The following is a 54,653-nucleotide window of genomic DNA, read 5'->3' as shown; positions in this document are numbered from 1 at the left end:
GAACGGGCTGGCCGCGCCGAAGTGGGTGCGGAAGAACCGGGACGTCGCCCACGGGTAGGTCCGCCGGAGCACGGCCGTCTGGAACGACGCGCACTGGCTCCGGTTGACCCACCCCGAGGCGTCGCCGGGCGAGCCCCAGCGGACCACGTTCGGCTGGTCGGGTTCCTTGTAGGCGTTGTTGCCCAGCGGGCACGTCGGCAGCGACAGGTAGCCGACCAGCAGTTCGGCTTCGAGCAGGTGCGGTGTGGACGTCCGGTGTGGACGCGGTCCCGGGCTCCCGGGGCGCGCCGCGACGGCGGTTCTCCCGGACTGCGGTCTCCAGGACAGGACCATCGTGCGACTCCCCCTCCGGTGCGGGCCCGCACACCGTAGTCGAAGGGTGGAGCCGCCACCGGGTGGTCGACGCGCGTGCGCCGGGCGTTCAGCGCAGGTACACCAGCAGGACGGTGGTGACCGCGGCGGACATGGCGAGCGTGGTGGCGATCCCGGTCATGACCGCGCCGGCCGAGACGAGGAGTCGGGTGAGCACGCTGAGCGTGCGGCGCAGCAGCCGGGCCAGGCCCAGGAGCAGCGCCAACGCGCCTATCATGATCATGACCACCAGTGTCGGCCACCCGGTGGGGTCGGAGGACTGGGCTGAGGACTGGGCCAAGGCGGCGAGCACGTTCACGGTTACCCCCGGAGGTTGTCCTGGGTGAACTTCAGCTCTGATCACTGAAATTTGCTGAATCTCAGTAGGATCAGGGTAAGTCGGGTCCCAGCTGGGTGACAAGGCCCAATTGCGGCTTCGACTCGCGAAATTTGGGGAATATCGTGTATGTTCCTCGCTTCAGCACCCGAGCTGAAGTTCACTGAAGGGGCGCGGCACTCGTGGCGGTTGTGGAGGGCTCCCACCGGCTGGCGCACCGCCTCCGGGCGCTGCGCGAGGAGTGCTGGCCGGACGTCCCGATCACGCAGGGGGACCTCGCCGACGCCCTCAGCGCGGACAAGCCGGCCAGCGTGCCGCTGCTGTCGTCGTGGGAGAGCCGCACCAAGCCCAAGACCCCGCCGCTGCACCGCCTCGCCGCCTACGCGACCTTCTTCGCCACCAGGCGGTCCGTGGGGGAGCGCCCCTACCGGCTGCTCGGCGTCGACGAGTTGACCGCCGACGAGCTGCGCCGCCGCGAGGAGCTGCTGGCCGAGCTGGCCGAGCTGCGCGCGGCCGGGCGGCGGGCGCCGGGACGGGCCCCGGCCCGCGCGACCAGCGACGACGACCCGGGGTTCTGGTACTTCGACGACCCGCACGACATCACCATCGTGGTCGCCCAGCTGCCCCGGGACATGCGCGAGCGGATGCCGTACGCGGACCCGGCCAAGCCCGACTACGTCGAGCTGTACACCTACGCCGACCTGGACGCGCTGATCGAGCTGCACGGCCACATCCGCGCGCTCAACCCGCGCAGCCAGGTCCGCTTCCGCATCGCCTCGGAGCTCTCGCCCGACGACTACACCACCCACCTGGTGCTGCTGGGCGGCGTGGACTGGAACTTCGTCATCCGCGAGCTCCAGGACCGGGTCGACCTGCCGGTCGAGCAGGTCGGCCGGCACCACGAGTCGGAGTCCGGCGGGTTCATCGCGAGCCTGCCGGACGGCGCGCAACGCCTCTACGCGCCCGTGCTCGGCACGTCCCCCGACCAGCCCGACGTGCTGCACGAGGACGTGGCGCACTTCTACCGCGGTCCGAACCCGTTCAACCACAGCAGGACGGTCACGGTCTGCAACGGCATGTACGGCCGGGGGACCCTCGGCGTCGTGCGCACGCTGACCGACGTCCGGTTCCGGGACCGCAACTTCCGCTACCTGAAGACCCGCTTCGCGGGCGAAGCCGCCTACAGCGTCCTCACCCGGGTGCTCGTGGTCAACGGTCAGGTGGTCACGCCGGACTGGAACCAGCCCGGGTCCCGACTCCTGGAATGGCCGGTGAGCACCGGTTGAACACCGCTCCGCAGACGGTCGCGCGGCACCACGCGTCGCACGGCACACTCCTCGCCACCGTGCCGGTGGCGGACTGCCCGCCCGGTGAGGTGGACGCTGTCGTGGTGCCCACGAACCGGCCCTGGGGCTACCTGTCCACGGCGGTCGACGTGGCCGCCGCCCTCAGCCGTCCCCTGGTCGTGCTGACCAGCGGCAGCGCCTCGCCCGAGCGCACGGCGAAGCTGGCGCGCGGCAGCGGCGTCGAGACGCTGGTGCTCGACGTCGGCCGGCTGCCCCGCCCCTTGATGCCGCGCCTGGCCACCACGGAGGTGCTGCGCGGCACGGAGTTCGAGCGGCGCACCGACACCAGCCTCAAGCGCAACCTCGGCCTGCTGGTGTCGCGGGTGCTCGGCTGGGAGCGGGTGGCGTTCCTCGACGACGACATCGCGGTGCCGCGGCCCCGGGACCTCGACTCGGCGGCCGGCCTGGTCTCGGCCGGCTTCGCGGCGGTCGGCCTGGCCGTCGGCGGCTTCCCGGACAACTCGGTGGTGTGCCACGCCCACCGCGAGACCGGCGGCGAGCAGGGCACGTTCATCGGCGGCGGCGCCCTGGTCATCGGCCACGAGTCGATGACCTCGTTCTTCCCCAGCGTCTACAACGAGGACTGGTTCTTCCTGCTCGACGACCACGGCCTGCGCCGCTCGGCCAAGACCGGCGAGGTGCTCCAGAAGCCCTACGACCCGTTCGCCGACGAGCTGCGGGCGCAGACCGAGGAGTTCGGCGACTGCCTGGCCGAGGGCGTGTTCGCGCTGCTGGACGACGAGGGCGGCTTCGGCGCGGCGACCGACGAGGGTTACTGGTGGGAGTTCCTGCTCGGCCGGGCCGCCCTGATCGAGGGCATCCTGGAGCGCCTGCGCTCGCGCCGCCGGCGGGACGACGAGGCGCTGCGGATGGAGATGGCGCTGCGGGCCGCCCGCAAGCGGTGCCGGGCCATCGAGCCGTCGCTGTGCGTGCGGTACCTGAAGGCGCTCGCCCAGGACCGCCGGACGTGGGCCGAGCACGTGGAGAAGCACCCGCGCGCCGCCACCGACCTGCGCGGCGCGCTCGACGTGCTGCGCCTGACCGACCACGGTGCTTACGTGGCCCGCCGGACCCGCTGAGCCGGGGCCGGTGGGGCCGGCGGGGCGGCACCGCTGGGCCGGCACCGCACGCCGGGCCGCCGGGTCGGCCCGCCGGGTCGGGCCGCTGGGCCGGCGCCGCACGACGGGTCCGCCGGGCGGGCACCGCCGAGCCGCCCACCCCGTCCCGGCCCACCCCGTCCCGGCCCACCCCGTCCCGGCCCACCCCTCCCATGTGGCGGAACGCTCAGCCCGCGCCGCCGCCCGCCGGTTAGGCTCCTCTGCCGGGGATGAACCGGCAGGAGGCAGGGGATGACGAGCACCGGTGGTCCGCGGAAGTGGCTGACCGTCGCCGAGGAACTGGCCGCCGGGCTGCGCGTGGACGCGGCCGAGCGCGACCGCCTGGGCGCCGAGCCCACCGCCGAAATCGAGGTGCTGCGGCGGTCGGGCCTGCTGTCGGTCCGCGACTGGGCCACCCGGCAGGCGGTGACCCGGGTGGTGGGCGCGGCGGACGCCAACATCGGCCACCTGCTCGGCTACCACTACCTCCAGGTGTGGCGCTGCGGCCTGTTCGACAACCCGGCCTTCGACGCCGGTGACGGCCTGTTCTGGGCGGGCGTGAGCAACCCGCTGGACGCGGCGCTGCGGCTCGACCCCGTGGACGGCGGCTTCACCGCCTCCGGCCGCAAGACCTTCGCCACCGGCGCGTCCGTGGCCGACCGCCTCGTGGTCAGCGCCACCCGCGCCGACACCGGCGAGAAGCTGACCTTCACCCTGGACGCCCGCGCCGACGGCATCGCCTACGCCGGCGACTGGGACAACATCGGCCAGCGGCTCACCGCCAGCGGCGGCGTCGCGTTCGACTCGGTGTTCGTCCCGCACGGGCAGGTGCTGGGCGGTCACGACACGGCCACTCCCCGCCTGTCCCTGGCCGCCCTCGGCTTCCAGCTCGTGCTGGCCCAGCTGTACGTCGCGCTCGCCGAGGGCGCGCTGGCCGAGGCCGCCCGCTACACCCGCACCACCACCCGCCCCTGGTTCCTCAGCGGCGTGGACCGGGCCGTCGACGACCCGTACGTCCTGGCCGCCTACGGCGAGCTCGTCGCCGACGCGCAGGCCGCCGGCCTGCTCGCCGACCACGCCTCCGAGCTGCTGCGCGCCGCCTCCGAGCGCGGCGCCGGCCTGACCGCCGACGAGCGCGCCGAGGCCGCCGCGGGGATCTCCGCGGCCAAGGTCGTCTCCACCCGGGTCGCCAACCAGACCACCGGCCGGGTGTTCGAGCTGTGCGGGGCCCGCGCCACCGCGGCCGGCTACGCCTTCGACCGGTTCTGGCGCAACGCCCGCACGCTCACCCTGCACGACCCCGTGTCGTACAAGGCGCGCGAGGTCGGCGCGCGCTTCCTGACCGGCGAGCCCGCCCCGTTCACCGGGTACAGCTGATGGAGCCGGTGCTCGCGCGCAGCGTCCGCCTGGAGCCCGACGGCGTGCACGTCCTGGACCGCCGGAACTTCCCGTTCGAGCGGGTGTGGGTGCGCTGCGCCACGGTGGCCGAGGTCGCCGCCGCGATCGAGGACATGGTCACCCAGTCCTCCGGCCCGTACTTCGCCGCGCTGTGGGGCATGGTGCTGGCCGCCCGGGAGGCCCGCGGCCTGCCCCGCGCCGAGGCCCGCGCGTCCCTGGAGCGAGCCGGGGAGCTGCTGGTGAGCACCCGCCGCACCAACAACGCGCTGCGCAAGGCCGTGGCCGCGGTGCTGGCCGGCGTGGACGCCTCCGACGACCTCGAAGCGGGCGCGCTGGCCGGCGCGCACGCGGGCGACCGGCGCTACCGGGACCGCAGCCGCAGGCTCGGCGAGGCCACCGCCGCGCTGCTGCCCGACGACGGCGCGGTGCTCACCCACTGCTGGGCCGACCTGTACCTGACCGAGACCGTCAAGGCGGCCCAGGCGCGGGGCAAGCGCTTGCGGTTCGTGTGCACGGAGACCCGGCCCTACCTCCAGGGCGCCCGGCTGACCGCGGAGACCCTGGGCGAGATGGGCGTGGACACCACCCTCATCACCGACGGCACGGGCGCGGCGGTGATGTCGGCCGGCGAGGTCGACGTGCTGCTGACCGCCGCCGACCGGGTCACCATGGACGGGCACGTGGTGAACAAGGTGGGCACGCTCGGCCTGGCCGTCGCCGCGCACGCCTTCGACGTGCCGTTCCTGGCCATGGTGCAGGCGCCCGACCGGCTCGCCCCGACCGCCCGCGACGTGCCGATCGAGCACCGGCCGGGCGAGGAGGTGCTGCACACCCTGGGCCGCCGCACGGCCTCCGACCGGGCGCGCGGCCGCTACCCCGCCTTCGACGTCACCCCGCCGCGGTTCGTGACCACCGTGGTGACCGACCGCGGTGCGTACGCTCCGCACGAGCTGGCCGACTACTACGCCGAGGACGTTCATGACTGACCGGATCACCACTGAGTGGGTCGTGCTGGACATCGAGGGCACGCTCAGCGCCACCGACCAGGTGCTGGTCACCCTGTACGACTACGCGCGCCCGCGCCTGGGCCCGTGGATCGACGGGCACCCCGACGACCCGGCCGTGGTCGAGGCGGTCGCGCGGGTGCGGGAGCTGTCCGGGGTGGGTGGCGGCACGGACGAGCTGGTCGCGGTGCTGCACGGCTGGATGGACTCGGACCGGAAGGTCACCCCGCTCAAGACCCTCCAGGGCCTGATCTGGCAGGAGGGCTACGCGCGGGGCGACCTGGTCGCCGAGTTCTTCCCGGACGTGGTGCCCGCGCTGCGCGAGTGGCACGCCGCCGGCGCGCGGCTGGCCGTGTTCTCCTCCGGCTCGGTGGCCGGGCAGGTGGCGTTCTTCCGGCACACCACCGACGGCGACCTCACCCCGCTGTTCGAGCACCACTTCGACACGGTCAACGCGGGCCCGAAGCGCGAGGCCGGGTCCTACCGGAAGATCGCCTCCGCGCTGGGCTCCGACGACATCACCTTCTACTCGGACGTGCCCGCCGAGCTGCACGCCGCCGCCGAGGCGGGCTGGCGCACGGTCGGCGTGGCGCGGCCGGGGGAACCCCAGGAGCACGCCGACTTCGGTCCACACCGGACCACGGACTCGCTGTGAGACCCGGAGAAGCGGACCCCGGAGAAGCCGACCCCGGCGAACACGTCGGCCGGGCGCTGGCCGCCGAGTGCGCCCGCTACGCCGCGATGGGCTGGATGCGGGGCACGTCGGGCAACCTGTCGGTGGTCGTGGGCCGCGACCCGCTGCGGCTGGCCGTGACGGTCAGCGGCAAGGACAAGGGCGAGCTGACGGCCGACGACGTGGTGCTGGTCGACGCCGCGGGCCGCACGGACGACCCGGTGCGCGTGCCCTCCGCCGAGGCCGCCCTGCACGGCCGGATCGCCGCGGTGTCCGGCGCGGGCGCGGTGGTCCACGTGCACGCCCTCGCGCCCGTGGTGGCCGCCGAGCGCTCGCCCGGCGGGGTGGGGCTGCGCGACCTGGAGATGCTCAAGGGCTTCGGGCGGCACGCGCACGACGACCTGGTCGTCGTGCCGGTCGTGCCGAACAGCCAGGACATGCGGGTGCTCGGCGACGCGTTCGAGGCGGGCTTCCGGCCGGACGTGCCCGCCTTGCTCGTCGCCCGGCACGGGGTGTACGTGTGGGGGGACGACCTCCTCCAGGCCCGCCACCGGCTGGAGTGCCTGGAGTGGCTGCTGCGCTTCGAGGTCGGGATCTCCTGAGGAAGAGGGTGCGGGCGCGATGACGTTGCTGACCGTGTGGCCGGACACCGGACCGGGGACCGTGGTGCTGCGCACCGCCGACCCGGCCGAGATCGCCGTCGAGCTGAAGCGGCTCGGCGTCCGCTACGAGCAGTGGCCCGTCCTGCCCGGGGTGACCGCGGCGAACGCCCTGGACGCCTACCGCGACCGGGTCGAGCGGGTCACCGGGACCGAGGGCTACGTCCTGGTCGACGCGATGGAGATGACCCCCTCGGACGACCCGGCGTGGCGGGAGACGGCCGCCGGGTCGCGCGCCAGGTTCCTGGCCGAGCACACCCACGACGACGACGAGGACCGGTTCTTCGCGCGCGGGGCCGGCGTGTTCTACCTGCACGTCCAGGGCCGCGTGCACGCGGTGCTGTGCGAGGCGGGCGACCTGCTCAGCGTGCCCGCGAACACCACCCACTGGTTCGACATGGGCACCCGGCCCGACTACGTGTCGATCCGGTTCTTCCACGACGACGAGGGCTGGGTCGGCAACTTCACCGGCAGCGACATCGCCCGGTCGTTCCCGACGTTCGACCAGCTCATGGCGGGTCACCGAGCGAGCTGAGCTCGGCGGCCAGGTTCCGCGCGGCCCGCGCGCCCCAGCGGGCGCGCGCCGCGGGCGTGGCGTACAGCGGGTCCCGGTCGAGCAGGGACCACAGCACCGCGCCGCGCCCGACCCGCCAGGCGTCGTCGGGGACGTGCGCGTACTCGGCGCGCACCGCCCGCCGGTAGCGCTCGTAGTCCGCCGGCTCCGAGCCGAGCACGGCCAGGTCGGCGTCCAGCAGCAGCCGCGCCAGTCCGTCGTCCGAGGTGTGGTCGGTGGTGGCGAGCACCAGCTCCGCGACCCGCTCCGCCTGCGGCAGCCCGGCCAGCCGCGCCCGCGCCCACCCGGCGCTGCGGCGCTCGTCCTCGCCGGGCCGGCCGTCGTAGACCACGTCGTGCGCCAGGGCGGCCAGCACCAGCACCGCGCGCTCCTCCGCCGTCCGGTCGGCGGCGAGCGCGGTCACGTCCCGCACGACGGCCAGCACGTGGTCGGTGTTGTGGTAGCCGCGGTGCGGCTCGGCGTACCGCTCGGCCAGGTCGCCGGGCGGGTGGTCGCCGCCCAGCGCGCGGACGGCGTCGTGCCACAGGGCCTCCGGATCGCGCACGGGGTCATCCCACCGCACGGGTCCGAAGAAATCCATCGTCCGCCGATACGCCCTTACGGTCCACGGCGATACACCGGGTGGAGGACTCCTTCGACTCCGCGAGGTGCACCATGCGCACGACGACCCGCGCCCTGCTCACGGCCGCAGCCGTGCTCTCGGCGGCCCTGGTCACGACGGCCCTGCTCTCGGCACCCCTGCTCTCGGCGGCCACCGCCGGCCCCGCGCTCGCCCGGGCCGGTGACAGCCGGGCCACCGCCGTGGTCGGCGACGTCCGCCCGGACTCTCCGGGCGACGCCTGCGACGTGGTCGGCCTGCCCGGCGACGAGCTCGTGCCGCCCGCCGACACCCACACCCGCAACGGTCCCTACCTCGACGTGGTGGCCTTCCCGCCGGGCCGGGAGCTGACCGGCGTCGTGGTGGCCGGCGGCGGGGCTTACCACGTCTACCCGGCGGCCACCCTCCACGACCTGCCCTGGGAGGGGCTGCGGGCGCCGCTCGACCAGGACGACCTGCTCCCGGCCGTCGAGCACTGGTTCGCGTGCGCGATCGCGGTGGCGACCACCTCGCCCACCACCGACAGCACCGCCGCCACCTCCCTGGACGCCCCGGTGACCAGCCCGAACGGCGCCGCCCCGGTCGCCACCTCGCCCCGGCCCACGACCACGCGCACCACCGCGACCGCGGCCACGGCCACACCCGCCGCGACCACCCGGAGCACGACGACCACCGCGCCCGCCGCCCCGGCCGCCGACGCCAGGCCCGCCGGTCTCGCGACCACCGGGGCCGCCCCCGCCGGGGCGGTGGTCCTCGGCCTCGCCCTGCTGGTCACGGGCCTGGCGCTGCTCGCCGCCACCCGGTCCCGCCGCCCCCGGCACCGGCCCGCCCACCGGCTGTGACCTGCGCTACCTCGCCCGCGCCGGCAACCGGCCCAGCCGAACCCCCGGGAACCGGGCCGTCTACGATCCGAGAAGCCGACGGGCCCGCCCGCCGGTCATGCCAGAACCAGCACAGGCAGGAGGCACCGTGACGGCCGTAGCCCCGCAGCCGATCGCTACGCGGCCCTTCGGGACTCGCAAGGCGGTCAAGGGTTCGTTCCTGCTGCGGATGTTCCGCACCACGGACCACAAGCAAATCGGCATCATGTACCTGGTCACCTCGTTCGCCTTCTTCATGGTGGGCGGCGCGATGGCCATGCTGATCCGGACCGAGCTGGCCCGACCGGGGATGCAGTTCCTCTCCGCGGAGCAGTACAACCAGCTGTTCACCATGCACGGCACGATCATGCTGCTGCTCTACGCGACCCCGATCGTGTTCGGCTTCGCGAACTTCATCCTGCCGCTCCAGATCGGCTCGCCGGACGTGGCGTTCCCGCGGCTCAACGCCTTCTCGTACTGGCTGTACCTGTTCGGCGGCCTGATCGTGATGGCGGGCTTCCTCACGCCGGGCGGCGCGGCCGACTTCGGCTGGTTCGCCTACACGCCGCTGTCCAACGCCATCCACTCGCCCGGCGCGGGCGCCGACCTGTGGATCACCGGCCTGGTCGTCGGCGGTCTGGGCACCATCCTCGGCGCGGTCAACATGATCACCACCGTGGTCTGCCTGCGGGCGCCCGGCATGACCATGTTCCGGATGCCGATCTTCACCTGGAACATCCTGGTGACCAGCGTGCTGGTGCTGCTGGCGTTCCCGATCCTGACCGCCGCGCTGCTGGGCCTGCTGGCCGACCGGCACCTCGGCGCCCACGTGTTCGACCCCGCCAACGGCGGCGTCATCCTGTGGCAGCACCTGTTCTGGTTCTTCGGCCACCCCGAGGTCTACATCGTCGCGCTGCCGTTCTTCGGCATCGTGTCGGAGATCTTCCCGGTGTTCAGCCGCAAGCCGCTGTTCGGCTACAACGGACTCGTCTACGCCACGCTGGGCATCGCGGCCCTCTCGGTCGCCGTGTGGGCCCACCACATGTACGCCACCGGCGCGGTGCTGCTTCCGTTCTTCGCCTTCATGACCTTCCTGATCGCCGTGCCGACCGGCATCAAGTTCTTCAACTGGATCGGCACCATGTGGAAGGGGCAGCTGACGTTCGAGTCGCCGATGCTGTTCAGCATCGGCTTCATCGTCACGTTCCTCTTCGGCGGCCTGTCGGGCATCCTGCTGGCCGCGCCGGCGATCGACTTCCACGTCTCGGACACGTACTTCGTCGTCGCGCACTTCCACTACGTGCTCTACGGCACGATCGTGTTCGCCACCTTCGCGGGCATCTACTTCTGGTTCCCGAAGATCACCGGCCGGATGCTGGACGAGCCGCTGGGCAAGCTCCACTTCTGGACCACGTTCCTCGGCTTCCACGCCACGTTCCTGGTGCAGCACTGGCTGGGCAACGAGGGGATGCCGCGCCGGTACGCGGACTACCTGGCCGGTGACGGCTTCACCACGCTGAACATGATCTCCACGATCGGCGCGTACATCCTGGGCGCGTCCACGCTGCCGTTCATCTACAACGTGTTCAAGTCCTACCGGTACGGCGAGACCGTGCACGTGGACGACCCGTGGGGCTTCGGCAACTCGCTGGAGTGGGCGACCTCCTGCCCGCCGCCGCGGCACAACTTCACCGAGCTGCCCCGCATCCGCTCCGCGCGCCCGGCGTTCGAGCTGCACTACCCGCACATGATCGAGCGGTTGCACGACGAGGCCCACGTGACCTTCACCGGCAAGTCGATCCCGCACGAGCAGGCGAAGGCCGCGCCGTCGGAGAAGGCCGCCCAGGCGGTCCAGTCCGGCACGGCCTCGGAAGGCACCGAGGGCGACCACAAGTAACCTGTGGCGCAGGTTCAACGACGAGCCCCGGCCCGCCCACGGCGCCGGGGCTCGTCGCTGTCTGGCATAGGAGCCATCGTGACCAAGCCCACCGCCACGCCCGTCCTGATCACGGTCACCGGACCGGACAAGCCGGGGGTGTCCTCGGTGCTGTTCGCGGTGCTGACCCGGCACGGGGTGGACATCCTCGACGTCGAGCAGGTCGTCATCCGCGGCCGGCTGGTGCTCGGCGTGCTCGTCGGCGCCGACCGCGACCCCGAAGGTCTCCAGGAGGCCGTCGAGCAGGCCATGGCGACGGTGTCCATGCAGGTCGAGGTGGAGATCGGGGCCGACTCCCGGCGCACCGCCCGGCTGGAGTCGAGCCACGTGCTCATCCTGCTCGGCCGCCCGGTGACCGCCCGCGCGTTCACCGAGGTGGCGCGGCGGCTGGCCGCGCTGGGGGTGAACATCGACGCCATCCGGGGCGTGGCCGACTACCCGGTCACCGGCCTGGAGCTGCGGGTGTCCGTGGCCGCCGACACGGCGGAGGGCGACGCGGACCTGCGGGCGGCGCTCGCCGAGGTGGCGGTGCGCGGCGGGCTGGACATCGCGGTGGAGCGGGCCGGGTTGACCCGGCGCGCCAAGCGGCTGGTGGTGTTCGACGTCGACTCCACGCTCATCCAGGGCGAGGTGATCGAGATGCTGGCCGCGCACGTCGGGGTGGAGCCGCGGGTCAGGGAGATCACCGAGGCGGCCATGCGCGGCGAGCTGGACTTCGCCGAGTCGCTGGAGCGCCGGGTGGCGCTGCTGGCCGGCCTGGACGAGTCGGTGCTCGACGAGGTGGCCGAGTCCCTGGAGCTGACGCCGGGCGCCCGGACCACCGTGCGCACGCTCAAGCGGCTCGGGTTCCGCTGCGGCGTCGTCTCCGGCGGGTTCACCCGGGTGATCCAGCGGCTGGTCGACGACCTGGGCCTGGACTTCTGCGCGGCCAACGAGCTTGAGGTCATCGACGGCAAGCTCACCGGCCGGGTGGTCGGCGAGGTGGTCGACCGGGCGGCCAAGGCGGTGGCGCTGCGGCGGTTCGCCGAGCAGGAGGGCGTCCCGATGGGGCAGACCGTGGCCGTGGGCGACGGGGCCAACGACATCGACATGATCGGCGCGGCCGGTCTGGGGGTGGCGTTCAACGCCAAGCCCGCGCTGCGCGAGGTCGCGGACACCGCGCTGTCGCACCCGTTCCTGGACGCCGTGCTGTTCGTGCTCGGCGTGACCAGGGCCGAGGTGGAGGCCGCGGACGCGGCGGACGGCCTGGAGCTGAACCGGCTGTGAACCCGGTGCTGGAGCTGCTGGTGGACCGCCACCACGCCACCGACGTGGAGGACCCCGCGGCGGTGCGGGCGATGCCGGTGGTGCTGCGCGTCGAGCGGTCGGCGCCGCCGTCGCGCACGGAGGTGCTGGAGGCCGCGGCGGCGGCCGCGGTCGCGGTGTGCCTGGACGAGCGGGCCCTGCCCGGCGGCGAGTGGCACGAGGAGGTGGTCGCGTGGGTGCGCGGCCGCATCCGCAAGGTGTCGCGGCGGGCCAGGGGCGCGCACTGGGAGGCCGTGCTGGCGCTGCCCGGGGTGACGGTCGAGGTCGGCGGCGCGCAGGTGCGGGCGTTCGTGCCGGGGCTGGTCTCCGAGCTGCCCCGGGAGCTCCGCCGGTTGCAGGTCTCGGGCAGCGACCTGCCGCCGGACGAGCCGGGACCGGTGCCGCCGGGCGCCTACGAGCTGTGGCTGAACCCGCGGGTGGTGATGACCGCGGGCAAGGCCGCCGCGCAGGTCGGGCACGCCTCGATGCTGCTCGCGCCGCGCCTGTCGGAGGCCCGGTTGGACGAGTGGGCGGCGGTCGACCACCGGTGCGCGGTCCGGACGCCGTCGGCGGCGGACTGGGACCGGCTGGTGGCGCGGCCGGACGTCGTGCTGGTCCGCGACGCCGGGTACACGGAGGTCGCACCGGGTACCGCGACCGTGGCGGTGAACTCCCGCTTCGGGTGAGGTTTGATCCGTCCTGTTCAGGGCAACCATCCCTGACGTGGCCCTGTTGGACGTAGTGGACGCCCGGATCGGTGACGGGCTCGAAAGCCTGCTGTGCGCGCACCACTCCCGCCGGCTGCGCAAGCTGGGCTGGGGTTCGGTGTTCGCCGGGGAGGACGGCTGGTGGTCGCCCCGGAGTCCCGTGCGGGACGGCAACCGGGTCGACGTCCTGGTCGACGGGCACGAGCTGCTGCCCGCCGTGGCCGAGGCGATCTCGTCGGCGCGCGAGTCTGTGCACCTGGCCGGCTGGTGCATGAGCCCCGACTTCCAGCTGACCCGCGAACCGGGCGCGCCGACGCTGCGCGAGCTGCTGGCGGCGACGGCGGAGCGCGTGCCGGTGCGGGTGCTGCTGTGGGCGGGCCCGCCGGTGCCGATGTTCGAGCCGACGCGCAAACGGGTCCGGGCCGCCCGGGAGGAGTTCATGCGGGACAGCGCCGTGTCCTGCGTGATCGACGCCCGCGAGCGGACCATGCACTGCCACCACGAGAAGATCGTCGTGGTGGACGGCTCCGTCGCCTTCGTCGGCGGCATGGACCTCACCGCCGTGGAGGGCGACCGGCACGACACGCCGGAGCACCCGCCGCGCCACCCGCTGGGCTGGCACGACATCGGCACCCGGCTGCGGGGGCCGGTCGTGGCGGACGTGGCCGAGCACTTCCGGGCCCGGTGGCAGGAGATCGCGGGCGAGGAGCTGCCGCCCGCGCCGGTGCCGGGGCCGGCGGGCACCTCGTCCGCGCAGCTCGTCCGGACCATCCCCGAGCGCACCTACGACTTCGTGCCGCGCGGCGAGTTCAGCCTGCTCGACTCCTACCTCAGGGCCCTGCGCTCCGCGACGCGCCTGGTGTACCTGGAGAACCAGTTCCTGTGGTCGCCCGAGGTGACCGAGATCCTGATCGAGAAGCTGCGCACCCCGCCGGACCCGAGGTTCCGGGTCGTGCTGGTGCTGCCGCGCAAGCCGAGCAACGGCGCCGACACCACCCGGGGCCAGCTGGGCCGGATGATCGACGCCGACGACGGCGGCCGCCGGCTGATCGCCGCCACCCTGTCCTCGCACGACGGGCAGACCTCGTCGTCGGTGTACGTGCACGCCAAGCTGGCCATCGTCGACGACCGCTGGCTCAGCGTCGGGTCGGCCAACCTCAACGAGCACTCCCTGTTCAACGACACCGAGGTCAACGTGGTCACCGACGACGCCGACCTGGCCCGCCGCACCCGGCTGCGGCTGTGGTCCGAGCACCTGCGGCGCCCGGTCGAGGAGCTGGACCGCGCGCCGGAGGACGTGGTCGACGGGCTGTGGCGGGACCTGGTCGAGTCGGAGGGCGACCACCGGGTGACCTCGCTGCCGGGGGTGTCCCGGCGGGCCGGTCGGCTCCAGGGGCCGCTGCGCGGCCTGCTCGTGGACGGCTGAGGCGGGCGCGCCCGTAACGGCCCGCGCCGCGGACCCGATTCCAGCGGCGGGGGAGCCGACGAGAGGCAGGTCCGGGTTGTCGCGGTTCGAGGACGAGTTGGACCGGGCGCTGGACGAGCGCCGGGCCGCGGACCGGTCGACGGCGGAGGCCGGCGCGGAGGCGGTGCGCCGCAACGCCGCGGCGCGGGCCGAGGCGACCCGCCGGCTCGGCGACGTGGCGGGGCGGCTCCGCGACTTCCTGACCCGGCACGGGGTGCCCCCGGTCCAGGTGGTGGCCGAGGTGAGGGGGCGGTTCCTGGGGCCCCGCCTGGTCACCCTCTGCACCGGCTGGCAGCTCCACCCGTTCTTCGTCACCACCGAGGGCCGGCCCGTGACCTTCGGCGCCGACGTCCGCCGCTTCGGCAACGCCGGGCTGAGGCACCGCGTGAAGCCGGGGCAGCACTACCAGGGCACCTACGCGGACGCCGCCACCGCCGTGGTGCCCTACGAGCGCGGGGTGCCCGCCGCGACGTTCGTCGGGGACGCGCGGCCACCCGGCTACTTCCGGTCGGTCGCGGACTTCAACGCCTACTACTACGGCGACCTCCACCGGCCCGGCGTCGAGCTGCCGCAGGTGGGCGACGCGCTGCTGCTGACCCGCTCCGACTCGGACCTGCACCTGGCCGTGTACGACACCTACGACCGGTGCTACCAGGTCAGCGCGCTGCACGAGCAGCTGCGCGACGCGGCGCTCAAGCGCGTCGACGACTGCGGCTGACCTCGGGGGCGTTGGCCGCGTCCAGCCGCTTCAGCGCCGCCCGCACCACCTCCGGGTCGTAGGTGGTCCAGAACGGCGGCAGGGACGCCCGCAGGAACCCGCCGTAGCGGGCGGTGGCCAGGCGGGGGTCCAGGACGGCCACCACGCCCTTGTCGCTCATCGACCGCAGCAGCCGCCCCGCGCCCTGCGCCAGCAGCAGCGCCGCGTGGGTGGCGGCCACGGTGAGGAACCCGTTGCCGCCGCGCGACTCGACCGCCTTCTGGCGCGCGGAGGCCAGCGGGTCGTCGGGGCGGGGGAACGGGATGCGGTCCATCACCACCAGCTGGAGCGACGGCCCCGGCACGTCCACGCCCTGCCACAGCGACAGCGTGCCGAACAGGCACGTCCGGGGGTCCTCGGCGAACCGCTTCACCAGCTGCCCGGTCGAGTCGTCGCCCTGGCACAGCACCGGGAACTCCAGCCGGTCGCGCAGCGCCTCGGCGGCCGACTTCGCCGCGCGCATCGAGGAGAACAGGCCCAGCGCCCGCCCGCCGGCCGCGTTGACCAGGCCCTCGATCTCCGCCACGTAGGCCGGTTGCAACCCGTCGCGGCCGGGCGGCGGCAGGTGCCGCGCCACGTACAGGATGCCGCTGGTGCCGTGCGAGAACGGCGAGCCCACGTCCAGGCCGGTCCAGCGCGGCGCGCCCGGGTCGGACGGCGGCTCCTTGTCGGTGGCGGTGCCCGGCGCCTTCACCGCCGGGGAGGACGCCGGCAGGCCCCACTGCCGCGCCAGCGTGTCGAACGTGCCGCCCAGGGTCAGCGTCGCCGAGGTCAGGACCGTGGTGCGCTTGCCGAACAGCCGCTCCCGCAGCAGCCCGCCCACGCCCAGCGGCGCGACCCGCAGCGACGCCGTCCGGTCGCCGTGGTCGCCCGACACCCACACCACGTCGTGGTCGTCGTCGAACGCCTCCAGGATGCGCACCGCGCAGTCGTGCACGTCGTCCAGCAGCGTCAGCGCCAGCTTGCGCGAGGCGGCGCCCTCGACGTCCTCCTTGCGCTCCGGCCCGAGCGAGGTGATGCACGCGTGCGTCGCGTCCCGGGTCGCCTTCAGCGCGCCGGCCACCGCCTGCGGCAGCGCGTCGAGCCGCCCGGCGGGCACGTCCTCCAGCACCATGGCCAGCCCGTCGGCCGCCTCGGCCAGCCGGTCGGCGACGCCCTGGTCGATGAGCCGCCCGCAGCGCCGCGCCGCGGTCGACACCAGCGACCCGCTCAGCTCCTCGGTCGCCACCGAGGTGATGCGGTCGACCAGGTCGTGCGCCTCGTCGATCACCACCACGTCGTGGTCGGGCAGCACCTGGTAGCCCTCCAGGGCGTCCACGGCGAGCATCGCGTGGTTGGTGACCACCACGTCCGCCCGGCCCGCCTCGCCCCGCGCCCGCTCGGCGAAGCAGTCGGTCCCGATCGGGCACTTGGCCACGCCCAGGCACTCCCGCGCGGTCACCGACACCTGCCGCCACGCCTGGTCGCTCACGCCGGGCACCAGCTCGTCGCGGTCGCCGGTCTCGGTGTCGGAGGACCACTCGTGCAGGCGCTTGACCTCGCGGCCCATCCGGGACACGGCGAACGGGTCGAACAGGCCCGCCTCCTCCGGCTCGTCGGGCGCGCCGGTGTGCAGGCGGTGCAGGCACAGGTAGTTGCGGCGGCCCTTGAGGATGGCGAACCGGGGTTCGCGGCCCAGCTCCTTCTTCAGCGCCTTGGCCAGCCGGGGCAGGTCGCGGTCCACGAGCTGGCGCTGGAGCGCGATGGTGGCGGTGGAGATGACGACCGTGGACTCCTCGGCCACCGCGTGCCGCAGCGCCGGTACCAGGTAGGCCAGCGACTTGCCGGTGCCGGTGCCCGCCTGGACGGCCAGGTGCTCGCCGGTGCGGATGGAGCGCTCCACCGCCTCGGCCATCTCGACCTGACCGGTCCGCTCGGCTCCGCCCACCGCCTCCACGGCGACGGCGAGCAGGGTTCTGGTGTCGGGGATGGCGGTGGTGGCGGGCACGGCGAAGACCGTACCCGCCGGCACCGTCGGTCCTCGCGGGCGTCAGACCGCGGCGAGCACCCGGTTCCCCAGGGCCACGACGGCTTCCCGGTGCGCCGCGGTCAGCTCGACCCGCTCACCGCGCCGCGCGGCGAGCAGGTCGCGCAGCTCGTCGGCCAGGTCGGGCCAGTGCTCGGCGGCCAGCTCGCCGGCCCTGGTCTTGGACACGACCTCGCCGGTGCGGATGGTGTGCCACTGCCGCGCCGGGCCGAACGCGACCCACAGCACGCCGTCGCGGTGCCCGGGACCGGTCACCCCGGCCACCAGCTCCAGCAGCGGCCGCCAGTACTCGACGAGGTTGCGCCGGCAGTACGCCTCGACCTCGTCCCGCGTCACGGCGAACCGCGGCCGCGGCCCGCGCAGCGTGGTCGAGCACCGGTTGAGCTGGTGCAGCAGCACGGGCGTCACGTCGTGGCCGGGCCCGGGGTGGAACGCGCCGTCCCGCCCCCACGGCCCCGGCTCGCCGTCGACCAGGCAGACCAGGTCCAGCTCCGGGGTCAGCGCCGCGGCGAGCGCGGCCAGGTCGTCCGGGCCCGGCACGCGGGACAGCTCCAGCACCAGGTCGAGGTCGGACCCGGGCCGGTGGTCGCCCAGCGCGGCGGAACCCACCACGTGCGCGGCGCGCACCAACCCGGGCGCCGACCCGTCCAGTGCGGCTGAGAACGCCTCGCTCACCTGCGGCGGACCAGCAGCCACGCGGCGGGCAGCAGCCCGGCGGCCAGGGCGATCTTCAGCGCGTCGCCCAGCAGGAACGGCGTCACGCCGAGCCGGAGCGCCTGGCCGAACCCGACACCGGCGGCGGCCATCAGCCACGGCACGCCGCACGCGTAGATCGCCAGGTTGCCCAGCGCCATGGTGCCGGCGGTCCGCAGCGGGGTGCGGTCGCCGCCGCGCCCGGCCAGGTGCCCGACCAGCGCGCCGGCCAGGACGAACCCGACCACGTAGCCCAGCGAGGCGGGCGTGCCCGACGCGCCGCCCTGGAACCACGGCACGCCCGCGACGCCGGCGACCAGGTACAGCGCCATCGAGACACCGCCGCGCCGCCAACCGAGGGCCGCGCCGACGAGCAGGGCCGCGAACGTCTGACCGGTGATGGGGACCGGGCTGCCCGGCACCGGCAGCACCACCTGGGCGGCCAGGCCGGTGAGGCCGGCGCCGGCGACGACCAGCGCGACGTCGCGCGCCAGGGAGCCCGGCACCAGGTCGGCGAGGACCGCGCGACGGCCGGGAACGGCGAGGACGGACACTTCGAACCTCCTACGGGATCGACTTCCCCGGGAGGCTAACCGCCGATTCCCGGTCCGGTCCTCGTCGGAGGGCCGCGGAGCCGGTCCGGAGTTGCCCACGTCACGCCGCGCCGGTCCCTCGACCGGGGATCGCCCGACAGGGCTATGTGCTGACCATCGGACGGGCGTTCGACTCACCACACCCCCGGATCGAGTGACAACGTGAAGTCTTTTCGGGGCTGATTCCACCTTCAGTGGTCCCGGTTGCGCGCTTCGGGTGGAGCGCTTGGTCCGTTGCGGGCAGCACCCCTCAGCCCGGCCGGTCGTGGGCCGATAGGGCAATACCCACCCGGACACACCCGCCCGGACACCCCGCGAGGACACCCCCGCCCGGACACCCCCGCGAGGAAGGAGCCCCGCGCGTGCCCGAACGGCGTGCCGCCCCGCGGTCGCCGGGGCACCGCGTCCCCGGCGCCCCGGTACCGCGATCCCGGTGCCGGGGCGCCGCACCCCCGCGGAGACGGGAGCGAGCAGAGATGGGAGCAAGGTGAAGGAAGTCCTGCTGCTGGCGGGCACGAGACCCGAAGCGGTGAAGATCGCCCCCGTGGCGCTGGCCCTGGCCGACCACCCCGTGCTGCGGCCGGTGATCGTCCACGCCGGCCGGCACCCCGACCCGGTCGACCGGGCCCTGCGGGCGTTCGGCCTGCGGCCGGACGTGGAGCTGGACGTGCCCCGCGCCGCCGGCACCCGGGCCGAACTGCTGGCCGCCCTGGTCCCGGAGGTCGACCGCGTGCTCCGGGTGCGTGACCCGGCCGTCGTCCTGGTGCGGGGCGACTCGACGACGGCGCTGGCGGGCGCGCTGGCCGCGTTCTGGCGCGGCACCCCGGTGGCGCACCTGGACGCCGGCCTGCGCACCGGCGACCCGGGCGGCCCGCTCCCCGAGGAGGGCGCCCGGCAGATGATCGCCCGGATCGCGGCCCTGCACCTCGCGCCCACCGACGACGCGGCCGCCGCGCTGGTCGCGGAGGGCCTGGTGGACCGCGAGATCGTGGTCACCGGCAGCACCGCGGTGGACGCGGTGCGCCGGGTAGCCGCCGCCGACCAGCCCGCCCGCGACCCCGGACTGGCCCTGCTGGAGCGCGTGCTCGACGAGCGCTCCGAGCGGCTCGTGCTGGTCACCGCGCACCGGCGGGAGTCGCGGGGCGAGCCGCTGGGGCGCGTGCTGCACGCGGTGCGGGAGATCGTGGACCGGCACCCGGACGTGCGGGTGCTCCTGCCCGCGCACCCGGACCCGGCCGCGCGCTCGACCGCGCCGGAGGCGCTGGGCGGGCACGAGCGGATCGTGGTGAGCGGGCCGCTGGACCACCCGGACCTGGTGCGGGCGCTGCGGCGGGCCGCGCTGGTGCTCACCGACTCGGGCGGCCTCCAGGAGGAGGCGCCCACGTTCGGCGTGCCCGTGCTGGTGCTGCGCGGGACGACCGAGCGGACGGCCGCGGTCGACGCGGGCTACGCCTGGCTGGTGGGCACGGACCCGATCCGCGTCCTGGCCGAGGCGGGCTGGGTGCTGGGCTCCCGGCTGCGGCTGCCCACGGGGCGCAACCCGTTCGGCGACGGCCACGCCGCGTCCCGGGTGCGCGGCGCGCTGGAGCGGCTGATCGGCCTGCCGGCGGACTTCGCCACCGCGCGCCTACCCATCCGCATCCCCACCTGACCGCTTCCGCGGCCCGCCCGCTCTCACCCCACCTCACCCGATCTCACCCGATCACCACGGGTGACAAACCACTCGACCAGGTAAGAGATGCGTCCCCGGCGGGTGACTTGCGGGCGGGTTCGACGCGGCACGCCGCCCCGGCGCGGGTATTCATGCGCAGGAATGAGGAGGCAACACCATGAACCACACCCGAGCGCGCCGGGTAGTTCCGGTGACCGCGGCGCTCGTGCTCGGCCTGGTCGCGGCGCCGCCCGCGTGGGCGGCCAACCCGCCGGGCGTGGCGTCGGTCGGCTTCGCCGGTTTCAGCAAGGACGGCACCCAGGTCGACATCGCCCCGCTGGCCCCGTGCGCGGTGGACGGCGTGACCAGCGCGTCGTCGGAGGCGGTGGTCCGCCAGGGCATCCGCTTCGGCCCCGGCACCTCGTCGTGCACGACCACGGTGGTCGACCCGACCAACCACACGACCACCACGACCTCCGAGGCGAACGGCACGGAGTTCGAGCTGTCCACGCTGGTCGCGGAGGGCGGCCCGCGCCTGCGCATCGGCAAGTGGCGCGTCACCTGCACCGCCACCGACCGGGGGACCGGCACCGACTGGGGCCTGAACGGCCTCCAGGGCTTCGCCGGCCTGCCGGACGAGATCCCCCCGGCCTACCGCCACGAGATCAGGTCCGCCTCGGGCGCGGTCCTGGCCGTGGCCACCTTCAACGAGAACACCACCCCGGAGCCGAACGACGGCAGCATGGCCCTGACCATGCTCCGCATCACCTTCGCCCCGGACTCGAAGGCCACCGGCCAGGTGGTCGTGGGCACCGCGGCCTGCTCCCCGACCCCCTGACCCCCTCACGCGGGCGGAGGCCCCCACCTCCGCCCGCCCCAAGATCCCGCGCGAGTCGAACACCCAGGACGACCGTGTCGAACACCCGGGACCCCCGAGTTCAACACCCGCGCCGACCGCTCACCCCACCCGGGGCGTGCCCGACAGCGCCACACCGGCCTCGTCCAGCGTCGCCAACGCGGTGTCCACGGTCGTCCGCGCCACCCCCGCCGTCAGGTCCAGCAGCACGGTGGTCCGGAACCCGGCCCGCGCCGCGTCCAGCGCCGTCGCCCGCACGCAGTGGTCCGTGGCGATCCCCACCACGTCCACCTCCTCCACGCCCCGCGCCCGCAGCCAGTCCACCAGTTGCTCGCCACCGCCCGAGGTCCCCTCGAACCCCGAGTACGCCGCCGCGTACGCGCCCTTGGAGAACACCGCCTCCACCGCCGTCACGTCCAGCTCCGGGTGGAACGACGCCCCCGCCGTCCCCGCCACGCAGTGCACCGGCCACGAGTCCACGTAGTCCGGCTCGGAGCTGAAGTGCCCGCCCGGGTCCACGTGGTAGTCGCGCGTCGCCACGACGTGGTCGTACGACCCGGCCGCCACGTGGGCCGAGATCGCCGCCGCCACCGCCGCACCACCGGCGACCGCGAGGGAGCCCCCCTCGCAGAAGTCGTTCTGCACGTCCACCACGACCAGCGCCTTGCCCATGAGATCGGCCTCCTTCACAGGAACGTCGTCGGAACAGCGGGTTCGCCCCGGGACAGCTTGAGGCCCTCCCACGGCACCGTCACCAGCGCGGCGCGCAGCCGCTCCCGGCTCTGGGCCAGGGTGTCCAACCCCCCCACCCGCTGTCCACCGCGGATCAGCGGCACGGCCAGCAGCCGGTCGTGCTCGCCCACCTCGACCTCGGCCGAGTGCGGGAACACGACCTCCTCCAGCGCCGTCCCGGTCTCCTTGTGCCGCCGCAGCGAGCTCTTGCGCCCGCCGCGGGACTCCTTGTGCGAGCTGCGCTTGGCCACCGGCCGCCCGTCCACCTCGACCAGCTTGTAGACCATGCCCGCGGTCGGCGCGCCCGAGCCCGTCACCACGGACGTGCCCACGCCGTAGGCGTCCACCGGCTCGGCCCGCAGCATCGCGATCGAGTACTCGTCCAGGTCGCCCGACACCACGATCCGGGTGTTGCGCGCGCCCAGCGCGTCGAGCTGGTCCCGCGCCTGCCGCGCCAGCACGCCCAGGTCGCCGGAGTCGATCCGCACCGCGCCCAGCTCCGGCCCGGCCACCCGGACCGCGGTGTCGATGCCGTTGGTGATGTCGTAGGTGTCCACCAGCAGGGTCGTGCCCACGCCCAGCGCCTCGACCTGGCCGCGGAACGCCTCCTCCTCGGTGTCGTGCAGCAGCGTGAACGCGTGCGCGCACGTCCCGGAGGTCGGGATGCCGTGCCGGCGGGCCGCCTCCAGGTTCGAGGTCGCGGTGAACCCGGCCAGGTACGCGGCCCGCGCCGCCGCCACCGCCGCCTCCTCGTGCGTGCGGCGCGAGCCCATCTCGATCATCTGCCGGCCGTTGGCCGCGCCGACCATGCGGGCGGCGGCGGAGGCGATCGCCGAGTCGTGGTTGAGGATCGACAGGGCCAACGTCTCCAGCACCACGCCCACCCCGAACGGGGCGCGCACGGACAGGACCGGCGAGCCCGGGAAGTACAGCTCGCCCTCGGGGTAGCCGTCCGCGTCGCCGGTGAACCGGTAGTCCGCGAGCCAGTCGAGCGTGGCCCGGTCGACCACGTCGGTGCGCTCCAGCAGCTCCAGCTCCTCCGCCGAGAACGTGAAGGACTCGATGGCGTCGAGCAACCTGGCCGTGCCCGCGACCACGCCGTACCGCCTGCCCTCGGGCAGCCGCCGGGCGAAGACCTCGAACACGCACGGGCGGTCCGCGGTGCCGTCGCGCAGGGCTGCGGCGAGCATCGTCAGCTCGTAGTGGTCGGTGAACAGGGACGTCGACATGGGAAGAGAGCCTAAAGCCGTTCGACCGGGGACACCTGTGGGCTCCACCACCCGCCGGAACATGACACCATTGGCGGTATGACCACGCCCGTCGAACAGGAACGGACGCAGGCCGACCCGGTGGGGGAGGAGGTCCGCGCCGAGGACCGCCCCTGGCAGACGCTGGTCTGGAACGACCCGGTCAACCTGATGTCCTACGTGACGTACGTGTTCCAGAAGCTCTTCGGCTACAGCCGCGACCACGCGACGAAGCTGATGCTGGACGTGCACCACAAGGGCCGGGCGATCGTGTCGTCCGGGACGAAGGACAAGGTGGAGGCCGACGTGGCCAAGCTGCACGCGGCCGGGCTCTGGGCGACCATGCAGCGGTCCTCGTGAAGAAGTGGACCCGCAGGGACGACCTGGTGCTGGGCCGGTTCGACCGGCAGGAGGCCGCCGTGGTGCGCGGCCTGGTGAGCCAGATCCAGGACATGCTGCTCGCCCGCGCCGAGGAGGCGCCCCAGGACGAGCTGGCGGAGCTGACCGGCATCCGGACGGGGCCGTCGTCGCCGCCGGACGACCCGATCCTGGGCCGGCTGCTGCCCGACTTCCACCGGCTGGACCCCGACGCGCCGGACCCGTCCGAGGTCGACTCGGCCAACGCCCTGCGCTCGCTGCACGAGCCCGCGCTGCTGGACCAGAAGACCGGTGCGGCCGGGGTGGTGCTGGAGACGTGCCCGCCGGACGGCGGTGAGGTGCGGCTGCGGCTGGAGCAGGCCGAGGCGTGGCTGTCGGCGCTCAACGACGTGCGGCTGGCGCTGGGGACGGCGCTGGACGTGCAGGACGAGATGCCGGACGACCTGCCGCCCGACGACCCGCGCTCGCCCCACCTGGGCGTCTACCAGTGGCTGACCTGGGTGCAGGAGACGCTCGTCGAGGCGGTCATGGACTGATGCTGGTCGGGCGGTCCGCCGGGGTCGTGGTGGTGCTGGCGCCCGCCGGCGCGGTGGCCGGGGTGGACGTGCGCGGCGCGCCGGTCGGCACGCGCGAGCTGGACCTGCTGGACCCGTCGACGCTGGTGGAGCGGGTCCACGCGGTCGTGCTCGCGTCCGGCGGGCTGGCGGCGGTGGACGGGGTCGTGCGGTGGCTGGCGGCGCGCGGGCACGGGTTCCCGGTGGGGCCCCGGTCGCACGAGGTCGTGCCGATCGTGCCCGCGGCGGCGGCGCTGGGCCTGGTCGGCGGCGGGGACGTCGGCGACGGGGCCGCGGCCTGCGAGGCGGCCGCCGAGGAGCCGGTGGAGGCGTTGGCGCTGGTGGGGGAGACCGCGGTGGGCCTCGTCGTGGTGGAGGCCGAGCTGACGCGGGCGCAGTGCCGGAGGGTCGCGATCTCGGCCCGGGACGGGTTCGCGCGGGCCGGGGTGGACGTGCCGTCGACGGTGTTCGCGGTGGCCACGGGCGTGCCCGCGGGGGCGGCGCCGGACGAGCTGGGCGCGCGGGCGGCGGATGCCCTCGAACGGGTGGTTCTCGGCGCTTGATCGGGGGACACGTCGATCGCGGGTGTGGAACTCGGGGGTCCTGGGCGTTCGACACGGTCGGTCCGAACGTTCGACTCGCGCGGGGTGGGGTACCCGGTCGGCATGTCTGGTGTGAAGAAGCTGCTCAGGTGGGTCGAGTCGAGTACCGCGCTGGACAAGGCGGCCGGTGCGCTGGCGGAGGTGATCCCGCCCGCCCTGCGGCGCCACCAGGTGACCGACGTGCTGCGCGGGCGCCCGCTCGGCCACCCCGCGCACCCGGCGGTGGTGCTGGTGCCGATCGGCATGTTCGCCGCGTCCACCGTGCTCGACGTGCTGCCGGGCGAGAGCCGGGCCGCCCGCGCGCTGATCGGCCTCGGACTGGTCGGCTCGCCCGCCGCCATCGCGACCGGGCTCGCCGAGTACACCGCGCTGGACGAGCGGCAGCGGCGCACGGCGTTCGTGCACCTCGTGGCCAACGCGACCGCGACCGCCTGCTACCTCACCTCCTTCCGGCTGCGCGGGCACGGGTTCGGCGGCGTGGCGCGGGTCGTCTCGCTGGTGGGCCTGACGGCGGTCGGGGTGGGCGGCCTGCTGGGCGGCCACCTGTCCTACGCCCAGGGCGCGGGGGTCGGGCGCGACCGGATGGCACTCGGGCCGGCGGCCGTCGAGCAGGTGCCGGAGTGGGATGTCTCACGGGGCGGGACGCCTTCCGCCACCACGTAGGATGGGCGCGTGCTGGTGATTCGCCGTGACCTCGTCGACGAGATGGTGGCGCACGCCCGTCGTGACCACCCCGACGAGGCATGCGGGATCATCGCGGGCCCCGAGGGCTCCGACCGCCCGGAGCGCTTCATCGCGATGGACAACGCCGAGCGCTCGCCGACCTTCTACCGCTTCGACTCGATGGAGCAGTTGCGCGTCCACCGGGAGATGGGCGCGAACGACGAGGAGACCGTCGTCGTCTACCACTCCCACACCGCGACGGAGGCGTACCCGTCGCGCACGGACATCTCCTACGCGAGCGAACCGCAGGCGCACTACGTGCTCATCTCCACCCGGGACCCCGAGCAGCACGAGCTGCGCTCGTACCGGATCGTGGACGGTGTGGTGACCGAGGAACCGGTCGAGGTCGTCGAGTCGTACATGTTCTCGCACACCGGCGCCGACGACACGCCCGACTGTCCCTGACAGCGCGCGTCTCACCCCTCTTCACCCAACCCGGTTCCCCGGAGGTTCCAGCATGGCCGTCACCGTCTCGATCCCCACGATCCTGCGCACGCACACCGGCGGGCAGAAGTCCGTCGAGGCGTCGGGGACCACGCTCGCCGAGGTGATCGACAACCTGGAGGACAACCACGGTGGCCTCAAGCAGCGCCTGGTCAAGGAGGGCACGCTGCACCGCTTCGTCAACGTCTACGTCAACGACGAGGACGTGCGCTTCGCGGGTGGGCTGGAGGCCGCGGTGAAGGACGGCGACACCGTCACGATCCTCCCGGCCGTCGCGGGCGGCTGATCCGCCGTGGCCAGGTACGAGTCCCTGCTCGACGCGGTCGGCGGCACGCCCCTGGTGGGCCTGCCCCGGCTGTCGCCGTCGAAGGACGTGCGGTTGTGGGCGAAGCTGGAGGACCGCAACCCGACCGGCTCGATCAAGGACCGCCCGGCGCTGGCGATGGTCGAGGAGGCCGAGCGGACCGGCGTGCTGACCCCGGGGTGCACGATCCTGGAGCCGACGTCGGGCAACACCGGCATCGCCCTGGCCATGGCCGCCAAGCTCAAGGGCTACGGCCTGGTGTGCGTGATGCCGGAGAACACCTCCACCGAGCGCAGGCAGCTGCTCCAGGCGTACGGGGCGCGCATCGTGTTCTCGCCCGCCGCGGGCGGCTCCAACCAGGCGGTGGCGCAGGCCAAGGAACTGGCCAAGGCCAACCCCGACTGGGTCATGCTCTACCAGTACGGCAACCCGGCCAACGCCGCCGCGCACTACCGCGGCACCGGGCCCGAGCTGCTCGAGGACCTGCCGACGATCACGCACTTCGTCGCGGGCCTGGGCACCACCGGCACGCTGGTCGGCGTCGGCCGGTACCTGCGCGAGCACAAGCCGGACGTGCGGGTCATCGCCGCCGAGCCGCGCTACGGCGAGCTGGTCTACGGCCTGCGCAACCTCGACGAGGGCTTCGTGCCCGAGCTGTACGACGCGGCCGTGCTGACCGGCCGCTACTCGGTCGGCTCGTACGACGCGCTGCGCCGCACCCGGCAGCTGCTGGAGGTGGAGGGCATCTTCGCGGGCATCTCCACCGGCGCGATCCTGCACGCGGCGCTGGCCGCGGCGGAGAAGGCGGTCAAGGCGGACGAGCCCGCGGACATCGCGTTCGTGGTGGCCGACGCGGGGTGGAAGTACCTGTCCACGGGCGCCTACGCGGGCACCCTGGACGAGGCGTCCGAGCGCCTCGACGGCCACCTCTGGGCCTGAGGCGACACCGGGAGAGCCCCGCACCGCATCCGGTGCGGGGCCCTCGTCCGCGCCGGGGTCAGGCGACGGCGCAGGCCGCCCCGTTCAGGGTGAAGGAGGTGGGCTTGCCGGTGTTGCCGCCGTGCGTGGCCTGGAGGCCGATGCCGATCGACCCGTTCGGGGCGATGGCGGCGTTGTAGGCGACGTTGCGGCCGGTCACCGCACCGCTGGTGGGCGACCAGGTCGCGCCCCAGCCGCCGGTGACGGTCTGGCCGGCGGGCAGGGTGAACGCGAGCTGCCAGCCGTTGACCGCGCTCGTGCCGGTGTTGGTGATGGTGATGGTGGCGGTCAGGCCGGTGTTCCACGAGTTGACCGCGTAGGCGATCCGGCAGGCCCCGGCCGGCTGGTTGCCGGTCGTGGTCGTCGTCGTGGTGGTGGTCGTGGTGGTGGTCGTCGTGCCGGTGGGATCGCCGCGGTCCAGGCCGAAGAACTGGATCGCGCGCAGCGCCATGCCCGAGGCCAGCAGGTTGTGCCCGGTGCCCTGCATCGAGATGGCCTCGACCTTGTCGCCGTAGCGCGTGCGCGTCCAGCCGGACTGCGGCGAGTCCGTCGAGGTCGGCGTGGTCGACAGGCCGTGGACGTTGGTCCACTGCTCGACCTGCTCGGCGAAGTTCGGGTAGCGCAGCGTGTCGTCCGCGGTGCCGTGCCAGATCTGCATCCGCGGTCGGGCCCCGCTGTACCCCGGGTAGGCGCCGCGCACCAGGTTGCCCCACTCCTGCGCGGTCTTGTTCACCTGGCCGTTGGCGCACGCGCTGTTCCACGACGAGCCGTCGGTGGTGGCGAAGCAGCTCGCGGGCACGCCCGCGAACGCCGCGCCCGCGGCGAACACGTCGGGGTAGTTGGCCAGCATCACGTTCGTGGTCATCGCGCCGGACGAGACGCCGGTGACGAACACGCGGCCGGTGTCGCCGTTGTAGCGCTGGAGCACGTAGCGGACCATCGACACCAGGCCCACCGGGTCGCTGCCGCCGTCGCGGCGCAGCGCCTGCGGCGAGGACACGTCGTAGCAGCCGCCGGAGCGCGTGGCGGTCGGGTAGATGACGATGAACCCGTACTGGTCGGCCAGCCGCGCGAACTCCGTGCCGGAGTGGAACGCCGGGCCGGTGCCCGTGCAGTAGTGCACCGCCAGCAGCACCGGCGGGCGGGCCTGCGTGCGGTCCGGCACGTACAGGTGCATCCGCAGGTTGCTCGGGTTCGTGCCGAAGCCGGTCACCTCGGTCAGCGCCGCGGCCGAGGCGGGCTGCGGCGCGGCGACGAGGGCGAGGCAGAACGCCGCCGCCGCGGTCACCCCGGCGAGCAGCGCGGTGAGCCCCTTCCTCACGGGGCCACCACCTGGCCGGAGTTGTTGATCCGGCCGGGGCACAGGCCCTTGGCGGCCAGGCCCTGCACGATCCGCGGCACCGCGTTCACGGTCGACTGGTAGGCGGCGTGCATGAGCACGATCGCGCCCGCGTTCGCGCCGGTGGCGGAGCGCACGATGGCGTCGGTGGAGGCGCCGTTCCAGTCCTGCGTGTCGACCGACCAGGTGACCTGGGTCAGGCCGAGCTTGCGGGCCTCGTTCTGCACGGTCGCGTTCGTCGCGCCGTACGGCGGGCGGAACAGCGTCGGCGTCTGGCCGGTGGCGCTGCGGATCGCGTTCTGGGTGTTGGCCAGCTCGGTCGCCACCTGGGCCGCGCCCAGGTTCGTCAGGTACGGGTGCGACCAGGAGTGGTTGCCGATCCACATGCCGGCCGACGCGGTCTCACGGGCCAGGCCCGCCTGCTGCTGCACGTTCCGACCGAGGTCGAAGAACGTCGCCCGCGCGCCCGCCGAGCGCAGCGCGCTGATCAGCGGCCGGGTGAACTGACCGTTCGGACCGTCGTCGTAGGTCAACGCCACGTACCCGTTGCACGGCGCGGCCTGGGCCGTGGACGCGGCGACCGGAAGCGCGACCACCACGAGCGTGGCGGCGAGGAGGGTTCTCCAGAGCATCGTTGCTCCTCAAAACGGGGTAAGGAATTCAGGCCACTATGTGACTCCCGACCGTGGTCGGACAACGGTTTCGTGGAAGTTGCGGATCTCAAATGGCCTGATGAGCTGGTGGAACAGGCAAAACACCCATTCGGCGCGTGGTGGCGCCGGGGAAACTTTCGCAAGCTCGCCCGCGTGCTGCCGACCGAGCCGGAACGGGACCTGCCGGCCACGGCGCTGCGGACCGCGCGTGCCCGCACCCGGTGGCGGCACCACACCGCGGCCGGCCTCGCGCCGGACGGCCGCGTGTTCACCGACCTCGACGTCTTCCACTTCGCGGGCGGTCCGGGCGCCTGCCGGTCGCTGGGCCTGCTCGCCGTGCCCGCCGCCGCGAAATCCTCCCGGTGGTCGTGCGCGTTCTCCGCAGGCGGCGGGTATTCGGAGGTCGGACGTCACCCGCGGGAATTCCGGCGCCACCACCCGGTACCGGCAATCGACCGGCGCGGACTCGTTCCCCGACCGCCGGCCCGCCGGCTGCGCCGCGATCTCGCGCAGTTCTTCCGACACCACCGTCCGTCGAATGGCGCAGTCCGTTCAGCCCAATGCGATGAGGCATTGTGATATGCCGGTTCGGCGGGAACCGCGGTATCGCGCACGACACCGTGCGCACCCCGGCTCGGGCGGGGTTGACCGGGTGTGCCCGTAGCTCACCCGACCGGCGGACACGCGTCGCCGGATGCGCTTCTCCCCGACTTCGGCAATCCGCAGACAAGCCTGTTCGAACTCGACCCGCCGCATCGGCCGGCGGTGCGCCGAGGGCCAATCGGGTTCCGCGCCGAGGAGCAACTCCCGCTCGGTCCCAACCGCTACCCGCGCCCCCGCTGATGCATTCGAGTGAACCTATCCACCACCGATATCGGCAGCTTCTTCCCGTGCCCTTTCCGCATTTTTGCAGAGAGCGGGCTGCTATCGTTCCGCCATGCAATTGACGGTGCTCGGGTGTGCGGGCAGCGCACCCGGTCCCGGCCTGCCCACCTCCGGGTACCTGGTGGAGGCGGGCGGGGTCCGGATCGTGCTGGAACTGGGCAGCGGCGTGTTCGGCGCCCTGATGCGGCACTGCGACCCGTTCGACCTCGACGCCGTGCTGCTGTCGCACCTGCACCTCGACCACTGCGCGGACTTCAGCGCGCTCACCGTGCACCGGCGCCACCACCCGTCGCCGCCGTACGACGTGACCGAGCGCAGGCTGCCCGTGTTCGCCCCGGCGCACGCGCCGTCCCGGCTGGCCGCCGCGCACGCCGCGAGCCGCGCCGAACTGGCCGCGCTGCGGCTGGAGGAGGCGTTCGACTTCGTGCCGCTCGCGCCCGGCTCGTACCGGGTCGGGCCGGTGGAGGTCGAGGTGGCCGCGATGCGGCACATCTGCGAGGCGTACGCGTTCCGGCTGACGCACGGGGGCGCGTCGCTGGTGTTCTCCGGCGACACCGTGCCGTGCCCGGAACTGGTGGGGCTGGCGCGCGGCGCGGACCTGCTGCTGGCCGACTCGGCGTGGCGCGAGCAGGCCGGCCGGGCCGACTACCTGCACATGAGCGGGCGGGAGGCGGGCGCGGTGGCGGCGGCCGCCGGGGTGGGCCGGCTGGTGCTGACGCACGTGCTGCCGTGGTCGGACCGCGACGGCGTGCTGGCCGACGCGGTGACCGAGTTCGACGGCCCGGTGGTGCTGGCCGAACCCGGCGCGGTGTACGAGATCGCCTGACCCCGCCCCGCCCCCGCCACCCGAGCCCTCTCACCCCGCGCCTTCGCCCAGCCCGCGCCTTCGCCCCAGCCCCCGGTTTCCGTCCCCAGCCCTCAGTTTCCGTTCCCCCCCGCCTCCTCAACCCGCGAACGCGGTCGACGGCAACCCTTCCCCGACCCCGGGCAGCACCAGCACGGACCCGGCCAGCTCGCTCAGGGCGTCGCCGGACAACCCGGTCCGGGCGCTGGTGACGTACAGGTCGGTGAAGTCGGGCCCGCCGAAGCAGCACGCGGTCGGCTGGCCCACCGGCAGTTCGAGTTCGAGGTCCAGCACGCCGTCGGGGGTGTAGCGGTGCACGGCCGCCCCGCCCCACAGCGCCACCCAGACCGCGCCGGAGGCGTCCACGGTGAGCCCGTCCGGCAGGCCGCGGTGGACCTCGGCCAGCGGGCGGCGGTGGGTGGCCTCACCGGTCTCGCGGTCGAAGTCGAGCACGTCGACGCGGCGCTCCGCCGAGTCGATGTAGTACATGCGGGTGCCGTCGGGGCTCCAGCCGATGCCGTTGCTGACCCCGAGCTTGTCCAGCACCACCTTGGCGTCACCGTTGGGCTGGACCCGGGCCAGCCAGCCGTCGGGCTCCTCGTCGTAGCGCATGGTGCCCGCCCACAGCCGCCCCGCCGGGTCGACGGCCGCGTCGTTCCCGCGCACCCCGTCCCGCGCCCAGTAGACCAGCCAGGTCTTGGTCCCGTCCCGGTCCAGCAGCGCGATCCCGTCGCGCAGGTTGAGCACCAGCCCGCCCCGGGACCGCGGCTTGGCCGCGCCCACGTGCTGCGGCACCTCCAGCACGGCGTCGTCGTCCCGCGCCGGGCTGTAGCGGTGCACCTCGCCGGCCAGCACGTCCACCCACAGCAGCGTCCCGCTCGCGTGGTCCCACGTGGGCGCCTCTCCTAAGGCCGCCTCGGCCCGCACCGCCACCTCGATCACGCCACCACCCTACGTCCCCCCTCCCCACCACCCCTCGCGAGTCGTACGTCCAGACCCCGCGAGTCGTACCTCCAGACCCGCCGTGTCGTACGTCCAGGACCCCCGAGTTCAGCGTTCAGGACCGCGCTCGTCACCCGACAGGTGAACCTGAACGTTGAACTCGGGGGTCCGGAACGTACGACTCGCGCGACCTGGACGTACGACTCGCGGGGTCGCGTAGGTTGGGGGAGTGGGAATCGGTGAGGTGGGGACGGGTGGCGGGGGGAAGGCGCCCACGCCGTTGGCCAAGAGGGTGATCCCGCCCAACCCGCTGCTGTCCGCCGCGGTGGTGCTGGGGTTCGTCGGGCTGCTGTACGTGGTCGAGGCCGTCGACGTGGTGCTGGGCGGCCGGTTCGACGACGACGGCGTGCTCCCGCGCGACTTCTCCCAGTGGGACAACATCATCTGGTACCCCTACCTGCACGCCGACTGGGCCCACCTGACGGGCAACGCCGTGCCGCTGCTCGTGCTCGGCTTCCTGGCCACCTCGGGCGGCATCAAGCAGTTCCTCCAGGTCACCGCCGTCATCTGGCTCACCGGCGGGCTCGGCACCTGGGTGGTCGGCTCCTACGGCAGCCACATCGGCGCGTCCGGCCTGGTGTTCGGCTTCCTGGCGTTCCTGCTGGTGCGCGGCCTGTTCGCGCGCAGCCCGTGGCAGGTCGTGGTCGCCCTGGTCGTCTTCGCGCTCTACGGCACCGCCCTGTGGGGCGTGCTCCCCGGCCAGCCCGGCATCTCGTGGGAGGGCCACCTGTTCGGCGCGCTCGGCGGCGTGCTCGCGGCGTGGGGCGTGGCCCGCGACGCGCGGGCTAACCTCGGGGTGTGACTCCGAGCTCCGACTCCCCGATCGGGATCTTCGACTCCGGCGTCGGTGGGCTGACCGTCGCCCGCGCGATCATGGACCAGCTGCCCGCGGAGCGGATCCGGTACGTCGGGGACACCGCGAACTCGCCCTACGGCCCCCAGCCCATCGCCCGGGTCCGCGAGCACGCCCTGAAGATCGCCGACCGGCTCGTGGCCGACGGGGCGAAGCTGCTCGTCATCGCCTGCAACACGGCGTCCTCCGCCTGCCTGCGCGACGCCCGCGAGCGCTACGACATCCCGGTGGTCGAGGTCGTGCTGCCGGCCGTGCGCCGCGCGGTCGCCACCACCCGCACCGGGCGGATCGGCGTCATCGGCACCGCGGGCACCGTCACCTCCGGCGCCTACCAGGACGCGTTCGCCGCGGTGCGCGACGTCGAGGTCACCGCGGTGCCCTGCCCCCGGTTCGTGGACTTCGTCGAACGCGGCACCACCTCCGGCCGCCAGGTCCTCGGCCTCGCCCAGGCGTACCTGGAGCCGCTCCAGCGCGCCGAGGTCGACACCGTGGTCCTCGGGTGCACCCACTACCCGCTGCTCACCGGCGTGGTGCAGATCGTCATGGGCAACGACGTGACGTTGGTCTCCAGCGCCGAGGAGACCGTCAAGGACGTGGTCCGGGTGCTGACCGAGCGCGACCTGTTCCGCACGGGCGCGCCCGACCAGGTGTTCTCCTGCACCGGCGAGGTGGCCTCCTTCGCCAGGCTGGCCCGCCGATTCCTGCCCCGGTTGGAAAACGCGTCCTTCCGCCCCCACTGCTGAGCCGGCACGCTCGCCGGGTGCTGTTGACCACCCTGGGCTGCTCGGGCAGCCTGCCGGGCCCGGACGGCCCCGCATCCGGCTACCTCGTCGAGGCGGACGGCTGCCGGCTCGCGATCGAGCTGGGCAGCGGCGTGCTCGCCGCCCTCCAGGCGCGCCACGACCCGTTCTCGATGGACGCGCTGCTGTTCTCCCACCTGCACCCGGACCACTGCAGCGACTTCACCACCCTCGCCGTCATCCGCCGCTACCACACCGACCCGCCGCACGACACGACCGAGCACCGGCTGCCCGTGCACGGGCCGTCCGAGAGCGCCGACCGGTTCGCCCGCGCCTACGCGGAGACCGCCGAGGAGCTGCTCGCCACGGACCTGTCCGACGTCTTCGAGTTCCACACCCTCGTCGACCGCGCCCCGTTCCGCGTGGGCCCGTTCGAGATCACCCCGGTCCGCGTCGACCACCCCACCGAGGCGTACGGGTTCCGCATCGCCACCGGGTCCGCGACCCTCGCCTTCACCGGCGACACCGGGCCGTGCGACGCGCTGCGGACCCTGGCCGACGGCGCGGACGTGCTGCTGTCCGAGGCGACCTGGACGCACGCCGACGACCGGCCGACCGGTCAACACCTGTCCGGGGTGCAGGCGGGGGAGCTCGCGGCGGCCGCCGGCGTCGGCCGGCTGCTGCTCACCCACGTGGCCCCGTGGACCGACAAGGCCGCCGTGCTGACCGAGGCGCGCGGCCGCTTCCCGGGCCCCGTCGAGCTGGTCGTCCCGGGCGGCACCTACGCGGTTGACGAACCGGTGGTCCGGGTAATCGGCGGCCATGGCAACTGACGTCGTCGAACTGATCCTCGAAGACCACCGGAGGTTCGAGGAGCTGTTCCGCCAACTGCGTGACCGGAACTCCGACCGGACGGCCCTGCTGGGCGAGCTGGCCGCGCTGCTCGTGGCCCACGCCGAGGCCGAGGAGTCCGAGGTCTACCCGGCCCTCAAGCGCTACAAGGAGGTCGACAACGACGAGGTCGACCACGGCGCCGAGGAGCACGCCGAGGGCCACCAGGCCCTGCTGGCGCTGATGGAGGTCACCGACACCGAGTCCGAGGACTGGGAGAGCAAGCTGGAGGAGCTGGTCGAGGCGCTCAACCACCACGTGGACGAGGAGGAGCGCACCATCCTCAACGACGCCCGCGAGCAGGTGGAAGACGCGCGCCGCGCCGAGCTGGGCAAGCTCTTCCTGGAGATCCGGCAGGACCACCTGGACGACGACTGCGGCGACATCTCCTACGTGCGCCGGATCGCGGCCGACACCAAGGACCGGATCGACTAACGTCGGCCGCGTGGCGAACGTCGAGGTGCGCAGGGTGGGTCGGCACGACTTCGTGGCGGAGAACGACCGGGGCGCCTCGGTGCGCCTCGGCCGCTCGGGCGCGGAGGGCGCCTTCTCGCCCGTCGAGCTGCTGCTCGCCGCGGCGGCCGGCTGCGCGGTGGTGACCGCGGAGACGCTGGTCACCCGCAGGGTCGGCGAGGGGGGCCTGGTGGCCCGCGCGCGGGACGTGCGGCCCGAGGGCGCCCACGAGCTGGACGCCATCCCCATCACCCTCGACTACGACACCTCGGCCCTGGACGACGAGCAGCTGGCGGCGCTGGACCAGGTCGTGCGGCGGGCGGTGGAGCAGCTGTGCACCGTCACCCGCACCCTGAAGAAGGCGCCGCCCGCGCCGCTGACCCTGCCGGGCCCGGTCCCGCCGGGCCCGGTCCCGCCCGGTTAGCCCCGCCCGGTCAGCCCCCGATCCCGTCCCACACGGCCGTGGAGCCGCTGTGCCCGATGCGGACCACCTGCACGGTCGCCGCCACGCCCGCCGCGATCACCAGCACGGCCACCACCGCGCAGATGCGCCGCCACGTCCCGGGCACGTTCCCGTCGTCGGCCGCCGCCGCGCGCTCGCGGTCGGCCAGCCGGCCCGCGACCAGCAGCGCGACCACCGCCACGCCGAAGCCCAGCGCGAACGGCAGCAGGTCGTTGCCCAGCGAGGCGTGCCGCTCGATCAGCGGGTTCCCCAGGGTGGCCATCCGCGCGTACAGCTGGTCGCCGGACCACTGGGCCAGCGGCACCGAGCCCACGCCCGCCACCGTCACGCCCAGCAGTGGCCACGTGTACCGCCGCCGCCAGCGCGGCACCACCGCCAGCGCGACCGCCCCCGCGGCGGCCAGCGGGAGCAGCACCACGACCGCGTGGACCAGCAGCGGGTGCGCGGGGAGGTCGAAGATCTTCACCAGGTCGCTCGCGAGTGCCATGCCTCTCCCTACGCCGGTGGGCTGTCCCCAGGTTCAGCGCAATAGGGTAGTGCCGTGCTGAGGAGCGATGGCAGGAACGACGACGTGCTGCGCGACATCCGGATCACCCGCGGCTTCCAGCAGTGGCCCGCCGGGTCGGTGCTGATCGAGTTCGGCAACACCCGGGTGCTGTGCGCGGCCAGCGTGACGGAGGGCGTCCCGCGCTGGCGGTCCGGCTCCGGCCTGGGCTGGGTGACCGCCGAGTACGCGATGCTGCCGTCGGCGACGCACACCCGCGGCGACCGCGAGTCGGTGAAGGGCCGCGTCGGCGGCCGCACGCACGAGATCAGCCGCCTGATCGGCCGCGCCCTGCGCGCCTGCATCGACCTGGCCGCGCTGGGCGAGAACACGATCGTCATCGACTGCGACGTGATCCAGGCCGACGGCGGCACCCGCACCGCCGCCATCACCGGCGCGTACGTGGCCCTGGCCGACGCCGTGACCTGGCTGTCCGCCGCCAAGCGCCTGGCCGACCCCCAGCCGCTGTCGTGCGCGGTGTCGGCGGTGTCCGTGGGCGTGGTGGACGGCCGCGTGCGGCTCGACCTGCCCTACGAGGAGGACTCGCGCGCCGAGGTCGACATGAACGTGGTGGCCACCGACGCGGGCACCCTGATCGAGGTCCAGGGCACCGGCGAGGGCGCCACGTTCGCGCGCTCCACGCTGGACAAGATGCTGGACGTGGCCCTGGCCGGGTGCGCGGAGCTCAACCGCCTCCAGTCCGAGGCGCTCGCCCTGCCCTACCCCGGCGTGCTGCCCGAGCCGAAGGCGAGGAAGAAGTGAGGCTGCTGCTCGCGTCCCGCAACCGGAAGAAGCTCGCCGAGCTGCGCCGCATCCTGCTGGCCGAGGGGCTGGCGGGCATCGAGGTCGTCGGCCTGGACGACGTGCCGGAGTTCCCCGAGGCGCCGGAGACCGACCCGACGTTCGAGGGCAACGCCCTGGCCAAGGCGCGCGACGCCTTCCGCGCCACCGGCCTGCCGTCCGTGGCGGACGACTCGGGCATCGCGATCGACGCGCTCAACGGGATGCCGGGCGTGCTGTCGGCGCGGTGGTCCGGCCGGCACGGCGACGACCTCGCCAACACCGAGCTGGTGCTCGGGCAGCTGCGCGACGTGCCGGACGAGCGCCGCGGCGCCGCGTTCGTGTGCACCGCGGCGTTCGTGTCGGGGAACGCGGAGGTCGTGGTGCGCGGCGAGTGGCGGGGCGCCATCACCCGCGAGCCGCGCGGCGCGAACGGCTTCGGCTACGACCCGGTCTTCCGCCCGGAGGGCCACGACGTGACGTCGGCCGAGCTGTCGCCGGAGGAGAAGGACGCGCTGTCCCACCGGGGCCGTGCGCTGCGCCTGCTGCTGCCGCACCTGCGGGAGCCGGCCCGGAGCTGACCCCGGCGGACCGGGCGGGCAGCCGGGCCGGCCGACGGGCCGCCGGTCAGGCGGGCAGCTCGCGCAGCAGCTTGGCCACGTGCCCGGTGGCGCGCACGTTGTACATGGCCTTCGTGATCTTCCCCTCGGGGTCGACCAGGAAGGTGGACCGGATCACGCCCGTGATCCTCCGGCCGTAGTTCAGCTTCTCCCCGTACGCGCCCCACCGGGTGAGCACCTCGCGGTCCACGTCGGCCAGCAGCGGGAAGTCCAGGCCCTCGGCCGCGGCGAACGCGGCGAGCTTCTCCGGCTTGTCCGGCGAGATCCCGACGACCTCGTAGCCGGCGGACGCCAGCGCGGCGGTGCTGTCGCGGAAGTCGCACGCCTGCTTGGTGCACCCCGGCGTGCTCGCGGCCGGGTAGAAGTAGACGACCACGGAGCGGCCCAGGTAGTCGGACAGCGAGACGGGCTTGCCCCCGCTGTCGGGCAGCGTGAACGCCGGGGCCTGGTCGCCGGGGGACAGGCGCTTCTGCTCGGTCATGGGGCGAGACGCTACAGGTCAGGTCCTGCCCTCGAACGTGGCGTTCGGCTCCTGCCCGGCTCCGTTGGGCTCGATCACCAGGCGCAGCCGCACGGGGTGCTCGGGCACGGCGAAAGCCATGGTCAGCACGGTCTCGCCACCGGGGGCGACCTCGCTGACGGCGGCCGCGATCCCGTTGAGGCCCTGCACCGAGTCGCGCACCTCGGCCACCGGCGCGCCCGCGATCTCGGCCCGCACCGCGAGTCCGCTGGTCCGGTAGACCTCCTCGGTGTCGTTCACCAGGGTGAGCGTGAACACCGCGGCGCGCGGGGACTGCGGGAACGAGGTGTCGCTCGGCTTGAGCGAGGTCGGCTGGGACACGGTGACGGCCATCCCGCCGGCCCACACGCGCTGCGTGCCGAACTCGGTGGAAGCCTGTCTCGCGGCCGCCTCGGGACCCTGCTCGGCCACCGCGGAGGGCGCGGGGGCGACGGGGTCGATGCCGGTGTGGTCCGCACACCCCGCCACGGCCAAGCCCAGGCATGCGCCGACGGCCAGTCTGGCGAACTTCACGAACCTCCCCTTCCCGCCCCGGCGGTGGGCTTGCTGCGACTGCCACCACCATGACGGGGCGGAAGGGTCCGCGGGGGCGGATCGGGGGCCTTGACGCGCACCTGGTGCCTGCCCGTGGCCAACCCGTGATGGCGCACGGCTGCCCGCGTGGGCGGCGCCACACCTGGCGGCGCCCACGCGGGTCGGCGGCGGCCGAGCCCCGGCCGGCGAACCGACCGGGAGTTGGAGAGCGCGTCGGGGGGCGTGCGCGCTCACACGGATCATCGCGGTCCACCCGCGAACCGCTACACCTCGACTTCGGTCTTCACCCGTTCGGACGAACGATCGAACAGTTCGGCCAGGAGTTCGTACGACCGGAGCCGGTCCCGCTGCTCGGCGACCATGGTGGTCACCATCAGCTCGTCGGCCCGGGTGTCGTCGAGCAGCCGCCCGAGCTGCGCCCGCACCGTCTCGGGGGAGCCCAGCACCTGCTCGGCCCGCCGCTCCTCGATGAACAGCAGCTCCAGGTCGGTGTAGGGGTGGGCGGCGGCCTCCTCGTTGGTGGGCATCCGCCCCGGCCGGCCGCTGCGCAGGTTCAGGAAGGCCAGCGAACCGGGCATCGCCAGGTACTCGGCGCGCTCGTCGGTGTCCGCGACCAGCACCGAGGCGCAGACCACCGCGTAGGGCTCGGACAGCCGCGCCGACGGCCGGAACCGATCCCGGTACAGGGCCAGCGCGGGCAGCGTGTTCTGCGCGCTGAAGTGGTGGGCGAAGGCGAACGGCAGCCCGTTCACGGCCGCGACCTGGGCGCTGTAGCCGCTGGAGCCGAGCAGGAAGACGTCCGGCCTGTTGCCCTCGGCGGGCACGGCGTCCAGCGGCTCGCTGCCGGCGAAGTAGCCGGTCAGCTCGGCGAGCTGCTGCGGGAAGTCGTCGACGGACAGCGGCCCGGCGGTGCGGCGCAGCGCCCGCGCGGTCCGCTGGTCGGTACCCGGGGCGCGCCCGATGCCCAGGTCGATGCGGCCGGGGTGCAGGGCGGACAGCGTGCCGAACTGCTCGGCCACCACCATCGGCGGGTGGTTGGGCAGCATCACGCCGCCCGAGCCGACCCGCAGCGTGGTGGTGGCGTCGGCGACGTGGCCGATCAGGACGGCGGGGGACGAGCTCGCGATGCCGGGCATGTTGTGGTGCTCGGCCAACCAGAACCGGGTGAAGCCGAGCCGTTCGACGTGCCGCGCGAGTTCGCGGGTGTGGGCGAACGCGGTGCCCGCGTCCCCGGAGGTGGTGATCGGGGCCAGGTCCAGTGCGGACAGCGGCACGTCGCGGAGTCGGCTCATACCCGGTGGCAACGCCCTCGGGTCCCGCTGCCTTCCCGCGCGCGCGGGGTGTGACCACCGCGACCCGCGGGCGGGGAAGCGGCGCGGCGCGCGGGGCGTTGTCCGGGGCATGGACGTGGTGGTCGTCGGCGCCGGTCAAGCGGGTCTGTCCGCCGCTTACTTCCTCAAGCGGGCCGGCCTCGACCACCGCGTCCTCGACGCCGAGGAGGGCCCCGGCGGCGCGTGGCGGCACCGCTGGCCGTCCCTGCGGATGGCCACCGTGCACGGCATCCACGACCTGCCCGGGGCGCCGTTCGCCGAACCCGACCCGGACGCGCCCGCCCGCCGGGTGCTGCCCGCCTACTTCGCCGACTTCGAGCGCCACAACGACCTGGACGTGCTGCGGCCGGTCCGCGTGCGCGCCGTGCGCGACCTCGGCGGGCTGCTCCGGGTCGAGACCGACCGCGGTGCGTTCGACACGCGCGCCCTGGTCAACGCCACCGGCACCTGGACCCGCCCGTTCTGGCCCCGCTACCCGGGCCAGGAGCTGTTCCGGGGTCGTCAGCTGCACTCGTCGGGGTACCGGGGCCCGGCGGAGTTCGCCGGTCGGCACGTCGTCGTGGTCGGCGGCGGCACGTCGGCGGTCCAGCAGCTGCTGGAGATCGCCGGGCACGCCGCGGGCACCACCTGGGTCACCCGCCGCGAGCCGGAGTTCTCCGACGAGCCGTTCACCCCCGAGCTCGGCCGCGTCGTCGTGGCGGAGGTCGAGCGGCGGGTCCGGCTGGGCCTGCCGCCGCGCAGCGTGGTCGGCGTGACCGGCCTGCACCTGACCCCGGCCGTGCGCGAGGGCCTGCGGACCGGCGTGCTCCACCGGCGGCCGGTGTTCGAGCGGATCACCGAGGACGGCGTGGTCTGGGCCGACGGCACCCGGCAGCGCGCCGACGCGATCCTCTGGGCGACCGGCTTCCGCGCCGCGCTGGACCACCTCGCCCCGCTGCGCCTGCGCGAGCCCGGCGGCGGCGTCCGGCTCGACGGCACGCGGGTCGTGGCGGACCCGCGCGTGCACCTGGTCGGCTACGGCCCGTCCGCCAGCACGGTCGGGGCCACGAGGGCGGGGCGGGCCGCGGCGAAGGAGCTCAGGTCGCTGCTCGCCCGCCCGCGGGCCGCCTGACCGGTCTCGGCCCGACCAGCTTCTGCCCGACCACCCGGGCGGCCACCGCCAGCCTGTACCGCAGCACGTCCAGCCGGCCGACGTCGCACCGGGCCAGGAACTCGCGGGCCGCGGGCGCCTCGAAGAACCACGGGGACAGCGACGACGGGTCGTTGAACCCCTCCCACAGCTGCTCGGCGATCCCGGGGTGGCGGGACGCGGCGAGGATCAGCTCCTTCTGCGCGGCGGTCATCGGCGCCAGCATCCGGTTGGTGAACTCGTTGGCGTGGCGCCCGCGCTCCCACCACTCGTCGAACCGCGAGGTCAGCCAGTCCGCGGTGTAGGGACCGTCGAACGCGGCCAGCTCCTCGGCGAAGAACCGCGCCATCCGGGTGGCGTTGTTCGCGCCCTGCCCGGTCAGCGGGTCGTTGAGCACCACCGCGTCACCGAGGCCGAGGACGTGCCGCCCGGACGGCAGCACGCCCACGGGTCTGCGCACCACCGGCAGGACCTCGCCCTTGATCCAGGTCACCGGGGAGGTCGGGCGGGCGGGCCGGAGGAACGCCGACTCGTGCGGCAGCAGCTCGTCCACCACCTCCTTGAGCACGGCCAGCCCCTCGTCGGCCGAGGTCACGCCGCAGAACCGGTCCGCCCGTCCGCCCGGCGCGGCCTCCAGCACGACGCTGCGCGACTCGCCGACGTCCCGGTCGTGGAAGGGGACCCAGAACACCTCCACGGTGCCGGGCAGGAACGAGAACACGCCCTCCCGGTGCTCGGGGCGGGCGGTCAGGTCGTACCCGTGGACGTTGATCATGAACAGCCTGCGCTGCGGCTCGGTGTGCACGCACCGCACCGGGTCGAGCTCGAACAGGGGACCCGCCCCGGTGCCCGCGGTGACCACGACCAGGTCGTGCGTGGCGGCCAACTCCTCCAGCCCGGCCTCCGTCACCACGCCCACCGTCACCGAGGCCCCGCGCGCCCCCAGCTCCCGCAGGCCGCGCGAGAACTTCAGCCGCTGGTCGACCGCGAGCGCGGGCTTGCGCAGCGGCGCGTCCACGGCGAACGCCGCGTCCCGGTCCCCGGTGCACAGGTCGAGGTGGATGCGCCGCATCCGGGACGCCTCCGGCCAGAAGTCGAGGCCCAGCTCCGCCTCGTACTCCACCTGGTCCCCGAACAGGCAGGCCGTCGGCCGTCCGCGGCCGGCGAGGAGTTCCTCGGGCGTCCGATCGGAGCACAACGACACCCGCCACCCGGCCCGCAGCAGTGCGGCGGACAGCACAATACCGGCTTGACCTGCGCCGACGACGGCGATTGAGGGCACGTCAAGAGATCCTCGGTGGCCCGGAGCGGGTGGCGCCATAGCACGTTCGGGTTCACTGACCCGCGCCACGTGCACTGGGGGTTGCGCGTCGTTGCCGGTTCGTCACCCGAATTCCCCACTGCTGGGGTGAACCCGCTGGTGGCGGTGTGGGCGCGACCGGGCGCGGGTGCCGTCGCGGGGTGGGGGCGACGGGGCCCCGGGTGGTCCCCCGGCGTGGGCGCCGCCGGGCCGACCCGGGGGCGGGCGGTTCGGTACCTCGCAGTGCGCGCCCCCGGCCTGTTCGGCGGGGTCGCGCCGGAGGAGCACGTCAACGCGGTCTTCGACGGATCGGGCCCGTCCGCTGTGGACGGCCGTCACGGGCGCTACCCGCGCGCGTGGGACTCCTCGTCCTCGTCCTGGTCCTGCCCGCGCTGCCGCACCCGGGAGACCACGAACCACACCACGCCCACCACCGCGAGGCCCAGCACGACCTTCGACACGATCCCCAGGTACTGGTCCACCACGTGGTAGTTGGCGCCCAGGAAGTAGCCCGCGAGGATCAGCGCGGTGTTCCAGATGAGGCTGCCCGCCGCGGTGAGCAGGGTGAACAGCGGCACCGGCATCCGCTCGACGCCGGCCGGGATCGAGATGAGGCTGCGGAACACCGGCACCATCCGGCCGAAGAAGACGGTGCTCTTGCCGTGCCGGTGGAACCACTGCTCGGCCCGGTCCACGTCGGACACCTTCATCAGCGGCATCCGCTCGGCGATGCGGCGCATCCGCTCACGCCCGAGCGCGACGCCCAGGTAGTACAGCAGCAGCGCGCCGATCACGGAGCCCGCGGTGGTCCACAGGATCGCGGCGAACAGGCTCATCTTGCCCTGGCTCGCGGTGAAGCCGGCCAGCGGCAGGAAGACCTCGCTCGGCAGCGGGGGGAACAGGTTCTCCAGCGCGATCGCGAGCCCGGCGCCCGGCGCGCCCAGCTTCTCCATCAGGTCGGTCACCCACGAGACGACATCCATGATCCCAAGTTACGAACGCGCCGGCGTGGTCACCATGAAGTCGTCCTCACACCCGCGCGCGGAAATCCCGGCACGGATTTCGGTGGACGACCGCCGGTGGCGGAACCCCCCCGGTGCGGGAGCACCCTCGGCCACGCGCTCAGGACGACCGCGCTGCGTGCGCGGCCAGCCCCTCGGCGTAGCGGGAGATCACGGCCTGGAGCACCAGGCGGTAGAGCCATCCCGTTCCCCGCACGTCGGCCTCGAACGACGAGTGCCAGTGGATCACCGTCCCGGCGCCGTCCGGCGAGAGGTCGATGAAAGCCCGGTAGTCGTGTACCGCGAGACCGGACAGCAGGACGTAGCCCACCCGCCCGTTCGGCGTCAGTTCGACGACCTCCTCCCGCGTGAGCGCCTTGCGGCCTTTGTTCCTGAATACCCGGATCTCGCCGACTCCACGCGCGTCCCCCGCCCGTTCCCGTTCGTACGACACGACCGGTGACCACTCGGGCCAGGTGGAGCTGTCGGCGGCCAGGCGGAACACCGCTTCGGGTGACGCCGCGCTGCGCACCGTGACCCCTATTTCGTGAACCATGTGGTACATGTACCATTCGGTACATGAGGGGACAAGGGGCCAGGCAGCGGCTGCTGACCGCCGTGGTGGAGCACCTGGCCGCGCACGGCCTGGGCGAGGTCAGCCTGCGCTCGCTCGCGACGGCCGTCGGCACCAGCCACCGGATGCTCATCTACCACTTCGGCTCCAAGGAGGGCCTGCTGGTCGAGGTGGTCCGGGAGGTCGAGGAGAACCAGCGGGCGGTGCTGACCTCGCTGCGGACCGACGAACCGGCCGAGGCGGCGCGGGAGTTCTGGCGGGTGCTCACCGATCCGGCGCTGCGCGCCCACGAACGGCTGTTCTTCGAGCTGTACGGGCAGGCGGCGCAGGGCAGGCGGGGCACGACCGCGCTGCTGGACGGCATCGTCTCGCGGTGGGTCGAGCCCGTGGCCGCCGTGGAGCGCGCCCGGGGGTTCGCCCCGGAGGTGGCCGAGGCCCGCGCCCGGCTCGGCCTGGCGGCCGCGCGCGGCCTGCTGCTGGACCTGGTGGCCACCGACGACCTCGACGGGGTGAACGCGGCGATGGAGCAGTTCATCACCGCGATGCACGGCTGACGGGGGCGGCTGACCGGGCGCTGCCGACCCGGGGCGCTGCCGACGCGAGCCGCCAACGCGGGGCCCGGCCGACCCGGCGGCGCGGCCGACTGGAGCCCGGCCGGCGTGGGCCCGGCCGGCGTGGGCTGGGCCAACCGTGTGCCCTTCCACCGCCCGGCGAACCGCGCGCCGGTCCGCCGACCCGGCCAACTAGGATCGCGTCACGTGAGGCGCATCCCGGTGGTGGTCGTGGCCGGTTTCCTCGGCGCCGGCAAGACCACGCTGCTCAACCACCTCCTCGCCCGCGCCCGGGGCACCAGGGTCGGCGTCGTGGTCAACGACTTCGGCGCGATCGGCATCGACGCGATGAGCGTGGCCGGGCAGGTCGACTCGACGGTGTCCCTGGGCAACGGCTGCCTGTGCTGCGCCATCGACGTCTCCGAGCTCGACGAGATGCTGGCCAGGCTCGAACCGCGGGTGGACGTGATCGTGGTCGAGGCCAGCGGGCTGGCCGAGCCGCAGGCCATGGCCCGGATGGTGCTGGCGAGCGAGAACCCCCGGCTGTCCTACGGCGGCCTGGTGCTGCTGGTCGACGCGGCCGAGTTCCCCGACGACCTCGCCCGGCACCTGCGGGTGGCCGACCTGGTGGTGCTGAACAAGGTCGACCGCGCCGCCGACCCGGCCGCGCTGGAGGCCGAGGTCGACCGGCTCAAACCCGGCGTGCCGGTGGTGCGGGCGGAGTTCGGGCGGGTCGACCCGGAGCTGCTGTTCGACCCGAGACCCCGGGTCAGCCACGGCCAGCTGTCGTTCGAGGACCTCCTGGCCGAGGACGAGGACGCGGCCGACGGGCACGAGCACGACCACGCGCGCTACGAGAGCGTGGCCTTCACCGGCGGCGCCCTGAACCCGGTGCGGTTCACGGCCTTCCTGGACCGCCGGCCCCGGGGCCTGTACCGGATCAAGGGGTTCGTGCTGTTCGACGTGCCCGGCCACCGGCAGCGGTTCTCCCTGCACACCGTGGGCGCGTTCCTGCGGTTCGAGCGCTCGGCGTGGGACGGGCCGCGGCGCACCGAGCTGGTGCTGATCGGCACCGGCCTGGACACCGCCGCGATCCGCGCGGAGCTGGCCGCCTGCGCGGAGGACGACCCGGCCTCGGTGAACCCGCAGTCCATGCTGGAGGTGCTGCGGCACCTGGCCTGAACGGGAGCCTCGGCCTGCGCGGCACCCTGACCTGAACCGCACCTGGCCTGAACGGCCCCCGGCCGGACGCCGGGGGCGCGTTGGTGGGCTCGGAGAGACTCGAACTCTCACTCGCACGGACCTAAACCGTGTGCCTCTGCCAATTGGGCTACGAGCCCGGTCCCGCCCAGCCTATCGCCACCTCGCGGCGGAGCGGTGCCGGCCGGCCGGAAACGCCGGTGCGGCCGGTCCGATCACCGGCGCGCCCGCGCCTGAACTACGGTTGTCGGGAACACCGTGGCGAGGGAGGAAAAGTGGCGCGCGACCCGGACAGCATCCAGCGTGAGATCGAACAGGCCCGCGACGCGCTGGCCGCGACGCTGGACGAGCTGGGGACCAGGGCGAACCCCCAGCGCTTCGTCGACTCGGGCAAGGAGAGCGTGCGCGCGAAGCTCGACGAGCCCAAGGTCAAGTACGCGGTGATCGCGGTGGCCGCGCTCGTCGTGTTCGCCCTGCTGCGCAAGCTGTTCAGGTGACCTGAGTCCTGGCCGGCTGGGACCCCTCGGCGACGAGGGGCACCAGCACCTGCTCCACCACGCGGTCCACGAACGGCCGGTCCAGCGGGTCGCCGGTCAGCATCAGCCGGTAGATGAGGGCCGCGCCGGCGAGTTCGACCGCCATGCCCCGGGGCGCCTCGGGGCGCAGCTCACCGCGCTCGTCGGCGCGCTCCAGGATGCGGCGCAGCACGTCGCGCTGGGCGGTCAGGAACGTCTCGCGGAACGCCACGGCCAGCTCCGGCTCGTGCGGCAGCTCGCCCACCAGGGCCTGCGCCGCCTTGCCGATCGGTCCGGAGAGGAACGCGGCGAACCCGCTCAGGAACTCCCGCAGGTCGCCCGCCAGCGAACCGGTGCGCGGCTCGGGCAGGTTCTGGTGCGCGAGCTGCGTGCACGTGTCGATCACCAGGTCCAGCTTGGACTCCCACCTCCGGTAGATGGTCGCCTTGCCCGCGCGCGCCCGCGCCGCCACGGCGTCCATGGTCAACGCCCGGTAGCCGACCTCGGCCATCACCTCCAGCGCGGCCCGCCGCAACGCGTCGTCCCGGCTGGCGTCCCTGGGTCTGCCCCGTTGTGCCGTGCGAGCTCCGCTGTAAACCGGTGTCGCCATGTCTGCGCTCCCGTCGCCTTTGGGCTGGGCGGTCATCCTAGGCCGGGGCAGGCCGCCTCAGCCCTCGACGACCTGCTCCCGGGTGACGTTCTTCCCCGATTGGTCCGCCGGCGGCGGCGCGAGGCCCGCACGGGTGTGCAGGTACGCCACCGAAAAGGCGAACGCGTCCCCGTCCAGCAGGTGCACCACGGCCGGGTGGGCGCGCCCGCCGGCCAGCTCGGTCACCAGCTGGTCGACCGCGACGCGCGCCGCGATCAGGCCGGGCGCCGTCGCGGCGAGCTCCGCGTCACCGGTGCGCACGGTGATCGCCCAGTCGTCGCCGACGCGCCGGTAGTTCGCGGTGATGTGGGGTGTGGGCATGGCTCGGCCTTCCGTCGGTCGTCCCCCCATATGACCGGCGATCGGAGCCGAACATGCCTTCTGTCCCCCTAACGAGTGAGCGGCGCGCGAGTTGTGCGGTTCTGCGGCGCGTACGGCGCGTGCGGGACCGGTAACGGATAGCGTCCAAAGGCGATAGGCCGTTCGGCCTAGTTCGACCAATTCGGGAGAAGTCATGATCCGACGTTTGGGCGTAGTGGCGTGCTTGGGGCTCGGGCTCCTCGTCACGCCGGGGGTGGCCTCGGCCGGGGGGTGCCTGCACCGCGGCGAGCCGCCGTGCCACGACACGACCGCGCCCGCCACCTCGGTCGTCCTCTCGGGCACCTCGACCGCGGCGGCGTCCACCACCGCGCTCGTCTCCGGCACGTCGGCCACGGCGCCCACGAGCGCGGCGACCCCCGACGTCCCGGCGACCTCGGTCGTGCCGACCACGGCCGCGCCGGCCACCGTCGTGCCGACCACGGCCGCCGTCGCCGCGAGCGCGGTCGCCACCGCCACCCGCTCCTCCGCCGCCGCGCACCCGGTGTCGAACCAGACCCACGCGCTGGCCGACACCGGCCCCTCGACGCTGTGGCCGAGCGTGCTCGGGCTGGGCGCGGTCCTCGCCGGCGCGCTGCTGCTGCTGTTCAGCCGCCGGCGGGCGTGACCCGGTCGGCCATGCCCCGCCACACCACGTCCACCACGTAGTCGGTCGCGCGCGCGGGCCCGATCTCGGGCCGGCGTTCGCACCACAGCGCCAGCCGCTCGGTCGAGCCGACCACGATCTCCGCGAACGCCTCGGCCTCGACCTGGTCGATCCCCGGCACGAGGCCCGTGATGACCGCCCCGATCAGGTCGGTCTGCTGCCGCCGGATGCCCTCGACCTCCTCCACCGCCGAGGGCACGGTGATCGCGGCCTCCTGGCGCAGCAGCGCCCAGGACTGCTCGTGGTCGGCGATGAACTCGAAGAACGCGAGCAGGCCGCGGCGCAGCACCTCCTCCGGGCCCTCCGCGCCCGTGATGGCCCGCTGCGTGCGGTCGAGCAGCTCGGTGCGCGCGCGGTGGATGCAGCCGATGAGCAGGCCCTCCTTGGAGCCGAAGTACTCGTAGAGCATCGGCTTGGACACGCCCACCCGCTCGGCGATCTCGTCCATCGACGCGGCCAGGTAGCCGCGCTCGGCGAAGACGGCCTCGGCGACTTCGAGCATCTGCGCCTTGCGCTGCGCCTTCGGCATGCGGCGACGGCGCGGCTCCGCGGTGGTCACGGATCGAGACTACCGGAGGTAACTTACTTCGAGTAACCTACTGAGGAGTAGTCGCTGGACTGGGAGGACGGGCATGCACCGAGAGGTCAAGGTCCTGGTCGTCGGCACGGGTTTCTCCGGCCTGGGCATGGCGATCGAGCTGAAGCGCACGGGGCAGGACGACTTCGTCGTGCTGGAGAAGGCGGCCGACCTCGGCGGCACGTGGCGGGACAACTCCTACCCCGGCTGCGCGTGCGACGTGCCGTCCCACATGTACTCGTTCTCGTTCGAGCTGAACCCGCGCTGGTCACGCGTGTTCGCCCGACAGCCGGAGATCTGGGCCTACCTCAAGGAGGTCGCGGACAAGTACCGGCTGCGGCCGCACATCCGGTTCAACAGCGAGGTCAGCGGCGCCCGGTGGGACGAGGACGCCAAGCTCTGGCACGTCACCGTCGCCAACGGCGACACCTACACCGCCAGGGCGCTGGTCGCGGGCGTCGGCGCGCTGCACCTCCCGAACGTCCCGGTGCTGCCGGGCATCGAGGAGTTCAAGGGCCGGGCGTTCCACTCGGCGCGGTGGGACCACTCGTACGACCTGCGGGGCAAGAAGGTCGCCGTGGTGGGCACGGGCGCCAGCGCCATCCAGTTCGTGCCGCGCATCGCGGACGACGTGGAGCGGCTGACGCTGTTCCAGCGCACCCCGCCGTGGGTGATGCCGAAGATGGACCGGTCCGTCACGACGTGGGAGCAGCGGCTGTTCCGCGCGCTGCCGTTCACCCAGCGCCTGTACCGGGACTTCGTGTACTGGACGCGGGAGTCGACCGCGCTGGGGTTCGCGGTGCACCCGAAGATCATGGAGTTCGCGCAGAACATCGCCCGGCGGCACATGCGCTCGCAGGTCCGCGACGAGGCCCTGCGGGCCAAGCTGACGCCCGACTACACCATGGGCTGCAAGCGCGTGCTGATCAGCAACGACTACTACCCGACCCTGAACCGGGACGACGTGGACGTGGTGACCGACGGGATCGCCGAGGTGCGGGAGCACTCGATCGTCGACCGGGCGGGCGTGGAGCACGAGGTCGACGTGATCATCTACGGCACCGGCTTCCACGTGGTCGACTCGTTCGACTACCTGGACATCTCGGGCAAGGGCGGGGTGGACCTGGCCAAGCAGTGGCGGGAGAAGGGCATCGAGACCTACTACGGCATCACGGTCTCGGGCTTCCCCAACCTGTTCTTCCTGCTGGGCCCGAACACCGGCCTGGGGCACAACTCGGTGGTGTTCATGATCGAGTCGCAGATCCGCTACGTGCGCCAGTGCCTGGAGCTGCTCGACCGCCACCACGCCGACGAGCTGGACGTGCGCCCGGAGGTGCAGGCCCGCTTCAACCGGGACCTCCACCGCAGGCTCACCAGGGGCGTGTGGACCGAGGGCGGCTGCCGGAGCTGGTACCTGGACGCCCAGGGCGTCAACCGCACCGTCTGGCCCGGCTTCACCTGGCGCTACTGGATGCGCACCCGCACCCTGACCCCCTCCGACTACACCCTGACCAGGTCGAGCAAATCCCCCCTACCCACCCCCTGACCCCCGCGCGAGTCGTACGTCCAGACCCGTCGTGTCGTACGCTCAGGACCCCCGAATTCAGCGTTCAGAACCCTGGCCGACTACCGGTGTGGGGTCCTGAACGTGCAACTCGGGGGTCCTGGACGTACGACTCGCGAGGTCTGGACGTACGACTCGCGGGGGGTTTAGGTGGGGACGCCGGCGGCTTTGGCTCGTTCGGTGCGCAGGCGGGTCACGTCGGGCAGGTCGAGGGGGGACGGGCGGGTGCCCGTGGCCCACTCGATCAGCAGGTCGGCGATCTGCGGGTTGCGCGGCAGGACCGGGCCGTGCAGGTAGGTGCACAGGATGCGGCCCTGGACCGCGCCCTCCACCGAGCCGTCGTTGCCCGTGCCCACCTTCACGTGCGCCAGCGGCTGCGCCGACGGGCCGAGCACGGTGCGGCCCTGGTGGTTCTCGAACCCGGTGAGGATGCCCTCGAACAGGCCGTTCGCCGGCGTGGCGACGACCTCGCCGATGGCCCGGCTGCCGCCCGCGTGCGAGGTCGAGTCGATCAGGCCCAACCCGGCGTGCGTCACCTGGTCGGCCCGGGTGAACGACTCGCCGAAGATCTGGATGCCCGCGCACACCCCGAGGATCACCGCGCCGCGCGCGGCCGCCCGCTGCATCCCCGGGTGCTCCCGCAGGTGCCGCACGGCCAGCGTCTGCGCCGTGTCCTCGCCCCCGCCGACGACGTAGATGTCGCACGAGTCCGGCACCGGCTCGCCGAAGTTCACCGTGACGATCTCGGCCGGGATGCCGCGCCACGTCATCCGCTTCTCCAGCACCACCGCGTTGCCGAAGTCGCCGTAGGTGCCCAGCAGGTCCGGCAGGACCAGGGCGACGGAAACCTTGTTGGTGGTCACTGGGCGGCCCTCGCGTTCAGGTCGCGGAAAGCGGTGTAGTTGGCGATCACCTCGACCGCCCCCGGCGGCATGGCGTCGATCGCCTTCAGCGGGTCGGGCACGATCGTGTGCTCCACCTCGGCGTAGGTCAGCCGGACGGCCAGGTCGGTGGCCCGCTCGCCGGAGGCGATGACCTGCCGCCCGCGCAGCTTCTCGAACGGCACGTCCCACAGCCACGACAGGTCGCGCCCGTCGGCCTCGTGCGCGTTGATCGCCAGCACGGCGGGGTGGTCGGCCTCGCGCACCACGGTCAGCGTCTCGCTCCACCCGGCCGGGTTCTTCGACAGCAGCAGCCGCGCCTGGTGCCCGGACCGCTGGATCGTCCGGTACCGGCCGGCCACGTTGGACACCGCGCGCAACCGCCGCACGGCCTCCTCCACCGGCACGCCGAGCGCGTGCGCCGCGGCCGCCGCCATCACCGCGTTGGCCTGGTTGAACTTGCCGGGCAGGCGCAGCGACAGCTCGACCTTCGCGCCGTTCGGCGCCACCAGGAACCCGTCACCGGTCACCCAGTGCGGCCGCGGCCGCGCCAGGTCGCACCCGGTGCACGCCCAGTGCTCGCCCTGCCAGCGGATCGGGTCGCCGCACCTCGGGCACGAGGCCGCGTCGTTGTGCCACCCCGTGCCGGTGGCCACCCACACCACCGACTTCGCGTCACGCGCCGCGGAGGTCACCATGATGTCGTCGCAGTTGGCCACCACGACGCCGGGCACGCCGGTCAGCGCGGTGCGCAGCGACCTCTCGATGGTGCGGACCTCGCCGACCCGGTCGAGCTGGTCGCGGGAGAGGTTCAGCAGCACCGCCACGTCCGGCCCGGCGGCCCCCGCGACCTCGGGGAAGTACCCCTCGTCGACCTCCAGCACCGCGTACGGCGCGTCGGGCTGCTTGGACAGCGCGGTGACGTGCCCGTCGGGCATGTTGGCGCCGCCGTGGTTGGTGGCCACCTCGCCCAGGGCCGACACGGCGCGGCTGAGCATCATCGTGCTGGTGGTCTTGCCGTTGGTGCCGGTCACCAGCGCCACCGTGCGGCCCTGGGTCAGGTTCGCCAGCGCCTGCGGGTCGAGCCGCAGCGCGACCCGGCCGCCGATCATGCCGCCGGCCCCGAGGCCCATCTTCTGCGACAGCTTCGAGCTCATGTTGCCCAGTCGCACGGCGGCCGCGGTGCGCAGCGGCAAGCGGGCTGGGTCTGCACCTGGAGTGTTCGGCAAGCGAATTCCTGCATCGGTGTGGGGGAGGGGGAGTTCCCCCGATGCTACCGGTGGCCGTGGTTGCCCAGCTCCCGCAGGGTCCTGATCAGCTCCACCGTGCTGAGCTGGCACAACTGGGCCATGTACTCCAGCGCCGGCAGGTCGAGGTGGACCTCGGTCGACTGGCCGGGCACGAGCTGCGCGAGCCTGCCCTGCGCCCAGCGCCGCAGCGGCAGCAGCTGCGGCCTGCCGTCGATGACGACCGAGGCCAGGTTGACCGGCAGGTGCCCGGCGGGCGCGTCGCCGAAGACCCGCTCGTGCACGCGGGCGAGCACCTGGTGCGCCGGCACGCCCAGCGCGGAGCAGATCTCCACCAGCCGGACCACCGAGCACTGGCGGGTGCCCAGCTCGTAGGTGGCCAGCGTTTGCAGCGAGATGTCGCTCTGCAGCCTGCGGTTGAGCTCCTTGCGGGTCCAACCGCGCTGCTTGCGAAGGCTGCGGAGCTCATCACCGAGCACGCGCTGGTACGCCGCTGTGTCGATCTGCACCGTCAAGTCCTCCATGTCCGCCCCGGGTCCCGACGAACCCCACGCAGATGGAAGGCATTACCTGCCGGTTGCTTACGCAGCTTATGCCGTTTGTCGCCCGATCGGGCTAACCCAGGCGTACCGAGAGTAGCGTTTAAAGCCGCAAAGCGCTGGTCACACCCATCTCCGGTGGACCGAGGAACGTGGGGTCGGGTCTGGTGACGAGGCCGTCCCACATCGCCTTGCCCGCCGCGAACACCTCGCGGAAGTGCCCGTAGGCCGTCGTGACCGCCCACCCGCGCGAGGTGTCGTGCCCCACACCGCGCGCCTCCAGGCCCGCCGCCCGGCACAGCGCCACCGCCCGCGGCAGGTGGAACGACTGGGTCACCACGATCAACTCGGACACGCCGAACACCCGCTTGGCGCGCGTGCACGAGTCCCACGTGTCGAAGCCCGCGTAGTCGGCCACGACCACCTGCCCGGGAACGCCCCGCGCGACCAGGTAGTCCCGCATCGCGCCGGGCTCGTCGTAGTCGGTGGTGCCGTTGTCGCCGCTGACCAGCAGCACCTCCACCCTGCCGGTCCGGTACAGCTCGGCGGCCACGTCCAGCCGGCCGGCCAGGAACGAGGTGGGCGCGCCCGACCTGGTCAGACCCGCGCCGAGCACCAGCGCGACCGGCGCGCCGGGCACGTCCGCGGCGGTGTGCCGGTGCGGCGCGCTGCTGATCCGCACCCACGCCCACGGCGTGGTCGCCAGCGCGGTGAGCAGCACGAACGCGGCCAGCACGCGTCGCCACGTCAGCGCGCGGGCGAACCGGGCCGCCCCGGCGCGCAGCCGCCTGCCGAAGTCCTCCATGAACCGTCCCCCGAGGTCGTGACGCAGCGGTCAGGTGGTGCGGTGGCCAGGGTGGTGGCGGTGGCCAGGGTGGCGCGGTGGCCGGGTGGTGCGGTGGTCAGTTGATGCAGCGCACCCCGTCCGCGGTGATGGGCTGCTCGGTCGTCGTCTCCGTCGTGGTGGGCTGCCGCCGCGCGCCGTCCAGGCCGACCAGCGGCCCGCCCGCGAGGTTCCGCACGCCCGGCCCGGAGTAGTCGCTGCCCACCAGCACGCGGGCGCGCCCGGCCGGGATGGTCTCGTCCGCCTCGACGTCGATGCCGCCCAGCGCCTCGGCCACGGCCTCCGCCCCCGCCTCGCCGCCCTCGCCGTACCGGACCACGGAGACCTCCGCGGCCGGGGAGTTGCCCGTGCCGCCGTCCACGTAGCCCTCGGCCACCAGCGACTGGAGCACGCGCGCGGCCAGCCCGCCCACGCCCGAGGCGTTGTAGACCTCCACCACCACCGTGGCCGGGTCGACCTCGGTCGTGGTCTCGGCGGGCGCGCCCGGGTCGGCGCCGAGGCCCTTGAAGAACCTCGCCACCTCGCGCTCCTCCACCTCGACGGCGAGGCCGTCCTCGGGCGTCTCCAGCGTCAGCGTCCCGGTCGGGATGGTCTCGAACCGGAGGTTGCCGCCGGTCATGTTCCTCATCTGGTTGGCGAACCCCAGCACGTCCCAGCCCTCGTCCAGCACGATGGACTTGGTCAGCGCGTCGATCAGGTCGCCGAGCTTGCCGGGGTCGGACAGCGTGCCGGCGGACAGCACCTGCTTGGCCAGGCCCGCCATGAACACCTGCTGGCGCACGATCCGGTCGAGGTCGCCGCGCACCAGGCCGTGCCGCTGCCGGACGAACGCCAGCGCGTCGCGGCCCTGGATCCGCTGCTGCCCCGCCTGGAAGTCCGCGCCGGAGAACTCGTCCTGGGTCGCCTGGTTCAGGCACACCTCGACGCCGCCGACGGCCTTGGTGATCTCGTAGAAGCCGACCAGGTTGACCTCGGCGTAGTGGTCCACGGTGACGCCGGTGAGGTCCTCGACGGTGCCGATCAGGGTCTTGGCCCCGTACTGGCGGGAGCCCGTCTCCAGCTGGGCGGGGTCGCTGACGCCCTCCTGCCGGAGCTCCTCCAGGCCCTCGGTCTTGCCGTAGCCGTAGGCCGAGTTGATCTTGTGCCGCCCGTAGCCGCCCGCGATCTTCACGTAGGAGTCGCGGGGGAACGACACCGCGACCGCCTTGCTGCCGTCGTTCGGCACGTGCATGAGGATGATCGTGTCGGTGTTCAGGCCGCCCGCCGTCTCGTCGCCGGCCTGGAGCTCGTTCAGGATCTCCCGGGGCAGCGGGTTGCCCTTGGCGTCGGTGCGGCTGTCCATGCCGACCATGAGGATGTCGATCGAGCCGTCGGCGGGCTGCTCGCCGCCGCCCGCGTCGCTGATCACGTCCGTGGTGGACAGGTTGTTGGCCAGCTGCTGGTAGTTGGCCCAGCCGTAGCCGGTGCCCAGCAGCACCACGGTGGAGAAGAACGCGAGGACCGTGCGGCCGGCGACCGACCCGGCCCCCAGCCGCTCCGGGGGGCGTCGGCGCGGGGGGCCGGTGCGCACGGGGGCGGGCCTCGGGCGCTCCTCGGGCTCGACGGCGGCGGCGGCCCTGGCGCGGCGGATGTCCTCGGCGCGGGCCTTGGGCGCGGGGACCCCGCCGGACCTGGCCACGACGCGGCCCGCGTTGGCCGGCGCCGGGACCCGCCGGGGCTGGGGCGGCGCCGCGTCGGCGCGGGCGGCGCGGGCGTCGGTGGTGCTGGCCGTGCGCTTCG

The 54,653-nt window shown here is 73.7% G+C and carries 63 protein-coding genes and 1 tRNA gene (1 of these 64 running past the window's edge); 37 read left to right on the top strand and 27 right to left on the bottom strand.

The genetic code is table 11. From position 1 onward, the window contains the following. Positions 1-333, bottom strand: partial view of a hypothetical protein gene (locus ACFP3R_RS26230; RefSeq protein ID WP_380639351.1) — the 5' end (the start) only. The gene continues 465 nt to the left of window position 1, outside the view; 333 of the gene's 798 nt are visible here — the first part of the coding sequence; its start codon is at positions 331-333; its stop codon lies beyond the left edge, outside the window. A gap of 88 nt (positions 334-421) precedes the next feature. Then, positions 422-595 carry a hypothetical protein gene (locus ACFP3R_RS26225; RefSeq protein WP_380639349.1) on the bottom strand — a complete coding sequence of 58 codons (174 nt, stop codon included), beginning with the start codon at positions 593-595 and terminating at the stop codon, positions 422-424. A gap of 275 nt (positions 596-870) precedes the next feature. On the opposite strand from ACFP3R_RS26225, the gene ACFP3R_RS26220 reads away from it, so the two are divergent. From ACFP3R_RS26220 to ACFP3R_RS26190, 7 genes are all read left to right on the top strand, one after another. Beyond that, positions 871-1,974, top strand: a complete 1,104-nt coding sequence (locus tag ACFP3R_RS26220; RefSeq protein WP_380639347.1) for an XRE family transcriptional regulator — start codon at positions 871-873, stop codon at positions 1,972-1,974. After that, entirely contained in the window at positions 1,971-3,113 is a 1,143-nt protein-coding gene (locus tag ACFP3R_RS26215) for a hypothetical protein (RefSeq protein WP_380639345.1), read from the top strand. Before ACFP3R_RS26220 ends, ACFP3R_RS26215 begins: the two co-directional genes overlap by 4 nt. 270 nt (positions 3,114-3,383) lie before the next feature. After that, entirely contained in the window at positions 3,384-4,508 is a 1,125-nt protein-coding gene (locus ACFP3R_RS26210; RefSeq protein ID WP_380639343.1) for an acyl-CoA dehydrogenase family protein, read from the top strand. Then, entirely contained in the window at positions 4,508-5,515 is a 1,008-nt protein-coding gene (locus ACFP3R_RS26205; protein WP_380639341.1) for a s-methyl-5-thioribose-1-phosphate isomerase, read from the top strand. Before ACFP3R_RS26210 ends, ACFP3R_RS26205 begins: the two co-directional genes overlap by 1 nt. Continuing rightward, positions 5,508-6,188 (top strand): acireductone synthase, encoded by a 681-nt coding sequence (mtnC, locus tag ACFP3R_RS26200; RefSeq protein WP_380639339.1) that lies wholly within the window; start codon positions 5,508-5,510, stop codon positions 6,186-6,188. The genes ACFP3R_RS26205 and mtnC overlap by 8 nt, the downstream gene beginning before the upstream one ends. Beyond that, positions 6,185-6,808, top strand: coding sequence for a methylthioribulose 1-phosphate dehydratase (gene mtnB / locus ACFP3R_RS26195; RefSeq protein ID WP_380639337.1), 624 nt, complete (start codon positions 6,185-6,187; stop codon positions 6,806-6,808). The genes mtnC and mtnB overlap by 4 nt, the downstream gene beginning before the upstream one ends. A gap of 19 nt (positions 6,809-6,827) precedes the next feature. After that, positions 6,828-7,400: a 1,2-dihydroxy-3-keto-5-methylthiopentene dioxygenase gene (locus ACFP3R_RS26190; RefSeq protein ID WP_380639335.1), complete on the top strand. Its 573-nt coding sequence runs from the start codon at positions 6,828-6,830 to the stop codon at positions 7,398-7,400. On the opposite strand, the gene ACFP3R_RS26185 is transcribed toward ACFP3R_RS26190, so the two are convergent. Next, on the bottom strand, positions 7,375-7,983 hold the full coding sequence (locus ACFP3R_RS26185; RefSeq protein ID WP_380639333.1) for an HD domain-containing protein: 609 nt from the start codon (positions 7,981-7,983) through the stop codon (positions 7,375-7,377). The genes ACFP3R_RS26190 and ACFP3R_RS26185 overlap by 26 nt on opposite strands. 110 nt (positions 7,984-8,093) lie before the next feature. Here ACFP3R_RS26185 and ACFP3R_RS26180 point away from each other — a divergent pair, with 110 nt between their 5' ends. From ACFP3R_RS26180 to ACFP3R_RS26155, 6 genes are all read left to right on the top strand, one after another. After that, entirely contained in the window at positions 8,094-8,879 is a 786-nt protein-coding gene (locus tag ACFP3R_RS26180; protein WP_380639331.1) for a hypothetical protein, read from the top strand. 127 nt (positions 8,880-9,006) lie between these two features. Beyond that, a complete protein-coding gene (gene ctaD / locus ACFP3R_RS26175) occupies positions 9,007-10,794 on the top strand; it encodes an aa3-type cytochrome oxidase subunit I (protein WP_380639329.1) in 1,788 nt (595 codons plus the stop codon). A gap of 78 nt (positions 10,795-10,872) precedes the next feature. Continuing rightward, complete coding sequence (gene serB, locus ACFP3R_RS26170) at positions 10,873-12,099, top strand: phosphoserine phosphatase SerB (RefSeq protein ID WP_380639327.1); 1,227 nt, start codon at positions 10,873-10,875, stop codon at positions 12,097-12,099. After that, a complete protein-coding gene (locus ACFP3R_RS26165; protein WP_380639325.1) occupies positions 12,096-12,803 on the top strand; it encodes a peptidyl-tRNA hydrolase in 708 nt (235 codons plus the stop codon). The genes serB and ACFP3R_RS26165 overlap by 4 nt, the downstream gene beginning before the upstream one ends. Positions 12,804-12,840: 37 nt before the next feature. Further along, the gene (locus ACFP3R_RS26160) at positions 12,841-14,250 is read left to right on the top strand and encodes a phospholipase D-like domain-containing protein (protein ID WP_380639323.1); all 1,410 of its coding nucleotides are present in this window, start codon (positions 12,841-12,843) and stop codon (positions 14,248-14,250) included. 76 nt (positions 14,251-14,326) lie between these two features. Then, on the top strand, positions 14,327-15,007 hold the full coding sequence (locus ACFP3R_RS26155; protein WP_380639321.1) for a hypothetical protein: 681 nt from the start codon (positions 14,327-14,329) through the stop codon (positions 15,005-15,007). Here ACFP3R_RS26155 and ACFP3R_RS26150 read toward each other — a convergent pair. The 3 genes from ACFP3R_RS26150 to ACFP3R_RS26140 are packed head-to-tail and all read right to left on the bottom strand — an operon-like array spanning position 14,982 to position 18,319. Then, positions 14,982-17,033 (bottom strand): ATP-dependent DNA helicase, encoded by a 2,052-nt coding sequence (locus ACFP3R_RS26150; RefSeq protein ID WP_380639399.1) that lies wholly within the window; start codon positions 17,031-17,033, stop codon positions 14,982-14,984. The two genes, ACFP3R_RS26155 and ACFP3R_RS26150, sit on opposite strands and share 26 nt — an antisense overlap. 42 nt (positions 17,034-17,075) lie before the next feature. Next, positions 17,076-17,747: a nucleotidyltransferase domain-containing protein gene (locus tag ACFP3R_RS26145; RefSeq protein WP_380639319.1), complete on the bottom strand. Its 672-nt coding sequence runs from the start codon at positions 17,745-17,747 to the stop codon at positions 17,076-17,078. Further along, positions 17,744-18,319, bottom strand: coding sequence for a biotin transporter BioY (locus ACFP3R_RS26140; protein ID WP_380639317.1), 576 nt, complete (start codon positions 18,317-18,319; stop codon positions 17,744-17,746). The genes ACFP3R_RS26145 and ACFP3R_RS26140 overlap by 4 nt, the downstream gene beginning before the upstream one ends. Positions 18,320-18,845: 526 nt before the next feature. Between ACFP3R_RS26140 and wecB the strand changes: the two genes are divergently transcribed. After that, positions 18,846-20,009 carry a non-hydrolyzing UDP-N-acetylglucosamine 2-epimerase gene (gene wecB, locus ACFP3R_RS26135; protein WP_380639315.1) on the top strand — a complete coding sequence of 388 codons (1,164 nt, stop codon included), beginning with the start codon at positions 18,846-18,848 and terminating at the stop codon, positions 20,007-20,009. 178 nt (positions 20,010-20,187) lie between these two features. Beyond that, complete coding sequence (locus ACFP3R_RS26130) at positions 20,188-20,847, top strand: hypothetical protein (RefSeq protein WP_380639313.1); 660 nt, start codon at positions 20,188-20,190, stop codon at positions 20,845-20,847. Positions 20,848-20,967: 120 nt separating this feature from the next. Here ACFP3R_RS26130 and ACFP3R_RS26125 read toward each other — a convergent pair whose 3' ends face one another. Together ACFP3R_RS26125 and ACFP3R_RS26120 are read right to left on the bottom strand one after the other, a co-directional pair. Next, entirely contained in the window at positions 20,968-21,537 is a 570-nt protein-coding gene (locus tag ACFP3R_RS26125) for an isochorismatase family protein (protein WP_380639311.1), read from the bottom strand. 14 nt (positions 21,538-21,551) lie between these two features. Beyond that, positions 21,552-22,826 carry a nicotinate phosphoribosyltransferase gene (locus ACFP3R_RS26120; protein ID WP_380639309.1) on the bottom strand — a complete coding sequence of 425 codons (1,275 nt, stop codon included), beginning with the start codon at positions 22,824-22,826 and terminating at the stop codon, positions 21,552-21,554. A 78-nt stretch (positions 22,827-22,904) separates the two neighbouring features. Between ACFP3R_RS26120 and clpS the strand changes: the two genes are divergently transcribed. The 7 genes from clpS (at position 22,905) to ACFP3R_RS26085 (ending at position 26,788) form a co-directional block, all read left to right on the top strand. Next, the gene (gene clpS / locus ACFP3R_RS26115; protein WP_344036853.1) at positions 22,905-23,204 is read left to right on the top strand and encodes an ATP-dependent Clp protease adapter ClpS; all 300 of its coding nucleotides are present in this window, start codon (positions 22,905-22,907) and stop codon (positions 23,202-23,204) included. After that, entirely contained in the window at positions 23,201-23,758 is a 558-nt protein-coding gene (locus ACFP3R_RS26110) for a DUF2017 domain-containing protein (protein ID WP_380639307.1), read from the top strand. Before clpS ends, ACFP3R_RS26110 begins: the two co-directional genes overlap by 4 nt. Beyond that, positions 23,758-24,339 carry a P1 family peptidase gene (locus ACFP3R_RS26105; RefSeq protein WP_380639306.1) on the top strand — a complete coding sequence of 194 codons (582 nt, stop codon included), beginning with the start codon at positions 23,758-23,760 and terminating at the stop codon, positions 24,337-24,339. The genes ACFP3R_RS26110 and ACFP3R_RS26105 overlap by 1 nt, the downstream gene beginning before the upstream one ends. Before the next feature lie 102 nt (positions 24,340-24,441). Next, positions 24,442-25,041, top strand: coding sequence for a DUF2231 domain-containing protein (locus ACFP3R_RS26100; protein WP_380639305.1), 600 nt, complete (start codon positions 24,442-24,444; stop codon positions 25,039-25,041). Between the two features lie 9 nt (positions 25,042-25,050). After that, positions 25,051-25,506, top strand: coding sequence for a M67 family metallopeptidase (locus tag ACFP3R_RS26095; RefSeq protein WP_380639303.1), 456 nt, complete (start codon positions 25,051-25,053; stop codon positions 25,504-25,506). 52 nt (positions 25,507-25,558) lie between these two features. Then, positions 25,559-25,831 carry a MoaD/ThiS family protein gene (locus ACFP3R_RS26090; protein WP_380639301.1) on the top strand — a complete coding sequence of 91 codons (273 nt, stop codon included), beginning with the start codon at positions 25,559-25,561 and terminating at the stop codon, positions 25,829-25,831. A 6-nt stretch (positions 25,832-25,837) separates the two neighbouring features. Further along, positions 25,838-26,788, top strand: coding sequence for a PLP-dependent cysteine synthase family protein (locus ACFP3R_RS26085; protein WP_380639299.1), 951 nt, complete (start codon positions 25,838-25,840; stop codon positions 26,786-26,788). 58 nt (positions 26,789-26,846) lie between these two features. Here the strand turns inward: ACFP3R_RS26085 and ACFP3R_RS26080 are convergent, their stop codons facing one another. Beyond that, a complete protein-coding gene (locus tag ACFP3R_RS26080; RefSeq protein ID WP_380639297.1) occupies positions 26,847-28,148 on the bottom strand; it encodes an extracellular catalytic domain type 1 short-chain-length polyhydroxyalkanoate depolymerase in 1,302 nt (433 codons plus the stop codon). Then, positions 28,145-28,798, bottom strand: a complete 654-nt coding sequence (locus ACFP3R_RS26075) for a polysaccharide deacetylase family protein (RefSeq protein WP_380639295.1) — start codon at positions 28,796-28,798, stop codon at positions 28,145-28,147. The genes ACFP3R_RS26080 and ACFP3R_RS26075 overlap by 4 nt, the downstream gene beginning before the upstream one ends. A gap of 72 nt (positions 28,799-28,870) precedes the next feature. Here ACFP3R_RS26075 and ACFP3R_RS26070 point away from each other — a divergent pair, with 72 nt between their 5' ends. Together ACFP3R_RS26070 and ACFP3R_RS26065 are read left to right on the top strand one after the other, a co-directional pair. Continuing rightward, positions 28,871-29,398, top strand: coding sequence for a hypothetical protein (locus ACFP3R_RS26070; protein ID WP_380639293.1), 528 nt, complete (start codon positions 28,871-28,873; stop codon positions 29,396-29,398). A 358-nt stretch (positions 29,399-29,756) separates the two neighbouring features. Next, positions 29,757-30,530: an MBL fold metallo-hydrolase gene (locus ACFP3R_RS26065; protein ID WP_380639291.1), complete on the top strand. Its 774-nt coding sequence runs from the start codon at positions 29,757-29,759 to the stop codon at positions 30,528-30,530. Between the two features lie 117 nt (positions 30,531-30,647). Here the strand turns inward: ACFP3R_RS26065 and ACFP3R_RS26060 are convergent, their stop codons facing one another. Then, the gene (locus ACFP3R_RS26060) at positions 30,648-31,490 is read right to left on the bottom strand and encodes an SMP-30/gluconolactonase/LRE family protein (protein ID WP_380639289.1); all 843 of its coding nucleotides are present in this window, start codon (positions 31,488-31,490) and stop codon (positions 30,648-30,650) included. A gap of 280 nt (positions 31,491-31,770) precedes the next feature. On the opposite strand from ACFP3R_RS26060, the gene ACFP3R_RS26055 reads away from it, so the two are divergent. From ACFP3R_RS26055 to ACFP3R_RS26035, 5 genes are read left to right on the top strand one after another with little or no spacing between them, the layout of a single operon-like run. Beyond that, complete coding sequence (locus ACFP3R_RS26055) at positions 31,771-32,352, top strand: rhomboid family intramembrane serine protease (RefSeq protein WP_380639287.1); 582 nt, start codon at positions 31,771-31,773, stop codon at positions 32,350-32,352. After that, positions 32,349-33,146, top strand: a complete 798-nt coding sequence (murI, locus tag ACFP3R_RS26050) for a glutamate racemase (RefSeq protein ID WP_380639285.1) — start codon at positions 32,349-32,351, stop codon at positions 33,144-33,146. Before ACFP3R_RS26055 ends, murI begins: the two co-directional genes overlap by 4 nt. A gap of 17 nt (positions 33,147-33,163) precedes the next feature. After that, on the top strand, positions 33,164-33,976 hold the full coding sequence (locus tag ACFP3R_RS26045; protein WP_380639283.1) for an MBL fold metallo-hydrolase: 813 nt from the start codon (positions 33,164-33,166) through the stop codon (positions 33,974-33,976). After that, entirely contained in the window at positions 33,966-34,469 is a 504-nt protein-coding gene (locus tag ACFP3R_RS26040) for a hemerythrin domain-containing protein (protein WP_380639281.1), read from the top strand. The genes ACFP3R_RS26045 and ACFP3R_RS26040 overlap by 11 nt, the downstream gene beginning before the upstream one ends. A gap of 10 nt (positions 34,470-34,479) precedes the next feature. Next, on the top strand, positions 34,480-34,911 hold the full coding sequence (locus ACFP3R_RS26035; RefSeq protein ID WP_380639279.1) for an OsmC family protein: 432 nt from the start codon (positions 34,480-34,482) through the stop codon (positions 34,909-34,911). Between the two features lie 10 nt (positions 34,912-34,921). Here the strand turns inward: ACFP3R_RS26035 and ACFP3R_RS26030 are convergent, their stop codons facing one another. Continuing rightward, positions 34,922-35,437 (bottom strand): DUF2231 domain-containing protein, encoded by a 516-nt coding sequence (locus tag ACFP3R_RS26030; RefSeq protein WP_380639277.1) that lies wholly within the window; start codon positions 35,435-35,437, stop codon positions 34,922-34,924. Between the two features lie 54 nt (positions 35,438-35,491). On the opposite strand from ACFP3R_RS26030, the gene rph reads away from it, so the two are divergent. Then, positions 35,492-36,256, top strand: coding sequence for a ribonuclease PH (gene rph, locus ACFP3R_RS26025; RefSeq protein WP_380639275.1), 765 nt, complete (start codon positions 35,492-35,494; stop codon positions 36,254-36,256). Then, positions 36,253-36,855 (top strand): RdgB/HAM1 family non-canonical purine NTP pyrophosphatase, encoded by a 603-nt coding sequence (gene rdgB / locus ACFP3R_RS26020; RefSeq protein ID WP_380639273.1) that lies wholly within the window; start codon positions 36,253-36,255, stop codon positions 36,853-36,855. The genes rph and rdgB overlap by 4 nt, the downstream gene beginning before the upstream one ends. Before the next feature lie 46 nt (positions 36,856-36,901). Here the strand turns inward: rdgB and bcp are convergent, their stop codons facing one another. From bcp to ACFP3R_RS26005, 3 genes are all read right to left on the bottom strand, one after another. After that, on the bottom strand, positions 36,902-37,375 hold the full coding sequence (gene bcp, locus ACFP3R_RS26015; RefSeq protein ID WP_380639271.1) for a thioredoxin-dependent thiol peroxidase: 474 nt from the start codon (positions 37,373-37,375) through the stop codon (positions 36,902-36,904). Between the two features lie 18 nt (positions 37,376-37,393). Next, positions 37,394-37,927 carry a hypothetical protein gene (locus ACFP3R_RS26010; protein WP_380639269.1) on the bottom strand — a complete coding sequence of 178 codons (534 nt, stop codon included), beginning with the start codon at positions 37,925-37,927 and terminating at the stop codon, positions 37,394-37,396. A 284-nt stretch (positions 37,928-38,211) separates the two neighbouring features. Beyond that, positions 38,212-39,240, bottom strand: a complete 1,029-nt coding sequence (locus ACFP3R_RS26005) for an LLM class flavin-dependent oxidoreductase (RefSeq protein ID WP_380639267.1) — start codon at positions 39,238-39,240, stop codon at positions 38,212-38,214. A gap of 109 nt (positions 39,241-39,349) precedes the next feature. Between ACFP3R_RS26005 and ACFP3R_RS26000 the strand changes: the two genes are divergently transcribed. Continuing rightward, a complete protein-coding gene (locus ACFP3R_RS26000) occupies positions 39,350-40,390 on the top strand; it encodes an FAD-dependent oxidoreductase (protein ID WP_380639265.1) in 1,041 nt (346 codons plus the stop codon). Here ACFP3R_RS26000 and ACFP3R_RS25995 read toward each other — a convergent pair. The 3 genes from ACFP3R_RS25995 to ACFP3R_RS25985 all read right to left on the bottom strand — a co-directional run bounded on the left by ACFP3R_RS25995 (position 40,356) and on the right by ACFP3R_RS25985 (position 43,265). Next, positions 40,356-41,690, bottom strand: coding sequence for a styrene monooxygenase/indole monooxygenase family protein (locus ACFP3R_RS25995; RefSeq protein WP_380639263.1), 1,335 nt, complete (start codon positions 41,688-41,690; stop codon positions 40,356-40,358). The two genes, ACFP3R_RS26000 and ACFP3R_RS25995, sit on opposite strands and share 35 nt — an antisense overlap. A gap of 362 nt (positions 41,691-42,052) precedes the next feature. Further along, positions 42,053-42,691: a DedA family protein gene (locus ACFP3R_RS25990; protein ID WP_380639261.1), complete on the bottom strand. Its 639-nt coding sequence runs from the start codon at positions 42,689-42,691 to the stop codon at positions 42,053-42,055. Between the two features lie 139 nt (positions 42,692-42,830). Continuing rightward, entirely contained in the window at positions 42,831-43,265 is a 435-nt protein-coding gene (locus ACFP3R_RS25985; RefSeq protein ID WP_380639259.1) for an SRPBCC family protein, read from the bottom strand. Positions 43,266-43,288: 23 nt separating this feature from the next. Between ACFP3R_RS25985 and ACFP3R_RS25980 the strand changes: the two genes are divergently transcribed. Further along, a complete protein-coding gene (locus tag ACFP3R_RS25980; protein ID WP_380639257.1) occupies positions 43,289-43,837 on the top strand; it encodes a TetR/AcrR family transcriptional regulator in 549 nt (182 codons plus the stop codon). Between the two features lie 204 nt (positions 43,838-44,041). Continuing rightward, a complete protein-coding gene (locus ACFP3R_RS25975) occupies positions 44,042-45,016 on the top strand; it encodes a CobW family GTP-binding protein (RefSeq protein ID WP_380639255.1) in 975 nt (324 codons plus the stop codon). 81 nt (positions 45,017-45,097) lie between these two features. On the opposite strand, the gene ACFP3R_RS25970 is transcribed toward ACFP3R_RS25975, so the two are convergent. After that, a tRNA-Leu gene (locus ACFP3R_RS25970) sits at positions 45,098-45,174 on the bottom strand. A 135-nt stretch (positions 45,175-45,309) separates the two neighbouring features. Between ACFP3R_RS25970 and ACFP3R_RS25965 the strand changes: the two genes are divergently transcribed. Continuing rightward, the gene (locus ACFP3R_RS25965) at positions 45,310-45,531 is read left to right on the top strand and encodes a DUF3618 domain-containing protein (RefSeq protein WP_380639253.1); all 222 of its coding nucleotides are present in this window, start codon (positions 45,310-45,312) and stop codon (positions 45,529-45,531) included. Here ACFP3R_RS25965 and ACFP3R_RS25960 read toward each other — a convergent pair. Then, the gene (locus ACFP3R_RS25960; RefSeq protein WP_380639251.1) at positions 45,524-46,159 is read right to left on the bottom strand and encodes a TetR/AcrR family transcriptional regulator; all 636 of its coding nucleotides are present in this window, start codon (positions 46,157-46,159) and stop codon (positions 45,524-45,526) included. The two genes, ACFP3R_RS25965 and ACFP3R_RS25960, sit on opposite strands and share 8 nt — an antisense overlap. Positions 46,160-46,216: 57 nt before the next feature. Continuing rightward, complete coding sequence (locus ACFP3R_RS25955) at positions 46,217-46,519, bottom strand: hypothetical protein (RefSeq protein ID WP_380639249.1); 303 nt, start codon at positions 46,517-46,519, stop codon at positions 46,217-46,219. 193 nt (positions 46,520-46,712) lie between these two features. Here ACFP3R_RS25955 and ACFP3R_RS25950 point away from each other — a divergent pair, with 193 nt between their 5' ends. After that, on the top strand, positions 46,713-47,183 hold the full coding sequence (locus ACFP3R_RS25950; protein WP_380639247.1) for an LPXTG cell wall anchor domain-containing protein: 471 nt from the start codon (positions 46,713-46,715) through the stop codon (positions 47,181-47,183). Here ACFP3R_RS25950 and ACFP3R_RS25945 read toward each other — a convergent pair. Beyond that, positions 47,164-47,781 carry a TetR/AcrR family transcriptional regulator gene (locus tag ACFP3R_RS25945; RefSeq protein ID WP_380639245.1) on the bottom strand — a complete coding sequence of 206 codons (618 nt, stop codon included), beginning with the start codon at positions 47,779-47,781 and terminating at the stop codon, positions 47,164-47,166. The two genes, ACFP3R_RS25950 and ACFP3R_RS25945, sit on opposite strands and share 20 nt — an antisense overlap. Before the next feature lie 73 nt (positions 47,782-47,854). Between ACFP3R_RS25945 and ACFP3R_RS25940 the strand changes: the two genes are divergently transcribed. Next, on the top strand, positions 47,855-49,345 hold the full coding sequence (locus tag ACFP3R_RS25940; RefSeq protein WP_380639243.1) for a flavin-containing monooxygenase: 1,491 nt from the start codon (positions 47,855-47,857) through the stop codon (positions 49,343-49,345). A gap of 164 nt (positions 49,346-49,509) precedes the next feature. Here ACFP3R_RS25940 and ACFP3R_RS25935 read toward each other — a convergent pair whose 3' ends face one another. From ACFP3R_RS25935 to ACFP3R_RS25915, 5 genes are all read right to left on the bottom strand, one after another. Then, complete coding sequence (locus ACFP3R_RS25935; protein WP_380639241.1) at positions 49,510-50,226, bottom strand: type 1 glutamine amidotransferase; 717 nt, start codon at positions 50,224-50,226, stop codon at positions 49,510-49,512. Next, positions 50,223-51,440: a Mur ligase family protein gene (locus tag ACFP3R_RS25930; RefSeq protein WP_380639239.1), complete on the bottom strand. Its 1,218-nt coding sequence runs from the start codon at positions 51,438-51,440 to the stop codon at positions 50,223-50,225. The genes ACFP3R_RS25935 and ACFP3R_RS25930 overlap by 4 nt, the downstream gene beginning before the upstream one ends. Before the next feature lie 77 nt (positions 51,441-51,517). Further along, the gene (locus ACFP3R_RS25925; protein ID WP_380639237.1) at positions 51,518-52,000 is read right to left on the bottom strand and encodes a helix-turn-helix domain-containing protein; all 483 of its coding nucleotides are present in this window, start codon (positions 51,998-52,000) and stop codon (positions 51,518-51,520) included. A gap of 133 nt (positions 52,001-52,133) precedes the next feature. Then, a complete protein-coding gene (locus tag ACFP3R_RS25920; RefSeq protein WP_380639235.1) occupies positions 52,134-52,835 on the bottom strand; it encodes a SanA/YdcF family protein in 702 nt (233 codons plus the stop codon). 97 nt (positions 52,836-52,932) lie between these two features. After that, a partial coding sequence (locus ACFP3R_RS25915; protein ID WP_380639233.1) for an LCP family protein occupies positions 52,933-54,653 on the bottom strand: 1,721 nt, incomplete at its 5' end.

Origin of the sequence: Saccharothrix lopnurensis (assembly GCF_042658445.1) — a bacterium.
GTDB classification, from domain to species: domain Bacteria; phylum Actinomycetota; class Actinomycetes; order Mycobacteriales; family Pseudonocardiaceae; genus Actinosynnema; species Actinosynnema lopnurensis.
The sequence above is the reverse complement of the archived record's forward strand: the minus strand, read 5'-3'. Positions and strand labels throughout refer to the sequence as shown.

Coding starts and splice junctions, on each gene's coding strand:
- ACFP3R_RS25990 (WP_380639261.1), bottom strand. CDS start 42,691: ATGGATGTCGTCTCGTGGGTGACCGACCTGATGGAGAAGCTGGGCGCG.
- ACFP3R_RS25985 (WP_380639259.1), bottom strand. CDS start 43,265: ATGGTTCACGAAATAGGGGTCACGGTGCGCAGCGCGGCGTCACCCGAA.
- ACFP3R_RS25940 (WP_380639243.1), top strand. CDS start 47,855: ATGCACCGAGAGGTCAAGGTCCTGGTCGTCGGCACGGGTTTCTCCGGC.
- ACFP3R_RS26075 (WP_380639295.1), bottom strand. CDS start 28,798: ATGCTCTGGAGAACCCTCCTCGCCGCCACGCTCGTGGTGGTCGCGCTT.
- ACFP3R_RS25960 (WP_380639251.1), bottom strand. CDS start 46,159: ATGGCGACACCGGTTTACAGCGGAGCTCGCACGGCACAACGGGGCAGA.
- ACFP3R_RS26100 (WP_380639305.1), top strand. CDS start 24,442: ATGTCTGGTGTGAAGAAGCTGCTCAGGTGGGTCGAGTCGAGTACCGCG.
- ACFP3R_RS25980 (WP_380639257.1), top strand. CDS start 43,289: ATGAGGGGACAAGGGGCCAGGCAGCGGCTGCTGACCGCCGTGGTGGAG.
- ACFP3R_RS26205 (WP_380639341.1), top strand. CDS start 4,508: ATGGAGCCGGTGCTCGCGCGCAGCGTCCGCCTGGAGCCCGACGGCGTG.
- ACFP3R_RS26120 (WP_380639309.1), bottom strand. CDS start 22,826: ATGTCGACGTCCCTGTTCACCGACCACTACGAGCTGACGATGCTCGCC.
- bcp (WP_380639271.1), bottom strand. CDS start 37,375: ATGACCGAGCAGAAGCGCCTGTCCCCCGGCGACCAGGCCCCGGCGTTC.
- ACFP3R_RS25955 (WP_380639249.1), bottom strand. CDS start 46,519: ATGCCCACACCCCACATCACCGCGAACTACCGGCGCGTCGGCGACGAC.
- ACFP3R_RS26065 (WP_380639291.1), top strand. CDS start 29,757: ATGCAATTGACGGTGCTCGGGTGTGCGGGCAGCGCACCCGGTCCCGGC.
- ACFP3R_RS26090 (WP_380639301.1), top strand. CDS start 25,559: ATGGCCGTCACCGTCTCGATCCCCACGATCCTGCGCACGCACACCGGC.
- ACFP3R_RS26030 (WP_380639277.1), bottom strand. CDS start 35,437: ATGGCACTCGCGAGCGACCTGGTGAAGATCTTCGACCTCCCCGCGCAC.
- ACFP3R_RS26210 (WP_380639343.1), top strand. CDS start 3,384: ATGACGAGCACCGGTGGTCCGCGGAAGTGGCTGACCGTCGCCGAGGAA.
- ACFP3R_RS25950 (WP_380639247.1), top strand. CDS start 46,713: ATGATCCGACGTTTGGGCGTAGTGGCGTGCTTGGGGCTCGGGCTCCTC.
- ACFP3R_RS26040 (WP_380639281.1), top strand. CDS start 33,966: ATGGCAACTGACGTCGTCGAACTGATCCTCGAAGACCACCGGAGGTTC.
- clpS (WP_344036853.1), top strand. CDS start 22,905: ATGACCACGCCCGTCGAACAGGAACGGACGCAGGCCGACCCGGTGGGG.
- ACFP3R_RS26005 (WP_380639267.1), bottom strand. CDS start 39,240: ATGAGCCGACTCCGCGACGTGCCGCTGTCCGCACTGGACCTGGCCCCG.
- ACFP3R_RS26225 (WP_380639349.1), bottom strand. CDS start 595: ATGATCATGATAGGCGCGTTGGCGCTGCTCCTGGGCCTGGCCCGGCTG.
- mtnC (WP_380639339.1), top strand. CDS start 5,508: ATGACTGACCGGATCACCACTGAGTGGGTCGTGCTGGACATCGAGGGC.
- ACFP3R_RS26190 (WP_380639335.1), top strand. CDS start 6,828: ATGACGTTGCTGACCGTGTGGCCGGACACCGGACCGGGGACCGTGGTG.
- ACFP3R_RS26000 (WP_380639265.1), top strand. CDS start 39,350: ATGGACGTGGTGGTCGTCGGCGCCGGTCAAGCGGGTCTGTCCGCCGCT.
- ACFP3R_RS26105 (WP_380639306.1), top strand. CDS start 23,758: ATGCTGGTCGGGCGGTCCGCCGGGGTCGTGGTGGTGCTGGCGCCCGCC.
- ACFP3R_RS25920 (WP_380639235.1), bottom strand. CDS start 52,835: ATGGAGGACTTCGGCAGGCGGCTGCGCGCCGGGGCGGCCCGGTTCGCC.
- ACFP3R_RS26130 (WP_380639313.1), top strand. CDS start 20,188: ATGAACCACACCCGAGCGCGCCGGGTAGTTCCGGTGACCGCGGCGCTC.
- ACFP3R_RS26125 (WP_380639311.1), bottom strand. CDS start 21,537: ATGGGCAAGGCGCTGGTCGTGGTGGACGTGCAGAACGACTTCTGCGAG.
- ACFP3R_RS26180 (WP_380639331.1), top strand. CDS start 8,094: ATGCGCACGACGACCCGCGCCCTGCTCACGGCCGCAGCCGTGCTCTCG.